Genomic DNA, 57,671 nt, shown 5'->3' with positions numbered 1-57,671 from the left:
AAGCTTACCCATTGGTGCAACGCATTGCCGCCGAGACCGACCGCGATATCCGTTCGTTGATCGGTGATGCCGCGTTCCTCAAGCGCCTGGACCCCAAGAAGTACACCGACGAGACCTTCGGTGTGCCGACCATCACCGATATCCTGCAAGAACTGGAGAAACCGGGTCGCGACCCGCGCCCGGAGTTCAAGACCGCCGAGTTCCAGGACGGCGTCGAAGACCTCAAGGACCTGCAACCGGGCATGATCCTCGAAGGCGTGGTGACTAACGTGACCAACTTCGGCGCATTCGTGGACATCGGCGTGCATCAGGACGGTTTGGTACACATCTCCGCGCTTTCGGAGAAGTTCATCAAGGACCCACGTGAGGCAGTCAAAGCCGGTGACGTGGTCAAGGTCAAGGTCATGGAAGTCGACATCCCGCGCAAACGCGTCGGCCTGTCGATGCGCATGAGCGACACCCCCGGGGAGAAAATCGACGGCGCACGTGGTGCTCGCCCCGGTTCGGCGCCGCGCCAGTCGCAGAACAACGCGCCGCGCAAGGAAACCGCGACTGCCGCGCCAAGCAACAACGCCATGGCGTCGCTGTTTGCCAACGCTAAACAGCTGAAGAAGCGTTGATGGAGATTCCGGCCGGTTTGACCCAGAGCGCATTCAGCGAACTGATCGGCTGCCGCCTGCAACGCCTGGAAGAAGGCGTTGCCGAGGTAGCCCTGACCCTGGAGCCGCACCTGCGCAACCGCGCGGGCAAGCTCCATGGCGGGGCGATTTTCAGCCTAGTGGATATAACCATGGGCCTGGCGTGTTCCAGCGCCCACGGTTTCGACCAGCAGAGCGCCACCATCGAATGCAAGATCAACTATATTCGCGCCGTGGAAGACGGTGATGTGCTGTGCACCAGCCGGGTGATCCACACCGGTCGCCGCACCCTGGTGGTCGAGGCCGACGTGTACCAAGGCGAAAGACTTGTCGCAAAAGCACAGGGCACGTTCGCTGTCCTATAGCTCCCCACCCCCGATTTGAGTTAATTTCGGCGCTGCGATAACAGCGTCGGAATTTTCTCGCTGCGCTGTAGCCCAATTCATGGAGTGAAGTCGGCAAATTCAGAGCGGGTCAAATCGACTCAAAACCAGGCGATCACGCCAGTTTCCACTTCACCCTTGTAGACCGTCCTGCCCACCCCCATATTGGGGCGACTGACGCGTGAAGGAATCCAACTTGAGCGAACTTCTCAACCGCCGCCTGGCCCTGCTCGGCAAGCGCGAACACCTCTCCCTGCTAGAGCAATGCTTGCACGGCATCGAGCGCGAATGCCTGCGCGTCACCAGTGAGGGTCGCCTGGCGCAAACGCCACACCCCGAAGCATTGGGCGCCGCGTTGACCAACGAACAGATCACCACCGACTACTCGGAATCGCTGCTGGAGTTCATCACCCCAGCCCTGCCGAACCCGGCCGATACCCTGAGCAGCCTGGACAAGATCCATCGCTTTGCCTACACCAAGCTGGGCAGCGAATACCTGTGGAGCCCCTCGATGCCGTGCCCGTTGCCGGCCGAGGAAGATATTCCGATTGCCTACTACGGCACCTCCAATATCGGCCAGCTCAAGTACGTGTACCGCAAGGGACTGGCCCTGCGTTACGGCAAGACCATGCAGTGCATCGCGGGCATCCACTACAACTTTTCCCTGCCGGAACAGTTGTGGCCATTGCTCAAGGAAACAGAAGGATTTGTCGGCACCGACCGTGACTATCAGTCCACGGCCTACATCGCGCTGATCCGTAATTTCCGTCGCTACAGCTGGCTGTTGATGTACCTGTTCGGCGCCTCGCCAGCCCTGGACGCCGGCTTCCTGCGGGGGCGCTCGCATCAGCTTGAAGTCCTGGATGCCGACACCCTGTACCTGCCCTACGCCACCAGCCTGCGCATGAGCGACCTGGGTTACCAGAGCAACGCCCAGGCCGGTCTGACGCCGTGCTACAACGACTTGGCCAGCTACACCGACAGCCTGCGCGAAGCGGTGGCAACACCCTACGCGCCGTACGTTGAAGTCGGCACGCACAAGGATGGCGAGTGGGTGCAGCTCAATACCAACATCCTGCAGATCGAAAACGAGTACTACTCCAACATCCGTCCCAAGCGCGTGACCTACACCGGCGAGCGGCCGATCCAGGCGTTGATGGCCCGCGGCATCCAGTACATCGAAGTACGCTGCCTGGACATCAACCCGTTCTTGCCGATGGGTATCGATCTGCCGGAATCACGGTTCCTCGACGCATTCCTGCTGTACTGCGCACTGAACGACAGCCCACTGTTCGCCAACAACGAATGCGGCAACGCCACCTCCAACTTCCTCAGCGTGGTCAAGGAAGGTCGCCGTCCTGGCCTGCAATTGCAGCGTGACGGCCAGCCGGTGGACATGAAGGAGTGGGCGGCCGAGTTGCTGGAGAAGATTGCCCCGCTGGCCGCCCTGCTCGATCAGAGCCACGGCATCACCGAACACAGCGAGGCACTGGACGCCCAGTTGGCCAAGGTCAAGGACCCGTCCCTGACACCGTCGGCTCAGGTGTTGGCAGCCATGGCTGAGCGCAAGGAAAGCTTTGCGCAGTTCTCTCTGCATCAAAGCGAAGTGCATGCCGAGTACTTCCGCAAGGAGCCTTTGGCGCCTGAGGAACAAGCGCACTTTGAAGAACTGGCCCGTGCCTCGCTGGCGCAGCAGGCGGAGCTGGAACAGAACGAAGTGGGCGATTTCGATGTGTTTGTCGGCTCGTACCAGGCAAGCATCCTGGCCATCAGCAACTAACCTCAGGCTCGCTCCCCTGTGGGAGCTGGCTTGTGTGGGAGCTGGCTTGCCTGGGATATCGGTGGGTCAGCAACCCACCTGTTGACAGATACACCGCTATCGCAGGCAAGCCAGCGCCCACATTATTTTTGCCAGCCTGAAAACAGGCTTCGCCATTTCCCCTCATAAGCTAATTCGAAAAAGTTATTTATTTTCGAATTCTTAGATCATTTAGTCTCCTCTCACGCCGACCCTCGGCCGCCTGATTGAGGAGCTTCCCCTTGAAACTGTTGACCCCTCTGCGCCTGTTGGCCGCATTGTCCCTGGCCGGTGCCAGCCTGTTTGCCCAGGCGGCGGATGTGACCATTGCGTACCAGACCACCGTGGACCCGGCCAAAGTCGCCCAAGCCGACGGCGCCTATGAAAAAGCCACCAACGCCAAGATCGACTGGCGCAAATTCGACAATGGCGCCGACATCATCGCCGCCATCGCTTCGGGCGACGTGCAAATCGGCTACCTCGGTTCCAGCCCGCTGACCGCCGCAATAACCCGCAAAGTCCCGGTGCAAACCTTCCTCGTCGCCACCCAGATCGGCGGCGCCGAAGCCTTGGTGGCGCGTAACGGCTCGGGGATCAACAGCCCGCAGGACCTGGTCGGCAAAAAAATCGCTGTGCCCTTCGTTTCCACCGGCCACTACAGCCTGCTCGCTGCCCTGAAGCACTGGAACATCGACCCGGCCAAAGTCACCATCCTCAACCTGGCCCCGCCCGCCATCATCGCCGCCTGGAAGCGCGGTGATATCGACGCCACCTACGTGTGGGACCCGGCCCTGGGCGTGGCCAAAGAAACCGGCAAGGTGCTGATCACCTCCGGCGAACTGGCCAAGTTTGGCGCGCCGACGTTCGATGCCTGGATCGTGCGCAAGGATTTTGCCGAGAAGCACCCAGAGATCGTCACCGCCTTTGCCAAGGTCACTCTGGATGCCTACGCCGCCTACCGCAAAGACCCACAAGCCTGGCTTGCCGATACCGGCAACGTCGACAAACTGGTGAAACTCTCCGGCGCCAAGGCCAGCGATATCCCGTTGCTGCTGCAAGGCAACGTCTACCCGTTGGCCGCCGACCAGGTAACCCTGTTGGGAGCGCCAACCACCAAGGCCGTCACCGACACCGCTGCGTTCCTCAAGGAACAAGGCAAGGTCGAGGCCGTGCTGCCCGACTACGCCCCTTACGTCAGCGCCAAGTTCATTACCAACTGACCCAGGAGTTCACTGCGATGGCCTTGCTACAACTGGAGCGCATCAGCGCACAGTACCCAGGCGCCCCGGAACCGGTACTGTCCGATATTTCACTGGAGCTTGGGCCCCAGCAACTGCTGGTTGCCCTGGGCCCGTCCGGCAGTGGCAAGACGTCGTTGTTGAACCTGATTGCCGGCTTTGTCGAGCCGTCTGCCGGGCGTATCACCCTCGATGGCGTGCCGGTCAAGGGTCCCAGCGCCGAGCGCGGCGTGGTGTTCCAGGACGACGCCCTGCTGCCCTGGCAGGACGTGCTGGCCAACGTCGCCTTCGGCCTGGAACTGGCCGGCGTGCCCAAGGCGCAGCGCGAAGTGCGCGCCCGCGAAATGCTCGCGCTGGTGGACCTGGCCGGTTTCGACAGCCGGCGCATCTGGCAGCTCTCGGGCGGCCAGAAACAGCGCGTCGGCCTGGCCCGCGCCTTGGCGGCCGACCCTCGCGTATTGCTGATGGACGAACCCTTCGGCGCGCTGGATGCCTTTACCCGCGAACAAATGCAGGAGTTGCTGCTGCAAGTGTGGCGGCGCACGGCCAAGCCGGTATTCCTGATTACCCATGACATTGAAGAGGCGGTGTTTCTGGCCACGGACCTGATCCTGCTGGCGCCCAACCCCGGCCAGATCGTCGAACGCCTGCAGCTGGATTTCGGCCAACGTTACGCCGCCGGTGAATCAGCCCGCGCAATCAAGTCCGACCCGCGCTTTATCGAAACCCGTGAACATGTGCTGGGCAAAGTGTTCTCCCAACGGCAGGTGTACGCATGAGCAGCTACGAACTTCCCGCCACGGCCAGCAAGGCGGTGGCACCTGTCGTTATTCCGGTACGCCGCAGACTGAGCACGCGTTGGATCAGCGTGCTGACCCTGGTGGCCTTGCTCGCCCTCTGGTGGGCCGTCACCGCCACCGGTTTGATCGAACCTCTGTTCCTGCCGCCACCATCGGCAGTGTTGCAAAAAGGCTGGCTGCTGGCGACCACCGGCTACATGGATTCCACCTTGTGGCAGCACCTGGGCGCGAGCTTGAGCCGCATCGGCCTGGGCCTGGGCTTTGCGGTGCTGACCGCCGTGCCGGTGGGGATTGCCATCGGAGCCAACCGCATTGCCCGAGGCATTTTCGATCCGTTGATCGAGTTCTACCGGCCAATTCCGCCGCTGGCCTACCTGCCGCTGATCGTGATCTGGTGCGGTATTGGCGAGCTGTCCAAGGTGCTGCTGATTTACCTGGCGATTTTCGCCCCGATTGCCATCGCGACCGCAACCGGGGTGCGCACCGTCGACCCTGCCAAGCTGAGGGCCGCGCAGTCGCTGGGCGCAACCCGCGCACAACTGATTCGCCATGTGATCCTGCCCAGCGCCCTGCCCGACATCCTCACCGGTGTGCGTATCGGCCTGGGTGTGGGCTGGTCGACCCTGGTCGCCGCCGAGCTGATTGCCGCCACCAGCGGCCTGGGCTTCATGGTGCAGTCGGCGGCGCAGTTTCTGGTCACCGATGTGGTGGTTCTGGGCATCCTGGTCATCGCCCTGATCGCCTTCGCCATGGAAATGGGCCTGCGCGCCCTGCAGCGTAAATTAGTGCCCTGGCATGGCCAGGCACACTGAGTGAAGAATCCACAATGAGCAGCCTGACCGTTACCCCATTAAGCACCGCCCTGGGCGCCCAGATCAGTGGCGTCGACATCACCCAGCCGCTGAACCCTGAACAGCGCGACGCCATTGAACAGGCGTTGCTCGACTATTCGGTGCTGTTCTTCCGCGACCAGCCGATCACCCCGCAGCAACAGGCACGCTTCGCGGCCAATTTTGGCGACCTGCACATCCATCCGATCTATCCCAACGTGCCGGAACAGCCGCAAGTGCTGATCCTCGACACCGCGGTCACCGACGTGCGTGACAACGCCGTTTGGCATACCGACGTGACCTTCCTGCCCACGCCGGCCCTGGGCGCGGTGCTCAGTGCCAAGCTGCTGCCGGCGTTTGGCGGCGATACATTGTGGGCCAGTGGCATTGCGGCGTATGAGGCACTGTCCGAGCCGTTAAAGCGCATGCTCGATGGCCTCACCGCCACACACGATTTCACCAAGTCGTTCCCGCTGGAGCGCTTTGGCAACACCGCCGAAGACCTTGCGCGCTGGGAAGCAACCCGCAAGAAAAACCCGCCGCTATCGCACCCAGTCGTGCGCACGCATCCGGTGAGTGGGCGTAAATCGCTGTTCGTCAGCGACGGATTCACCACCCGAATCAATGAACTGGAACCGGCCGAAAGCGAGGCCATTCTCAAGCTGCTGTTCGCCCACGCCACCCGCCCGGAATTCACCATCCGCTGGCGCTGGCAGGAAAATGACGTTGCGTTCTGGGATAACCGCGTCACCCAGCATTACGCCGTGGATGACTACCGGCCGCAGCGGCGGGTGATGCACCGGGCGACGATTCTTGGGGATGTGCCGTTCTAACGCTTGGCGACAGATCGTTCCCACGCTCTGCGTGGGAACGCCTCCTGTGACGCTCTGCGTCACGACTTTAAAGCGGACGCCGAGCGTCCGGGGCTGCATTCCCACGCAGAGCGTGGGAACGATCAACCAGTGGTGTAAGGTTATTCAGCAGTGGACGGTTTTTCCCACAGGTTGATCCCACCTTCCTGCGCAAACCGATCAATCTCCGCCAGTTCTTGCGCACTGAAGCTCAAGTTCTTCAACGCCCCGACGTTCTCGATAATCTGTTCCGGCCGGCTTGCGCCGATCAGCGCACTGGTTACCCGTGGATCACGTAATGTCCACGCCAACGCCAACTGGGCCAGGCTCTGGCCACGGCGCTTGGCGATTTCATTCAGGCCGCGTACATGGGCGATGTTGGCTTCGGACAGGTGCTGGGCCTGCAACGAGCCACCACCCGGACGGTTCACCCGCGCATCGGCCGGTACGCCGTTGAGGTATTTATCGGTCAACAAACCCTGGGCCAGCGGCGTGAAGGCGATCACCCCGGCGCCGAGTTCTTCAGTGGTCTCCAGCAGGTCTTTTTCCACCCAACGGTTGAGCAGGTTATAGGCCGGCTGGTGGATCAACAGCGGCACTTTCCACTCTTTGAGCAGCGCCGCCATTTCGCGGGTTTTTACCCCGGAGTAAGACGAGATACCGATGTACAACGCCTTGCCTTGCTGCACGGCGGTGGCAAGGGCGCTGGCGGTCTCTTCCAGCGGCGTATCGGGGTCGAAACGGTGCGAATAGAAGATATCCACATAATCGACGCCCAGGCGTTGCAGGCTCTGGTCCAGGCTGGCCAACACGTATTTGCGCGAACCACCACCCTGGCCGTAAGGACCGGGCCACATGTCCCAACCGGCTTTGCTGGAAATGATTAATTCGTCGCGGTAATGCTTGAAGTCTTCGCGCAGCAAACGGCCGAAGTTGATCTCGGCGCTGCCATAGGGCGGGCCGTAGTTGTTAGCCAGGTCGAAGTGGTTGATGCCCAGGTCGAACGCCGTGCGCAGCAACGCGCGCTGGGTGTCGATCGGGGTGCTGTCGCCAAAGTTGTGCCACAACCCCAGGGACAGGGCTGGTAGCACCAATCCACTGCGGCCTACGCGGCGATAGGGAATAGATTCATAGCGGTTTTCGGCAGCAATGTACGTCATCGAATCCTCTCTTGATCTAGGGCAAATAAGGCCCGGGAATAAGCATATTCCCGGGCCTTTTAAGCAGCTGAATCGCTTAAGTCTGCCTCTTCCTTTTACAGCAAAGACCTACTTGAGAGGAACGCTATCAGCGCACCATGTGCAAGAACTGCAGATGGCGCTCGTACTGGTCGAGGATGTCATTGATGATCTGCTCCTTGGTGTAGCCCACCAGGTCATAGTCCTGGCTGCCCTCACTCAAGTGCACTTCGGCCCGATAGTAGCGGCGGTTGTTGATCTCTTTCTTACCGATGCCGCCCAAGGCGAACGACGGCGTGAAGTAGCCACGCATCTGCACCTGGTAGATGAACGGACGTTCTTCGCCATGGCCGATTTCGAGGCTGACACTGTCGTTGGACGGGTCGGGCTGGGTCACCACCGTAAGGCCCTTCTCGACAAACACGGCGGTCACTTCTTCAATCGCGGGGCGCACCGTGGTGTCGAGGAAACGGTACACCTCGTCACGCGACGGAAAATGCACGGCCTGGCTCAAGCGCTGGCGCCAGCCGCCTCGGCCTTTGCGCGAAGCGGAGATCGGTGCCAGGGAATGCAACTGCGCGATCTGCTTTTGCGACTCCAGGTAGAACGCCTTGTGCAGCCCCCACATCATCAGCAGCAGGATCAGCGAGAACGGCAGCGAGGTCAGTACCACCGCAGACTTGAGCGAGTCGATACTGCCAGCGAACAGCAACGCACTGGTGACTAGGGCGGTCATCGCGCCCCAGAACACACGCAGCCACTTCGGCCCGTCTTCATCCGCGTTGCCGCCTTTGGACGAGAGGGTGGAGAGCACCACAGTGCCGGAGTCAGCCGAGGTCACGAAGAATACAAAGCTGATGAACACCGTGACCGCGATCACGGTCTTGCTCCACGGGTAGGTTTCCAGCAGCAGGTAGAGGCTCATCGATGGGTCATCGATAGCCGACTGGCCCAGTGCAGCCATGCCATGGTTGAGCACCTGGTCGATGGCGCTATTACCGAAGATCGACATCCACGCCAGGGTGAAGCCCAGTGGAATCAGCAGCACGCCAAACACGAATTCGCGGATGGTACGACCACGGGAAATGCGCGCGATAAACAGGCCCACGAACGGCGACCATGCGATCCACCAGGCCCAGTAGAACACCGTCCAGCCGCCCAGCCAGTCGCTCGGCTCGTTGTAGGCATACACATCAAAACTCTTGGTGGGCAACGCGCCCAAATAGTCACCGATGTTCTGGATCAGGGTGTTGAGCAGGTGCTGGGTAGGCCCGGCGAACAACACGAACAGCAGCAGCGCACAGGCCAGCAGCATGTTGATGTCGGACATCACCCGCACGCCTTTGTCGACGCCGGCCACGGCCACGATGATCGCCGCGCCCATCATCAGGGTGATCAGGCCCACCTGGATCCACTGGGTATGGGCAATGCCAAACAGGTAGTCCAGGCCAGAGTTGAGGTGCAGTACGCCAAAGCCCATGTCGGCGCCCAGGCCGAACACCGTGGCAATGATGCCAAAGCCATCCACCGCATAACCGATAGGGCCATTGATGCGCTTGCCGATCAGCGGGTACAGCGCCGAGCGCAATGCCAGCGGCAGGTTATGCCGGTAGGCGAAATAGGCCAGGGCCATGCCGACAAACGCGAACACGCCCCAGCCATGCAGGCCCCAGTGCAGGAACAACACCTGCATGGCCTGGCGCGCCGCATCGGCGTTCATTGCTTCGCCCTGGGGCGGCTGCACCAGGTGCGTCAGCGGCTCCGAGACACAGAAGAAAAACAGCGTGATGCTGATCCCGGCGGCGAACAACATGCCGGCCCAGGACAGGTAACTGAATTCGGGCTCGTCGTGGTCGGCACCGAGTTTTATCTTGCCGTAGCCCGATAGCGCGGTGACCACCACGAAGACCAGATACAGGGTCATCGCCAGCATGTAGTACCAGCCGACCGTGTTGGCCGCCCAGTTTTGCGCCGCCAGCAGCCAGGCACCGGCCTGTTGCGGGATAGCGATGACCGTGATGCCAAACAGCAGGATGACGGTGGCGGCAAAATAGAAAACGGGCGCATTCATGCGCACCATGCCGCTGGAAGGGGTGGACGATGCACTCATGAACGATGCACCTCAAGGTTGCGGGATATGGCTGTAAAAAACGGACTCAGCAAAGGTAAGCCTCCTGTTGTGAGCGGGCAGCGAACCACCGGTTTAACTTGAACGAACGTTCAAGTTAAACATGAATAGGCGGTCTGGGACTAATCGCAAGGCTGAGTGGTAGGTGTTTCCTACACTAGCTCAGGGATTGGTATGACGGATGAAGAAGGCAAATCGTTCAGCGACCCCACGTTGAAATACATTCGAAATGTGGGAGCTGGCTTGCCTGCGATAGCGCTGGGTCAGCCACCCATCTGTTGACTGATACACCGCTATCGCAGGCAAGCCAGCTCCCACACTGACCGGCGTTTGGCTCAGGTATTACTTCTGCGCCCCATCATCATGCTGCAAATTCGCCTGGGTGATATTCGCCCCGGCCGGCACGCTGCGGGTCAGCCACACATTGCCGCCAATGGTCGAACCCTGGCCAATGGTGATCCGCCCCAGGATCGTCGCCCCGGCGTAAATCACCACATCATCTTCAACAATAGGGTGACGCGGGTGGCCTTTCTGCAATTGCCCATCTTCATCCGCCGGAAAGCGTTTGGCGCCCAGTGTCACGGCCTGGTAGATGCGCACGCGCTCGCCGATGATCGCCGTCTCGCCAATCACCACGCCTGTGCCGTGATCGATAAAGAAACTCGGGCCGATCTGTGCGCCGGGGTGGATATCAATGCCGGTGGCCGAGTGGGCGATTTCTGCACTGATCCGCGCCAACAGCGGCAGGCCGGCACGGTACAGGTGATGGGCCAGGCGATGGTGGATCACCGCCAGGATGCCCGGGTAGCACAACAGCACCTCATCCACACTGCGTGCGGCCGGGTCGCCGTGGTAGGCGGCCAGTACGTCGGTGTCCAGCAGGCTGCGCAAGGATGGCAAGGCCAGGGCGAAATCCTGGATCAGGCGAATGGCGTGGGCGTTGACTTCGCTGTCGTCCTCACCGCTCTGGCGCGCGGCATAGCGTAACTCCAGGCGCGCCTGGGCGAGCAAGGCGTTGAGCGCGACGTCGAGGGTGTGGCCCACGTAGAAGTCTTCGCTTTCTTCGCGCAGGTCCGCCGGGCCCAGGCGCATCGGAAACAGGGCGCCGCACAAGGCCTCAAGAATCTGTGCCACCGCCTCGCGGGACGGCAACTCGCGGCCACCATGCTCGCCACTCAAGCGCCCATTGCGCGTTCGCCACTGGTCGCGGGCGCCGCGCAGCTGGCTGACGATGGTCTGCAATTGCCAATGACTGGAACGCTCACTCACGGTATTCACTCCTGACGAAATGGCCATCACTTTACGGTATGCACCCAGGCAGCTCTTAAGAACCAATGGTGTGAACATAAGAACCTTTCGTCATAAGCGATTGACGGTTGCCCGATGAAAAGTGCCTGCCTATAGTCCCCCCATCACTCAGCCACCGTGCGTACCCATGATCAAACAACAGCTCGACCGTTTTAACCGTCTGGAACTACTGGGCAGTGCCACGGCCCTGGAAAAACTCGAGCGGCTGTCGGCTTGGCTGGGCAGGGACATCTACGTCAAACGCGATGACACCACGCCGCTGGCCATGGGCGGCAACAAGCTGCGCAAACTCGAATACCTGGCCGCCGACGCCATCGCTCAGGGCGCCGATACCCTGGTCACCGCCGGCGCGATCCAGTCCAACCATGTGCGCCAGACCGCCGCGCTGGCTGCCAAGCTCGGCCTGGGCTGTGTTGCCCTGCTGGAGAATCCTACCGGCACCGACGACCCCAACTACCTGGGCAACGGCAATCGCCTGCTGCTGGAGTTGTTCGACGCCAAAGTGGAGCTGGTGGAAAACCTCGACAACGCCGACGACCAACTCAACGCCCTCGCCGACCGCCTGCGCAGTAACGGCAAGAAGCCGTACTTGGTGCCTATAGGCGGTTCCAATGCACTCGGCGCGCTGGGCTACGTGCGCGCCGGGCTGGAGTTGGCCGCGCAGATTGAAGACAGCGGCATTGAATTTGCCGCCGTGGTGCTTGCCTCTGGCAGTGCCGGCACCCACAGCGGCCTGGCCCTGGCCTTGAGCGAAGCACTGCCGCAATTGCCGGTGATCGGCATCACGGTGTCGCGTACCGAGCAAGCGCAATTGCCCAAGGTGCAGGGCTTGGCCGAGCGCACTGCCGAGTTGCTCGGCGTGGCTATTCCGCAAGCCTTCAAGGTCACCCTGTGGGACGAGTATTTCGGGCCGCGTTATGGCGAGCCAAACGCTGGCACCCTCTCGGCGATCAAACTTTTGGCCAGCCAGGAAGGTCTGTTGCTGGACCCGGTGTATACCGGCAAGGCCATGGCCGGTTTGCTGGACGGCATCGGGCGCCAGCGCTTTGAAGAGGGGCCGATCATTTTCCTGCATACCGGTGGCGCGCCGGCATTGTTTGCTTATGACTCAGTTTTCAACTGATTGAATACGGTCGATGTGGGAGCTGGCCTGCCTGCGATTGCGGTGGGTCAGCCAGAAACTTGGCACTGACACACTGCAATCGCAGGCAAGCCAGCTCCCACACAAGCCGCGCATATTTCCAAAAAGAATATGAAATTGTATTTTTATTATTTTCAAGACTTAAAAACCCGCTTTATCATCGCGCCGAAGGCGAAGACGCGCTTCGCACTTTAGGGCAGGATACGACTACCGCGTCACCTGCTTCGCTCACCATAAAAACACAGGGGCTCTCCATGACTATTTCCGCATTTCGTCGCACGCTGTTGGTTGGCACTTTGGGCCTGGCGCTTGGCGCTGGCTGGCTGGGCCAGGCGGTTGCCGGCGAGCAGTTAAACACCATCAAAAAGGCCGGCGAGATCAAGATCGGCCTGGAAGGCACCTACCCACCGTTCAGCTTTGTCGATGAAAGCGGCAAGCTCAGCGGTTTCGAAGTGGAATTGTCCGAGGCACTGGCCAAGGAGCTGGGCGTCAAGGTCAAGCTGCAAGCCACGCCATGGGACGGCATCCTTGCCGCGCTGGAATCCAAGCGCCTGGACGCCGTGGTCAACCAGGTGACCATCTCCGAAGAGCGTAAGAAAAAATACGATTTCTCCAAGCCTTACACCGTGTCCGGCATCCAGGCGCTGGTGCTGAAAAAGAACGTCGACTCGATCAAGAAAGCCGACGACCTGGCCGGCAAGAAAGTGGGTGTGGGCCTGGGCACCAACTACGAACAATGGCTCAAGGACAGCCAGCCTAAAGCTATTATCAAGACCTACAACGACGACCCGACCAAGTTCCAGGATCTGCGCATCGGCCGCATCGACGCCATCCTGATCGACCGCCTGGCCGCGCTGGAATACGCCAAGAAAGCCCCCGACACCGCCGCTGCCGGTGACGCCTTCTCCCGTCAGGAATCCGGTATCGCCCTGCGCAAAGGCGAGCCTGAATTGCTCGACGCAGTCAACAAGGCTCTGGACAAACTGCGCGCCGACGGCACCTTGAAGACGCTGTCCGAGAAGTACTTCAACGCTGACGTCACTCAATAATGGAAGCAGGTTTCCAACTCGCGCTGGACTCCGCGCCCTTTCTGCTCAAGGGCGCGTACTACACGGTAATCCTCAGCCTCGGCGGGATGTTTTTCGGCCTGTTGCTGGGCTTCGGCCTGGCCTTGATGCGCCTCTCGCGCTTCAAGTTGCTGAGTTGGACGGCCCGGGTCTACGTGTCGTTCTTTCGTGGCACGCCGTTGCTGGTGCAGCTGTTCCTGATCTACTACGGCTTGCCGCAAGTGGGCATCGAGCTGGACCCTATCCCTGCTGCCATGATCGGCTTTTCGCTGAACATGGCTGCCTATGCGTGTGAAATCCTGCGGGCCGCCATCGCCTCCATCGAGCGTGGCCAGTGGGAAGCTGCTGCCAGTATCGGCATGACCCGTGCGCAGACGTTGCGCCGGGCCATCCTGCCCCAGGCGATGCGCACGGCGTTGCCGCCTTTGGGCAACAGCTTTATTTCACTGGTCAAGGACACGGCGCTGGCCGCCACCATCCAGGTGCCCGAGCTGTTCCGCCAGGCCCAACTGGTGTCGGCGCGTACCTTCGAAATTTTCACCATGTATCTGTCCGCGGCCCTGATCTACTGGATCCTGGCGAGCATCCTGGCGCATCTGCAAAATCGTCTGGAAGACCGGGTCAACCGGCATGACCTGGAGTCTTGAAGCATGATCGTGGTTGAAAAACTGACCAAACAATTCAATGGTCAGGTGGTGCTCAACGGCATCGACCTGGAGGTCAAGGAAGGCGAAGTGGTCGCCATCATCGGCCCCAGCGGTTCCGGCAAGACCACCTTCCTGCGCTGCCTGAACTTCCTCGAAGAACCCACCAGCGGCCGTATCAAGGTCGGTGACATCGAGATCGACAGCAGCAGGCCGCTCAACCAGCAACAGGGCCTGGTGCGACGCCTGCGCCAGCATGTGGGCTTTGTGTTCCAGAACTTCAACCTGTTCCCCCACCGCACCGCGCTGGAAAACGTCATCGAAGGCCCCATCGTGGTCAAGAAGATGCCACGGGAAGCGGCGGCCGAACTGGGGCGCAAGCTGCTGGCCAGGGTCGGCCTGGCGGGCAAGGAAGCGTCCTACCCAAGGCGGCTGTCCGGCGGCCAGCAACAGCGTGTGGCGATTGCCCGCGCATTGGCCATGGAGCCGGAGGTGATCCTGTTCGACGAACCCACCTCGGCCCTCGACCCGGAACTGGTGGGTGAAGTATTGGCGACCATTCGCAGCCTGGCCGAAGAAAACCGCACCATGGTCATCGTCACGCACGAGATGAGCTTTGCCCGTGATGTGGCCAACCGGGTGATCTTTTTCGACAAGGGCGTGATCGTCGAACAGGGCGAAGCCAAGGCGCTGTTTGCCAACCCCAGGGAAGAACGTACCAAGCAGTTCCTGAGCAAATTCCTCGCCCACTGATGTTCTGTGTGGGAGCTGGCTTGCCTGCGATGCAAGCGCCTCGGTGTAGCAGTCCAACCGGGGTGATCCTATCGCAGGCACGCCAGCTCCCACATAAGCGAGGCCCTACAGGGAGTCGCCATTCCACCCCGTAAAAGACCCCGCCGCCTGCCTCTTGAAATCCCCCTCCCCGTCAGACCCGTCTGAATCTCGCCAAACCCACCGTTTAGCCCTTTGCCTCCATTGACGCTCCTTGGCCAACCCTCTTATCTAGCGCCTTGAGGATTGGATCCTATCCCGGCTACTGACTGAATCGTGCCTTTCGACCCCCCTTGCGCCTGTTCGTCGAGGTTTCGGAACGATTGCTGCTGGCTGCACCAAGGAGATTACTTATGACACACACTCAAACCTCGGCCACGCTCCGTGCCCCAAGGCTGCCCCAGGCTATTGGAAACGGCATCAGCGCCCTGGCCTCCGCCCACTTACAGGTCGACATTTCACCCTACCCGAGCATGGAAGAAGGCGACCTGATCGAACTGTTCTGGAACAACTGCTTCGCCGCCTCGCGCAAGGTGACGGCGTGCAAGATTGGCACGTGCACCCACCTGTGCGTACCGCAGAGTTTTGTGCAGGACGGACCGGCACGCGTCTACTACCAGGTCTTGCAGATCGGCCATGGCCCGATGCGCTCGGCGGTGACCCTGGTGCGGGTCAAGACCAACTACCCCGGCGGTCAGCCTTCGCCGCGCCTGAACCCTGAAGGCAGCGATGAAAACCAGAACCTGGCGCCCGTGAACCTGCCCGAGACGATCCGCCGCCATGGCGTCAACAGCAGCCAGGTAAGGCGCGGCATTCCGCTGACCATCGAGCCTTACCTGAACATGAGCACGGGCGATGCCATCACCTTGCGCTGGGGCGATGTACGCCTGGACCTGCCCCGTATTCAGGCTCAAAGCGTCGGCCTGGCGGTGCAGGTGTGGGTGCCGCCCCACGTGATTGTCGAAGCCGGCGACGACTGCCGGTTGGAGGTCACCTACTGCATTCTCGATCGCGTGGGTAACAACTCCCGCTGGGCGCCCGCCCGCACGCTGCGCATCGCCGCCTGCACACCGCCCCGCCCAGCCTCGCCCGCGCCAGGCTATCAACCGCGTCGCTTCGGTTCACCCTGTGAACCGGGGTGACAGCCCTTCTATGCATATTCCTAAAAGTTAGTTTATTTAAATAATTAACACGCTTAGGGTATATGCACCGGACCACCGGACATTCCTGATTTTTCTGTTTATTTCATTGAATGCGAGGTCGGTATGGTCAGAATTACCCCGGTGCGCAACGCCAGGGCATTGCGTGCAGCCAAGGAGCGGCGCTGATGTCTAACTTGGCTCTAACATCCCCCCAGAGTGATGTGGACGTAGCTCCCCTGCTGTTGCCCGCCACGGTGCTGCGCAACGACGCCCAGGCGCTGAGCGCCGCCCACGAGCTGGCCCAGGCTGCGCGTGCGCAGGCCGCCCAGCGCGACCAGCAACGCAAACTGCCCTGGGCGCAGCTCGAACAGTTCACCCGCAGCGGCTTGGGCAGTATTTCCATTCCCCGCGAATACGGCGGCCCCCAGGTGTCGTTTGTGACCCTGGCCGAAGTCTTCGCGATCATCAGCGCGGCCGACCCGGCACTCGGGCAGATCCCGCAGAACCATTTCGGCATCTTGCACGTATTGCAGGGCACCGCCACCGAGCGTCAGAAAAAGCAGCTGTTCCAGAGCGTGCTCGACGGCTGGCGCATCGGCAACGGCGGCCCGGAACGCGGCACCAAAAATACTCTGGAGCTCAAGGCGCGCCTCACGGCCGAAGGCGACGGTTACGTGCTCAGCGGCCAGAAGTTCTACTCCACAGGCGCCCTGTTCGCTCACTGGGTGGCAATCAAGGCCCTGAACGATGACGGCAAGCAGGTCATGGCTTTTGTACGTCGCGGCAGCGAAGGGCTGCGCATCGTTGATGACTGGTCCGGCTTTGGCCAACGTACCACCGCCAGCGGCACCGTGCTGCTTGATCGCGTAGCGGTGGACCCGGACCTGGTCATCGACAACTGGCGCCTGGGCGAAAGCCCGAATATCCAAGGGGCCGTGTCGCAACTGATCCAGGCCGCCATCGACGCCGGCATCGCCCGGGGCGCCCTCGACGATGCCATCGCCTTCGTGCGTGAGCGTTCGCGCCCGTGGATCGACGCCAAGGTCGAGCGAGCCAGCGACGACCTGTATGTGATCGCCGATATCGGCAAGCTGAAGATCGAACTGCACGCCGCCGAAGCCCTGCTGCGCAAGGCAGGCCAGGTGCTTGACCAGGTCAGCGCCGCGCCGATCACCGCGCAATCCGCCGCCCACGCCTCGATTGCCGTGGCCGAAGCCAAGGTGCTGACCACCGAAGTGGCGTTACAAGTCACCGAGAAGCTCTTTGAGCTGGCGGGCAGCCGCGCCACCCTGGCCGAATTCAACCTTGACCGTCACTGGCGCAATGCCCGGGTTCACACCCTGCACGACCCGGTGCGCTGGAAGTACCACGCCATCGGCGCCTATCGGCTCAACGGCACCTTGCCGGCTCGTCATTCGTGGATTTAACCAACCAGAACACTTTTTCCACGAGCTTCTGGAGAAACTCATGACCCTTTCTCACCCCGTCGCGGTCATCACCAGCGACGAACAAGCGCTTATTGTCGCCAGCGATCTTGCTGAAGACTTGCGCCGCGACAGCGCCCAACGCGACCGCGAACGCCGCCTGCCGCTGCCCGAGCTGGACGGGTTTTCCCGCTCTGGCCTGTGGGGCATCAGCGTGCCCAAGGCCTACGGTGGCGCGGGCGTGTCCAACGTCACCCTGGCCAAGGTCATCGCACTGATCGCCCAGGCCGATGGCTCGTTGGGCCAGATTCCGCAAAACCATTTCTATGCCCTCGAAGTACTGCGGGTGAACGGCAGCCCCGAACAGCAGCAACGCCTGTACGCCGAGGTATTGGCTGGCCAACGCTTTGGCAACGCCTTGGCGGAGCTGGGCACCAAGACCGCCCATGACCGCATTACCAGCCTCACCCGCGACGGCGATGGTTTTCGCATCAACGGGCGCAAGTTCTACGCCACCGGCGCGATCTACGCCCAGCGCATCCCCACCTCGGTGGTGGATGCAAATGGCGTGCAGCAGCTGGCCTTCATACCGCGTGACAGCGAGGGGCTGACGGTGATCGATGACTGGAGCGGCTTCGGCCAGCGCACCACCGGCAGCGGCTCGGTAGTGTTCGACAACGTGTGGGTCGCGGCGCAAGACGTGGTGCCGTTCCAGAGCGCCTTCGAACGCCCGACTACTGTCGGCCCGCTGGCGCAGATCCTTCACGCAGCCATCGACACCGGCATCGCCCGCGCGGCCTTTGAGGATGCCTTGCATTTTGTGCGCACCAAGACCCGCCCGTGGATCGACGCCGGCAACGACAAGGCCACCGAAGACCCGCTGACACTCAAGAGCTTCGGCCACCTGAGCAGCCGCCTGCACGCCGCCGAAGCCTTGCTGGAACGCTCGGGTGAATTCCTCGACCGCGCCCAGGCCGACAGCAATGCCCAGACCGTCGCCGCAGCCTCCATCGCCGTTGCCGAAATACGCGCCCTGAGCACCGAGATTTCCCTGGCGGCCGGCAGCACCCTGTTCGAACTGGCCGGCAGCCAGGCGACCCTGGCCGAACACGGCCTGGACCGCCACTGGCGCAACGCCCGGGTGCACACCCTGCACGACCCGGTGCGCTGGAAATACCATGCGGTTGGCAACTACTACCTCAACGATGAAAACCCGCCGCTGCGGGGGACCATCTGATGAGCAAAAAAAAGATCCTGCTCAATGCTTTCAACATGAACTGCATCGGGCACATCAATCACGGTTTGTGGACTCATCCACGGGACAACTCGACCGAGTACAAGACCCTCGAATACTGGACTGAACTGGCGAAGATCCTGGAGCGCGGGTTGTTCGACGGTTTGTTCATCGCTGATATCGTCGGCGTGTATGACGTGTATCAGGACTCCATCGACGTGCCGCTCCAGGAGTCGATCCAGTTACCGGTCAACGACCCGTTGCTGCTGGTGTCGGCCATGGCCGCCGTTACCCAGCACCTTGGCTTCGGCCTTACCGCCAACCTCACCTATGAGCCGCCGTACCTGTTCGCCCGGCGCATGTCGACGCTGGATCACCTGAGCCGTGGCCGGGTGGGTTGGAACATTGTCACCGGCTACCTCGACAGCGCCGCCAAGGCCATGGGCCTTACCGAACAGGTCGAGCATGACCGGCGCTACGACCAGGCCGATGAATACCTGCAGGTGTTGTACAAGCTCTGGGAAGGCAGTTGGGAGGACGACGCGGTGCGCAACGATCGCCAAGCGCGGGTGTATGCGCAACCGGGCAAGGTGCACAAGGTAGAGCACCACGGCGAGTTCTATCAGGTGGAGGGTTACCACCTGTGCGAGCCCTCGCCCCAGCGCACGCCGGTGCTGTTCCAGGCCGGCAGTTCCGAGCGCGGCTTGCTGTTCGCCGGGCGGCATGCCGAGTGCGTGTTTATCAGCGGGCAGAACAAGGCCGCGACCAAGCGCCAGGTGGACAAGGTGCGCGCCAGCGCAGTGGAGGCTGGGCGCAACCCGGACGACATCAAGGTGTTCATGGGCCTGAACGTCATTGTGGGCGCCACTGAAGCGTTGGCCTGGAACAAGCACGCCGAGTACCTCAGCTACGCCAGCGCGGAAGCCGGCGTGGCGCACTTCTCGGCCTCGACCGGGATTGATTTTGCCCAGTACGCGTTGGACGAACCGATCCAGTACGTCAAGAGCAACGCGATCCAGTCGGCCACCCAGAACCTGCAGAACAACGACTGGACCCGGCGCAAATTGCTCGACCAGCACGCCTTGGGCGGGCGCTATATCACCCTGGTGGGCTCGCCTGAACAGGTGGCCGATGAGCTGGAATCCTGGATCAGCGAAACCGGGCTGGATGGTTTCAACCTGACGCGCATTGTGACGCCGGAGAGCTATGTGGATTTCATTGAGCTGGTGATACCGGAGTTACAACGACGGGGCTCGTACAAGACGGAATATGCGCAGGGAACGCTGCGGGAAAAAGTCTTTCACGACACGGCTCGCTTACCCAACCAACACACCGGCTCTACCTACCGCCACGTTGTTTGATCGTTCCCACGCTCCGCGGGGGAATGCCTCTTGGACGCTCTGCGTTCGCTTTGGGGACGCGGAGCGTCCCTGGCGGCATTACCACGCGGAGCGTGGGAACGATCTCGCTACCTAAGACCTTATGACTGGAAAACCACTATGAAAAAGACATTCTTAAACAACCCAGTCAAAGCACTGGCCCTGGCCTTCGGCTTATTCAGCTCGGCGGTATTCGCCGCCGACGCCCCGCTGAAAATCGGCACCACCGCCGCCTTCGCCATTCCGCTGGAAGCCGCCGTAGAAGAGGCCGGCAAGCAGGGCCTGAAGGTCGAACTGGTGGAGTTCACCGACTGGATCGCGCCCAACGTCAGCCTCGCCGCCGGCGATATCGACGTGAACTACTTTCAGCACATCCCCTTCCTGGAAAACGCCAAGGCCGCCGCCGGGTTTGACCTGGTGCCGTACGCGCCGGGCATCATCAACAACGTCGGGCTGTATTCGAAAAAATACAAAAGCTTCAACGAGCTGCCCGCAGGCGCCAGCGTGGCGATTGCCAACGACCCGATCAACAGCGGTCGCGGCCTGCAACTGCTGGCCAAGGCCGGGCTGATCACCCTCAAACCGGGCGTGGGCTACAAGGCCACAGAAGAAGACATCATCGCCAACCCGAAAAACATCAAGATCCTGCAAGTGGAAGCGGTGCAACTGGTGCGCGCCTATGACGACGCCGATCTGGTGCAGGGCTACCCGGCGTACATCCGCCTGTCCAAGACCTTCGATGCCGAGTCGGCACTGCTGTTCGACGGCCTCGATCATCCGGAATACGTGATTCAGTTCGTCATCCAGCCCAAGAGCAAAACCGACCCACGGGTGATCAAGTTCGTCGATATCTACCAGCACTCGCCGGTGGTGCGTGCGGCCTTGGACAAGTCCCTCGGCAAGCTCTATCAGGTTGGCTGGGAAGCTAAACCATGAGTGCCGCCAACGCCCGATTGCACGATCTGGCCCCTGCGCCCAGCCACGCGGAACAGACTGAACTGCACCCGGACTTGAACCGCGCCCATGTGCGGTTCATCAACCTGGGCAAAACCTATGACGGCACGGTGCATGCGCTGCAAGGCATTGACCTGGCGATCCAGCGGGGCGAAGTGTTCGGCATCATCGGCCGCAGCGGCGCCGGCAAGTCATCGCTGATCCGCACCATCAATCGCCTGGAACAACCCAGCAGCGGACGGGTGCTGATCGACCAGGTGGACATCGGCAGCTTCGATGAAGACCATCTGGTGGCGCTGCGGCGACGCATCGGCATGATCTTCCAGCACTTCAACCTGATGTCGGCCAAGACCGTGTGGCAGAACGTCGAGTTGCCGCTCAAGGTCGCCGGTGTGCCCCAGGCACAACGCGCGCGAAAGGTGCATGAACTGCTGGAGCTGGTAGGCCTGCAAGACAAACACAAGGCGTACCCGGCGCAGCTGTCCGGCGGGCAGAAGCAGCGCGTCGGCATCGCCCGCGCGCTGGTGCACGACCCCCAGATTCTGCTGTGCGACGAAGCCACCTCGGCCCTCGACCCGGAAACCACCCAGTCGATCCTCGGCCTGCTGCGCGAGATCAACCAGCGCCTGGGCCTGACCATCGTGCTGATCACCCATGAGATGGCGGTGATCCGCGACATCTGCGACCGCGTAGTGGTGCTGGAGCACGGGCGTATCGTCGAGCAAGGCCCGGTGTGGCAGGTGTTTGGCGATCCGCAACATGAGGTCAGCAAGACCCTGCTCGCACCGCTGCAACACGGCTTGCCGCCAGAGTTGCAACGCCGCCTGCAACCCACGCCAGCCTCGGCCGACGCCGCACTGGTGCTGCGCCTGCAGTTCACCGGCAGCGAAACCCTGGAGCCAGACCTCGCGGCGCTGTTCAGTGCCCTCGGCGGCCGTGTGCGTTTACTACAAGGGGGCGTGGAACGCATCCAGGGGCATGCCTTGGGGCAACTGCTGCTGGCGGTGAATGGATCGCCGCACAACGCCGAAGAACTGCGCAAACGCGCGGCCAACTGGGCACAACAGGTGGAGGTGCTGGGCTATGTGGTTTGATCGTTTAGTGCAGGGGGCCATCGACACCTTGTTGATGGTGGGGGTGTCATCGCTGATCGCGCTGCTGGTGGGCATTCCGCTGGCGGTATTCCTGGTCACCAGTGACAAGGGCGGCATCTACCAGGCACCGGCGCTAAACCGCGTGCTGGGAGCGTTCGTGAATCTGTTCCGCTCCATTCCGTTTCTGATCCTAATGGTGGCGCTCATCCCGTTCACGCGCCTGATCGTCGGCACCACCTATGGCGTCTGGGCGGCAGTGGTACCGCTGACCATCGCCGCCACGCCGTTCTTTGCACGCATCGCTGAAGTGAGCCTGCGCGAGGTCGACCATGGCCTGATCGAAGCCGCGCAGGCCATGGGTTGCCGCCGTTGGCACATCATCTGGCATGTGCTGTTGCCAGAGGCGTTGCCCGGCATCGTCGGCGGCTTCACGATCACCCTGGTGACCATGATCAATTCATCGGCCATGGCCGGAGCAATCGGCGCCGGTGGCCTGGGCGATATTGCCTACCGCTATGGCTACCAGCGCTTCGATACGCAGATCATGCTCACTGTGATTGTGTTGCTGGTGGTGCTGGTGGCGGTGATCCAACTGAGTGGGGATAGGTTGGCGCGGGTGTTGAACAAGCGCTGACGTCACGGGCACTCATCCAGTTGGGCAACACTGGCACGGGGCACGAAGGTGATGGTTTTTTCCTTGGCCTGCCAGGGCCGCACGATATAGCTGCCATCCGAGTCGGCCATCACTCGCAGTTTTACGCTGCGCTTGGGGTTGTCGGCGTCTACCAGCGCGCCGGGAACCTGGGCCTGCGCCGTCCAGGTCATCAACGTACAAACGCGCCCTCCCGAGGCGGATCCTTGCAGCGGCAGGCCGCCCAACTTGGCCCCACTCGCCGGGATCAGCCCGAGTAAAACGATGAGCGCAAAGGCCACCAATGAGGCGAACGCCACCGGGTTTTTCTGGACGCGCATACGCACCACCAGGCAGGCGGCGCTTCCCTGGATCAGGAACAACACGGCCATTTCGGCAGCCATGAACGGCGCAAAGAACACGGCGCTGTCGGAGTACTCGCTGAAGGCGCGGGAGACCGGCACCGTCACCATCAGAATGACCACCATTTGAACCACCCCGGCGCCAGCACTGGCCAGCCAGAACTCGCCGGACAACTCACGCAGGGCAACATGGGCGGGGCGCGCACGAATAATGATGCCGACATAGGCCACTACCGCCGCCATGATCGCTACGATCCAACTGAACGTCAGCAAAAACCCACTTTCGGCGTTCACGGACAGGTATACGGCGGACATCCAGAACACAAACATCACCAACAGGCTGGCCGCCCAATGTCCCAGTAACCTCCTGTGCTGGGCCGTCTCTTGCGGCGACTGCGGGCTGAGATTGAGTTGATCACTCAGACGCACACCTGTGCCGTTCAGGCGTGTGAACAAGATGAACGTGGGCACCAGGATCGATGCACCCATCATGCCGATCACAAATACCAACATGGCGAACATCGCTGGCAATGCGGTGAACGCCGACGCCGACAAGATACTCAGCGGCACCTTTTCCATCTGGATGTACTGGTACAGGTACAGGCCTGCCACCGAGAGAATCCCCACCGTCAGCGGCCAGGCACGCTCATTGAGCCAGAACAGCCCATTGCTCAATCTCGTGGCGTATTGGTCGACCTTGTTCGGCGCGGTGTGGTTGCCAACGGTGGGACGTTTTTCCTCTTCCATGGATGTATAACCCTCTGCAAATGAGGGCCAAATCTTACCCATAATTTCCCGTGGCGGTCTGTCGGATGCGCGCACTGCGACTGCCGTGAAGTGCCCTACAGCGGATACACGGTTTTCAACTCAAGAGTGGGCCGGGGTATAGTCCAGCCACCTCAGCCGCAGCCGTGCGCCATGCCATGAAACTTGCTCCCGACGACCTCAACCAGATCACCTCCACCACCCTGGGCCATTACAACAAGGTGGCCGAAGACTTCCGTGAAGGCACCCGCGATCACGATGTGAGCCAGAACATCGACGCGCTGCTGCGGCATATCCAGGGCACGCCGCCGTTCACTGTGCTGGATTTCGGCTGTGGGCCAGGGCGGGATTTGCAGACGTTTACGCGCATGGGGCATATCGCCGTGGGCCTGGATGGCTCCGAACGTTTTGCGCAGATGGCCCGCGAAGACAGCGGCTGTGAGGTGCTGCAGCAGGACTTTCTCAAGCTGGACCTGCCCGCCGACCGCTTCGATGGCGTGTTTGCCAATGCGGTGCTGTTTCATATTCCCAAGCAGGAGTTGCCCCGAGTGCTCAAAGAGCTGCACGGCGCGTTGAAGCCTGGGGGCGTGCTGTTCAGCTCGAACCCTCGGGGCGAGAACCAGGAGGGCTGGAATGGGCCGAGGTATGGCTCTTATCACGATCTGCAGGCCTGGCGGGCCTTGCTGACCGCAGCCGGGTTTGAAGAGTTGGAGCACTACTACCGGCCGGCCGGGTTGCCGCGGGAACAGCAGCCTTGGTTGGCGAGTGTATGGCGTAAGATTTAGTGCTGCATCGCCTGTACCTGCCTCATCGCAGGCAAGCCAGCTCCCACCTTTGGAATGCATTCCCTTGTGGGAGCCGGGCTTGCCCGCGATGACGCCGTAACGGGCAGCGTTATTTCACCTGATACACCACCGGCTCCCACCTTTGGAATGCATTACCCTGTGGGAGCCGGGCTTGCCCGCGATGACGCCGTAACGGGCAGCGTTATTTCACCTGATACACCACCGGCTCCCACCTTTGGAATGCATTCCCTTGTGGGAGCCGGGCTTGCCCGCGATGGCGCCGTAACGGGCAGCGTTATTTCACCTGATACACCACCGGCTCCTCCCCCTCCACAAGCACCGTCACACTGCGCCCGGCATACCCCTGTTTATCCACCGCCGAGAAATTCGCCACCAACCGCGTCCCGTCTGCGAAGGTGGTTTGCTGCAGCTGCTTGTCCACCGTCAGCCAGCGGAAATCCGTCATTTCCTGGGTTGCCAGGCGCTGGTGCAACGGCCGGAAAAAGCGGTCCTGGCGCTGAACAATCGGCAGCCGCGCCTTGAGCGTCGCCGCACTGAGGTGGTACAGCGGCGGCACGTTGTAGAGCAGTTGGGTCAGCTCATTGTCGCCCTGCACATTGCTCAGTTTGAGGCTGTCGAACAGCCAATGATGGGTGGTGATCACCGAGCCGTGGAACACCGCCTGATACAACGGCACGCGCATCGTCGGTTCGAAATACAGCGTGCGAAACGGCTCCTTCAACGGCACCGATTTGAAGAACACCGCCGGTTGCTCCGTGGGGTACCAGTTGCCTACGAAGTACGGCGACTGCGGGTCCTGGGTCATCTCGCGGTCACCCCAGCCGATCACCGGGGTCTGCATGCCGTGGGCAAACAGGATGCCTTGGGCAGTGATCGCGTTGCCGTCTTCGGAGCCTGTGACCAGCTTCGGCACGGTATTGATCCAGCGGGAAGCATCGATATTGCCTTCGGCGTTTTGTGCCTGAGTCATGCTGGCGTTGCTGCGATAGCTGTCGAACAACATGCTGGTGGCGTAGGCATCGAGAAACCAGGCATTGAAGCCAGCCTTGGCGTGTACTGCCTTCACCCGTGCCTCCAGCAGCGGCCGCACACAACGTGGATCCGTGTAGTGGCCGGACTTCTGGAAACCGGTTTTCAGCTTGCCGTCTTTCAACACGATCGCGCAGTCGCGGTAGGCCTTGGCGCCCAGGTGGGCAGTGGTCCAATCGGGGTTTTCCGTGGCGGACAGGGCCGTTTCGTAGGAGTCGTAAGGCGCCATCAGAAAACCGGCTTCCACCCCCGCGCGAATCGCTTCGGGATGCCAGAGGCCACCCTCCCAACCTTCGCCCAAGGTCAGCAGCAGACGCTGCAGCCCGGCGTCGCGCAGGGTTTGAATGGTGCTACTGCCCCAGGTCTGCGGGCTGTCACTCAAGGCTCCCGTAAAGTCCACGGCCAGTTCACTGCGCAGCTCACCATAACGGGCGGCAAGGCGGGTCATGTCTGGCTCTTGCACTTGCCAGGCCTGCCGGGCCTTGGTGTTGATCGCCGCGTTGAGGCCGCGCAGGAGCACGGTTTGTTCATAGCGATTCAGTGCAGCGGACTGCGCCAGCAGCTGTGCGCTCTCTTTGTCCATCAGGCTCTTGAGTTCATGGCTGCGCAGCCGTTGGATCAGTCTTGGCCAATCACGCACATCGCCCAAAGCCAGCAGGCCATTGTCCCAGAGGTACACATGGCTGGCGCCCAGCAGTTTCTGGGCTTCGGGTGTTTGCCGCAGTTTGTCCGCCAACGGCTCATAGCGGCCCTGCTCCAGCAGCCACTGGCGGTAGCGCTTGGCACCAGCCAATGGGTCGGCATCGCCCAGGTACAGCCGCAGCGTCATCGGCGCATCAGGCGCCAGCGAGGTGAATTCATGGGCCGCGGAGAGCGCCAGGCCGTTGCCGTCGGCTTGCCATTGCAGGCGGTTGTTGTAGGGGTTGGTCAACAGCCAGCTCAAGGTGAAGCCACCGTGATCCACGCCCCACAGCGGCAGGCTCAGGTCTTGGGTGGTATTGAACTCGCCCCGCTCCAGCAGAAACGTCTTCCAGATGGCATTGCCGGCAGGCACGTAATGCCCCTCGGCCAAGGGCCAGATCAACCCTCGCCCCATGGCCTCGGCAGGCTGACGCAGCAGGGCCAGCTCACCGGGCTCGCGGGCGTTGATGGTCAAGGCCAGGTCGCGCTGTTGCAGGCGGGCGGTCAGGCGATAGGCGCCGTTGTCCCATTGCCAAGTGGCTTGATCAGGCGTGTTCTGCAATTGGCTGACGGCATGCGAGGCCACACCACTGGATGCCTGCACTGAAGCCTGGCCTGCGGGTGTCACGCGCAGCGCCAGGGTGGCGGGGTCGAGTTCGACGCGCCACAAGGCATTTTCCAGTACGGTGGCGGCGAAGGCAGACGGTGCAAGGAGCAACGCGCAAAACAGCAAGGTGAAACGCAGGCACTGCATGAGTATCGACCTGGGTTTGGAATGAGGACCAGAGGGTACAACATGCAGTAGCGAGCCAGGACGACAGGGGGATTTTTCAGAAACTTCACACAGTCTCAACCAGAATGAAGATCCAAATGTGGGAGCTGGCTTGCCTGCGAAAGCGACAGTTGAGTCACAGATGCAGCGACTGATACACCGCCTTCGCGGGCAAGCCCGCTCCCACAGGGGGTTTGCGCTTAACCGGCAGCCCCCTCTCTCAGTGTTAATCCTGTTGTGGCTGATGTTCGTGTTTCGGCTCGCGGATCTTGTACCAGGCCACATACAGCGCCGGCAGAAACAGCAACGTCAGTAACGTCGCAATGATGATCCCGCCAATCATCGCGTAGGCCATCGGCCCCCAGAACACTTCCCGCGCAATCGGGATCATGCCCAGGCTCGCGGCGGCGGCCGTCAGCAGAATCGGCCGACGCCGGTGTTCGGTCGCTTCCACCACCGCGTCCCACGGCGTGTAGCCGGCCTCTTCGTACTCGTGGATCTGTGTGACCAGAATCACCGAGTTGCGGATGATGATGCCGATCAGCGCCAGGATCCCCAGGATCGCCACAAAGCCCATGGGCGTGCCCGTGGGGATCAACGCCAGCACCACGCCGATCAGCCCCAGTGGCGCAACGCTGGCCACCAGGAACATCTTCTGCACGCTGTGCAACTGAATCATCAGGAACGTGGCCATCAGGAACAACATCAACGGCACCACGCTGGCAATCGGGCCCTGGGCCTTGCCACTTTCTTCCACGGTACCGCCGGTGGCGACTTTGTAGCCCACCGGCAAGCCTTCGTTGAATTTCTCGATGGTCGGCGCCAACTGCTTGACCAGGTCGGTCGGCTGCATCTCATCGCGCACCGCGGCCTTGATGGTAATCGTCGGCTTGCGGTCACGACGCCACACCAGCGGCTGCTCCAGTTCGTAACGCACCGTGGCAAAGGCCAGCAATGGAATCGAGGTGCCATTGGGCGTAACAATCTGCAGATTCTGCAAGGTTTCCGGCGTACCGCGCTCGGCATCCTCGGCGCGGCCGACCACGTTGATCAGGTAGATATCGTCGTGCACCTGGGTCACCGCCGCGCCGCTGACCACGCTGTTCATCAACTGCGCCACGTCTTCCGACGAAAGCCCCAGTTGCCGCGCCTTGTCCTGGGCGATGTCGACGCGCAGCACTTTGCCCGGCTCGTTCCAGTCGTAGATGATCTCGCCCAGGTGGGTGTTCTGATCCAGCAAGGTCGCCAGTTCAATGGCGTGCTTGCGCACCTGATCGGTGTCTTTACCAGAGACGCGGTACTGGATCGGCCGCCCGACCGGCGGGCCCATTTCCAGCGGCTGCACGTAGCTGCCGATACCGACAAAATCATCGCGCAAGCGTTTCTGCAATCGAGCGATCAGGGCGCCACGCTCTTCCAGGCCCTTGCTCACAATCACCAGCTGCGCGTAGTACGGGTTCTCCAGTTGCTGGTCCAGCGGCAGGTAGAAACGAATCGCGCCCTGGCCGATGTAGGTGCTCCAACGGGCGATATCCGGGTCGTCCTTGATGATCGCTTCGAGGCGGTCTACCGCCTTGCGCGTCTCGTTGATCGAGGCGTTTTGCGGCAGGTTCAGGTCGACGAGAATTTCCGGACGGTCCGACGACGGGAAGAACTGGTTCTGCACAAATTGCATGGAAAATACCGAGGCCACGAACAGCGCCACGGTGATGCCAATCGCCCACCAGCGGTTGCGCATGGCCCACAGCATGCCGCCATTGAAGGCACGGCCAATGCGCCCTGGCTCGGCGTTGTGCGGTTTCACATTGGCGCTGAGGATATGCACGCCGATCACCGGCGCAAACAGCACCGCCACCACCCACGACACCAGCATCGCCACGGCAATCACCGCGAACAGGGTAAAGGTGTACTCGCCTGCCGAACTGGCGTTGAGGCCAATCGGCACGAAACCGGCCACGGTCACCAGCGTGCCGGTGAGCATCGGGAACGCCGTGGAGGTATAGGCGTAAGTCGCCGCCTGTTCCTTGGTTTCGCCTTTTTCCAGGCGCGTGATCATCATCTCCACCGTGATCATCGCGTCATCCACCAGCAGGCCGAGGGCGATGATCAACGCGCCCAGCGACACGCGCTGCATGGTGATGCCGCTGTATTCCATGAACACGAATACCAGCGCCAGCACCAACGGAATCGAGCACGCCACCACCAACCCGGCGCGCATGCCGAGGCTGATAAAGCTCACCACCAGCACGATGATCACCGCCTCGAACAATGCGCTGGTGAAGCCGCCGACCGCCTCTTCCACCACTTCGGCCTGGTCGGACACCTTGTGCACGCCGACGCCCACCGGCAGGTCGGCGGTCAGCTCGTCCATGCGCCCGTGCAGGGCCTTACCGAACGACTGGATATTGCCGCCCTTCTGCATGGCGATGGCCAAGCCAATCGCCGGTTTGCCGTTGAAGCGAAACATCGGCCGCGCCGGGTCCACATAACCACGGCTGATGTCGGCAATATCCGCCAGCCGGTAGAAACGGTCATTGAGGCGCAGGTTGACGTTGGCCAGGTCTTTCTCCGAGGCGAACTGCCCGGAGGTGCGCACGGAGATGCGTTCCGGCCCGGCCTCGATCACCCCGGCGGGGGTCACGGCGTTTTGCGATTGCAGGCTTTGCACGACCTGGCGCTGATCAATCCCCAGGGCCGCGAGTTTGCGCGTGGAGAAATTCAGGTAAATCACTTCGTCCTGCTGGCCGATCATCTCGACCTTGCCCAGCCCTGGCACCGAGCGGATTTCGGCGCGCACCTGTTCCACGTAGTCACGCAACTGGCGCATCGACAGGCCATCGCCGGTAAAGGCATACACCGAGCCGAACACGTCACCGAACTCATCGTTGAACGATGGCCCCTGCAAGCCCTGGGGGAAGGTCCCACGAATGTCATCGATCTTTTTGCGGACCTGGTACCAGATCTCCGGGATGGCCTTGGCACTGGTGGTGTCCTTGAGGAACACGAACACCGTGGACTCGCCGGGCCGGGTGTAGCTTTTCACATAGTCGAGAGAGTCGAGTTCCTCGAGTTTTTTCTCAATACGGTCGGTGACCTGCTTGAGGGTTTCTTCCTGGGTCGCGCCCGGCCAGCGGGTCTGGATCACCATGGTCTTGATGGTGAACGACGGGTCTTCTTCACGGCCCAGGTTCATGTACGAGAACACGCCCATCAGCAGCGCGACGAACATCAGGTACCAGACGAAGGACTGATGCTTGAGGGCCCAGTCGGATAAGTTGAAGCTCCCTTTCATCGCGGGCTGTCCTCGTCGATTTTGACTTTTTGCCCAGGTTTCAGGCTGTTCACGCCGGCGGTGACAATGCGCTCGCCGGGTTTGACGCTGCCATTGAGCAAGGCGCTGCGGGCATCACGGCTGATAACCGTGACCTCGCGGGGTTGCACGGTCTGGCTCTGGGTGTCGAGCAGCCAGATACGGGTCTTGCCGTCCACTTCCTGCAAGGCGCTCAGGGGCAGTTCGATACGCGGGGCGATGGCGGTGCTCAACGTCACGCTGATTGCCGTGCCCAGGCGGAACGCGGGCGGGGTTTCGGCCAGGCTCAGGCGTGCGCGACGGGTGCGCGTGGCGCTTTGGGCCTGAGGCTCGATCTCACGCACCACGGCGGTGGTGTGCACGCTGGGGTCCAGTTGCCCGGCGACCAGGAACACCACATCGGCAGGCAAGCGTTCAGCCAGGCCGGCGGGCAGGTCGATCACCGCTTCCTTGATGTCCGGACGGGCCAGGGTCACCACCTGCTGGCCGGCGCTGACCACTTGGCCGGCCTCAGCGTTCCAGGCAGTGACGATGCCGGCATGGTCGGTGCGCAGTTCGGCGTAGTTGAGTTGGTCCTTGGCCTGGTTGACCGAGGCACGGGCCTGGTCAAGGGTCGCCTGGGTGGTTTTCAGGTCGGTCTGGGCCACATCCAGCTGAGCCTGGGCGCCGACGCCACGGTTGAACAGTTCCTGTTGCCGCCGAGCGTTGGCCTGGGCGTTGATGAACTGCGCCTGTACGCGCGCCAGGTCGCCCTGGGCAGCGCGTAATTGGTTCTGCTGGTCGGTGGGGTCAAGCACGGCGAGCAAGGCGCCCTTCTCCACCTCGGCGCCGACATCCACGGCGCGACGGGCGATGCGGCCGGGCACACGGAAACCCAGGTTGCTTTCATAGCGGGCCTGGATGGTGCCGGCGAAACGACCCAGGTTTTCCTGGTCTTCGGCCCTCACTTCCATGGACAGCACCGGGCGTAAGGGTTCGGGCGGCGCCTCTTCCTTGGAGCAGGCCATCAGCAACAGGCTGGCGGCGACAATGAGCGTCAATTGCTTCATGGCTGCGCTCCGGGTTGGGCGATCTCGACGACCATGCCGGGGTGCAGCAATTGCCCACCGGCTATCACGACTTTTTCACCGCCTTTGAGACCCTCGCCGATGATCACTTTGCCGGTGAGGTAGCGCGCCACGGTGACCTTGTGCAACTGCACCTTGCCTTCACCGTCCACCAGCCACACGGCCGGCTCGCTGAGGTCTTTGGTCAGGGCCGACCAAGGCAGCTCGATGCTCGCCTTGGCCGGGCCATTGGCGGTGGCACTCACCACCGACCCCAGCTCCATACCCTTGGGCAGGCTTTGCAGGGCGATCTTCACCTGGACAGTGCCGGTATTGGCGGCCACGGCGGGCGTGACTTCGCGGACTTTGCCCACGGCCTTGATGCTCGGGTTGTCCAGCAGGCTCACCGTAATCGGCGCGTCGGGGGGCGGCTCCACCAGCAGGGACTCATACACGTTGAACACGGCGTCACGCTCGCCATCGCGGGCCAGGCTGAAGATCGGCACGGTGGCTTGTACCACTTGGCCGACTTCGGCTTGGCGAGCCGTGATGATCCCCGGGGCATCGGCGATCAACGCGGTGTAGCCCAACTGTTCGCGTGCATTGGCCAACTGCGCCTGGGCAGCGGCCAGGGCACTTTGACTGCTGCGCAGCGCGGCCTGGGCGGCGTCGTATTCGCTGCGGCTGGTATAGCCTTTGGGCAAGAGTTTTTCCTGGCGCACGAAGGCGGCGGCGGTCTGCTTGACCCGCGCCTGCTCGGCCACAACCTGGGCCTGGGCCGAATCGACGTTGGTTTGCAGGTCCTTGGGGTCGAGCTTGGCCAAGACTTGCCTGGCCGTGACGCGGTCGCCTACGTCGACCATGCGCTGGATGATCTTGCCACCCACGCGAAAGGACAGATCGGTTTGCACGCGCGCCTGGATATCGCCGGTCAGCGTGACCGCCGCGGCAAAATCCGCTGACTGCACGGTTTGCACGAATACCCGCGAATGCTGCTTGGGCTCGGCTTTGTCCTGGCCACAGCCGCTGAGCAGCGCCAGGAGGCCAAGGCTGAAAATAAATGTCGAGGTGCGACCGCCCATGCAGGCTCCTTTTGCGTGATGCCGACGTTCAAGTGTGTATGCGACTGTGAGCTTAGATCAGGGTTCCTTATCTGCATGGAGGATCCCATACTCCAATGGTTCCCATGCTGACTAATTACACATGCTTAAAACCCTCGCGGTGGCCAATTACCGCTCGATCAACAAATTGGTGGTGCCCCTGGACCGGCTGAACCTGGTGACCGGGCCCAATGGCAGCGGCAAATCCAACCTGTATCGCGCCCTGCGCCTATTGGCCGAAACCGCCCAGGGCGGGGTGATCAATGCGCTGGCCCGCGAAGGCGGGCTGGATTCGACCTTCTGGGCCGGGCCGGAAACCATCAGCCGGCGCATGCGCAATCGCGAAGTACCGGTCGAATCTACTGTGCGCCAGGGCGTCAAACGCCTGCGCCTGGGGTTTGCCGCAGAGGATTTCAGCTACGCGATCTCTTTGGGCTTACCCGAAAAAACCCTCTCGGCCTTCAAACTGGACCCCGAAGTAAAAAAGGAGTGCATCTGGGCCGGCCACGTCTACCGTCCGGCCAGCCTGCTGGTGCAGCGCTCAGGGCCGATGGTGCGTGCCCGCGAAGGCCGTGCGTGGGATGTGCTGGCGCATCACACACCGAACTACCACAGCCTGTTCGATCAGGTCGGCAGCCTGCGTGGCTCGCCGGAAGTGCTGCTGTTGCGTGAAAGCATTCGTGGCTGGCGCTTTTACGATCACTTTCGCAGCGACGTGGACGCGCCAGTGCGCCAGCCACAGTTGGGCACGCGCACGCCGGTGTTGCACCACGACGGCCGCGATCTGGCGGCCGCGTTGCAGACCATCCGCGAGATTGGCGATCCCGAGGCGCTGCAACGCGCCGTGAGCGATGCATTTCCGGGCGCGCGTCTGCACATTGAACCGTTGCAGGGCGGACGCTTTGCCATCGAGTTCTATCAGGAAGGCTTGCTGCGACCGTTGTCGGCGGCGGAGCTGTCGGACGGCACCCTGCGCTACCTGCTGCTGATCGCCGCGCTGCTGACCCCTCGGCCACCGACCATGATGGTGCTGAACGAGCCGGAGACCAGCTTGCATCCGGACCTGTTGCCGGCACTGGCCCGCTTGATTATCCAGGCGTCGAAGCAGTGCCAGGTATGGGTGGTGAGCCATGCCAGCCGCTTGATTGCGGCGTTGCAGCAGGATGAGGGGTGTAACTCGATTGTGTTGGAGAAGGTGTTGGGGGAAACGCGAATTGTGGGGCAAGGGATGCTGGATGGGCCGGCCTGGCATTGGCCGGAGTAGGCGGTGACTGCACTGGCCTCACCGGGGGCAAGCCCCCTCCCACATTTTGATGTGTGAATACATTCAAAGGTGGGAGCTGGCTTGCCTGCGATAGCTATCTCAGCCCTGCCACTTACCGCCTTCAACAATCACACTCTCAGGCTTGGTGTCATCGCTCAGCTCTTTACGCACATATTGGTCATAAAGCTTGAGCAGGAATTTCTCCTCCCCCAACTTCGCCAGCTCAGCGTTCACCCAGTCACGCAGCTCGATATTGCCCTTCTTCACCGCCGGGGCAATGGGTGCTTCATCACCGAGCTTCTCTTCCAGCACGCGGTAGCCAGGGTTCTGCTTGGCCCAACTGAACAGCACCAGGTTGTCTTGCGCATAGGCATCCCCACGGCCAGCCGACAGCGCCTGCAGCGACTCGGAGTTCTTCTCGAACTTGAGCAGCTTCCAGTCCGGATGGTTCTTGGTCAGCCAGATATCCGCCGTGGTGCCGGTGGTGACGATGGTCGTGCGGGTTGCCAGGTCATCCAGGCTTTTGACGGCGCTGTCATTCGGCACCAGAGCCTGCACCGCCACTTTCAGATTGGGGTTGGTGAAGTCCACCGCGTCCTTGCGTTCAGGCGTCACGGTCATGTTGGCGAGAATCAGGTCGACCTTGTCGCTTTGCAGGAAGGGAATGCGGCTGGCCGGTTCCACGGCGACAAACTCCACCTTGTTTTCATCGCCCAGCAGGTCCTTGGCGAATTGCCGGCCGATGTCGGTATCGAAGCCGACATAACGACCCGCTTCGTCCACAAAGCCGAATGGCGGTTTATCGGTAAACACGCCGACAATCAGCTTGTCCCGCGCTTTGATTTTGTCGATGTAGCTCACAGCCGCAGGTTTTACCGGCTCTTCGGCCTTTTTATCGCAGCCGGCCAGCAAGGCGACGGCAAACAGTGGCAGCAGTAACTTTTTCATATCAGCTCCAGTTCCTTGATCTTTTTGGGCAGTGTTGAAACAAAGGAGAACTTCTCCAGGAACTGCTGCGCGCGTGCGGTCTGCGGGTTCGTAAAGAATGCCTCGGGGGTGTTGTGTTCGAGGATGCGACCGGCCTCCATGAACACCACGCGGTCGGCGACGGCGCGGGCGAAGGCCATTTCGTGGGTGACGATCAGCAGGGTCATGCCATCGCGGGCCAAGTCCTGGATCACTTCCAGCACTTCCTTGACCATCTCCGGGTCGAGGGCCGCGGTGACTTCGTCAAACAGCATGACCTGAGGGTTCATGCACAACGAGCGGACGATGGCGATGCGTTGTTGCTGGCCACCGGAAAGCTGGCGTGGGAAGGCGTCGCGCTTGTCGGCAAGGCCCACGCGCTCCAGCAATTTTTCCGCCTGCTCACGGGCTTCACGCGGGTCGCGCTTTTGCACTTTCAGCGGGCCGAGCAGGATGTTGTCGAGCACGCTCATGTGCGGGAACAGGTGGTAGCTCTGGAACACCATGCCAATGTCCTGGCGTACCTGGCGCCAGTCGGTGGTTTTATCCAGCAGCTCTTTGCCGGCAAAGCGCAGGCTGCCGCTGTGCGCGATTTCCAGCCCATTGAGGCAGCGCAACAAGGTGCTTTTGCCACAGCCGCTGGGGCCTAAGATCACCACCACTTCGCCGCGCTGCACGCTCAGGTCGATGCCCTTGAGCACCTGCGCCTCGCCGAAGAATTTGTTGAAACCCTGGAACTCGATCAATGCGCTCATGCTTGGGCCCAGCGCCGTTCCAGCAGCTTGGAGGCGGCCGACAACGGGTAGCAGATAAAGAAGAAAAACAGGAACAGCGCACCGTAGATCAATACCGACTCGTAGGTGCGCTCGATGATTTGCTGGCCGACCTTGATCACATCCACCACGCCGATCAGCACCGCCAGGGAGCTGGTCTTGATGATGCGCGTGTACACGTTGATGGTCGGCGGCGTCATGCGCCTGAGGGCCTGGGGCAGCAGTACGTAGCCGTACAACTGCGGGTCGGACAGGCCAATCGACAAGCCTGCTTCGCGTTGGCCACGGGGCAGCGAATGCAGCGCGCCACGCACCACTTCGCCCACCTCGCTGGCGCCCCACAACGACAGCACCAGCACCGCGCACCAGAAACTCGGGATGCTCAGGCCGAAGAAGATCGGCACGCCAAAAAACAGCAGGTACAACCACACCAGCACCGGAATGGCGCGGAACAGTTCCAGGTAGACCCGCAACACGCCGTTGATCGCCTTGTTATTCAAAGTGCGCAGCACGCCGTAGAGCACGCCGCCAACCGTGCTGAAGCCGATGCTCAAAAACGAAATTGACAGGGTTTGCGCAGCGCCCTTGCCCAGTTGCGGCAACGACACCCAGAGCAACTCAAGACCCGAACTGGCCATGCTGGAGCCTCCTTTCCAGGCGGCTGAGCAACAGCGACAACGGCAAGAACAACAGCACGCAAATCAGCGTCAGCACAGCGAGCATTTCGTAGGTTTTATAGTAGAGGGCGATATAGCTCTTGGTGGTATAGAGAATCTCCGGCACCGCCACCGCCGACACCACGGTGGTTTCCTTGAGCAGAAAAATGAAGTTGGCGAACAGCGCCGGCAGGCTGAGGATGCCGGCCTGGGGCAGGATCACATGGCGCAACAGTTGCCAGTCGGACAGGCCAATGGACTTGCCCGACTCGATTTGCGCTTGCGGCACCGCTTCCACACCGGCGCGCAGCACCTCGGTGAGGTAGGCGCCGCCCAGAAAGGTCATGGTGATGATCGCCGCCCAGAACCCGGAAATATTGAAACCCAGGGCCGGCAGCGCGAAGTAGACGAAGAACAGTTGGATCAACAGCGGCGTGTTACGCGCCAGCTCCACATAGAGCGCCACCAGGCGCGACAGGTAAGGCGTACGAAACACCAGCAGCGCAGCGTTGATCAGCGCCACCAGCAAGGACGTGGCAATGGCGATCAGGCCGACTTGCAGCGTCACACCCACGGCCTTGAGAAACGCCGGCAGGGTGCTGAGGATAAAAGCGAAATCGAAGGTCATGTGCAGTCCATATCGCCGCATGGGTAATGCCGCGAGCGCAGTCCGTGCCGACGTGGATAACGTCAGCTAGCGCGAACTTTAAAGGTATAAAAATCAAAGTTTAAATACCGAAATAGCATATTGATATCACCCAAAAACCTAACCTCTGTGGGAGCTGTCGATCGTTCCCACGCTCTGCGTGGGAATGCAGCCCAGGACGCTCGGCGTCCGCTCTAAAGTCGTGACGCAGAGCGTCACAGGAGACGTTCCCACGCGGAGCGTGGGAACGAGCAAGCCAGCTCCCACAGTTTTGACTGTATTTCAGATAAAAAAACGCCGACGCTGTAGGAGCCGTCGGCGTTGAAACCTTGAAGGGGGTTTTGGCTTACATCAGAACGCTGGCACCACCGCGCCGTTGTACTTCTTCTCGATGAAAGCTTTGACTTCCGGGCTGGTCAGGGCCTTGGCCAACTTCTGGATAGCATCGCTGTCCTTGTTGTCCGGGCGCGCCACCAGGAAATTCACGTACGGCGACTTGGCGTCTTCGATGATCAGCGCGTCCTTGGCCGGGTTCAGGCCAGCTTCCAGGGCGTAGTTGGTGTTGATCAGGTCGAGGTCAACCTGGTCCAGCACCCGTGGCAGCAGGGCCGATTCCAGCTCTTTGAACTTCAGGTTCTTCGGGTTGCTGGCGATGTCTTTCGGCGTGGCCAGGGCGTTTGTCGGGTCTTTGAGGGTGATCACACCAGCCTTTTGCAGCAACAACAAAGCGCGGCCGCTGTTGGAGCCTTCGTTCGGGATAGCCACGGTGGCCCCGTCTTTCAGATCTTCGATTTTCTTGATCTTTTTCGAGTAGCCGCCGAAGGGTTCAACGTGCACGCCCACCACGGTAATCAGGTTGGTGCCCTTGCCCTTGTTGAAGTTTTCCAGGTACGGCAGGGTCTGGAAATAGTTGGCGTCCAGGCGTTTCTCAGCGACCTGCACGTTCGGCTGTACGTAGTCGGTAAAGACTTTGATCTGCAGGTCCACACCTTCCTTGGCCAGGGTCGGCTTGATCAGCTCGAGGATTTCGGCGTGCGGGATCGGCGTAGCGGCCACCACCAGTTTCTCGTTGGCCTGGGCAAAGCCAGCTGTCAGGGCAGCCGCCAGAGCGGTAAACAACAGAACCTTTTTCATGCAATGTCCTTCTAACGACCGTTTTTATGTGAGGTGCCAGCGAAGTGCTATCGCGGCGTGGAAGGGACAATACCTAGATTTTTTATTCCCGAACAATATCTTTTATTCACGTTGATATTCCATTTTGTTCATACAGGAATTTACGCACCGATTCCGTCTCGGCCGGGCTGGCGCTGGCCAAAATTCGTCGTACTTGCTCCAGCGGTGAGCCTGCCGTCGGTAGGTTCAAATGCTCGGGCAAGATTTCATCGCCGCTGCTCACCAGCAAGGCAAAGTGAATAACGTTTTCCAATTCTCGCGTATTGCCCGGCCACGTGTGGTGTTCCAGCACCTGCTGGGCGGCGTCGCTGATCAGTGGCACCGGAAGGTCCAGGCGCTGGCTGTAGATGCCGAGGAAATATTCGGCCAGAGACAAGATATCCCCCACCCGCTCGCGCAACGCCGGCAGGTCCAACCGGCCCTCACTCAAATAATGGAACAGACGCTCATGAAACTTGCCCACGGCCACGGCCTGGGCCAGGTCGATGCTGGTCGCGGCCACTAGGCGCACATCCACCGGGCTGGGCTGGTGGGCACCGACGCGGGTGACTTCGTGGTTTTCCAGGGCCGCGAGCAATTTCACCTGGATCGGCAGCGGCAAGTCACCAATTTCATCCAGGTACAAGGTGCCGCCATTGGCCGAGCCAAACCAGCCCGCGCGGCTGCTCGCCGCGCCACTGTGACTGCCGGCGGCATAGCCAAACAACTCGGCATCCGCATAGGTGGGGCTGATGGCGCCACAGTTGACCGAGACAAACAGGCCTGTACGGTCACTGCCACGGTGGATGTGCCGCGCCAGCAACTCTTTACCGCTGCCGGTTTCTCCTCGAATCAATACGGGTAAGGCGCGCGGCGCAAGGCTTTCCAACTCTTCACGCAGTTGGCGTGAGCGTGGGTCGACGAACACCAGCGCCTTGGCGCGGATGCTCAACGGGCTTTTTTCAGCATCTGGAAAGGTCAGCAGCGGCTGGCCGAAGGTTTCATGCAGACTCATGGCAGGCTCCCGCCCCAATCCACACAGGGACGGGGCGTTGAAAAAATATTAGGCGCTGCGCCGAGCATGGTGCTCGAGGCGATGTTGCAGGCGATAGAGGTAAGCAAACCCTTGCTCCCAGCGGCGGTGGCCGGACTTCACATTGATATGCCCGGCGCCCGCCAAGATGCCGGCTTCGGCGCCCCACTGACGCGCCAGTTCCAGAGCCCTGGGGGCGCTCACGGCACTGTCGTTGTCGGAGCTGACCACCTGGCTGGGAAATGGCAGCAGGTCAGTTGGAATAGGTGCGAAATTGCGCAGTGCAGGGGCACACGCAGGGCGCTCGACATCCGCCGGTGCCACCAGCAACGCGCCGCGTACCTGCCGCAAGAAGTGCACGGGGGCAGTGGCGGCCCAGTGGGCCACGGTGATGCAACCCAAGCTATGAGCGATCAGGATGACCGGCGTGCTGTCGGCAGCGATGGCCTCGGCCAGTGCGGCGACCCAATCCTCGCGACGCGGTGTCAGCCAATCGGCCTGTTCCACGCGGGCGCTGTTGGGCAGGCTGTTCTGCCAATGGGTTTGCCAATGATCTTCTGGCGATCCTTGCCAGCCCGGCACGATCAGATAACGAATCGACTCGCTGTGCATGGGTGTGCCCTCCTGCAGCGTTTAACGTTGCTGACCAGTATAGGGGCGACCCAACAATCAAATAAGGAATAAAAAGGAATTTATTAATAACCAAATTGCATTTTCGACATCAGGTCACGTTATCCTCATCCGAGGCGATCGCCGTCACTGAAGCCAGTCGCTGAGGCGGATAAACCCGCTCCTCAGCGACTGCAATCGACACCAGGTTTGTTTTACCAATCAGCGGGAATGATGCATAGACTGCTCTGAGCCAATGGAGACCCCGAACTTATGATTCATCGGCATGTAATAATCTCGCGCGCTCATATAGTTGGCACCATAGTCCTTGGGAAGTAAAAGACAAGCGTTCAACAGTTCTGTCACCTCTTCAACTACCGCGAAAAACCCATACTCCTTTTGTGCCAATACATCCCCAAACATTTTCGGCCCGGTGATTTCAAAAATTTTCTTCTCGTATTCTTTATAAGCGTGCTGTTCGGCGGCTGTCGAACTGTCACTCAGGAAAGCACGATTACTTTTCAACCACTCCTCATTGGCCTTATAGCGCTCATAGGCCTCTTCCAGGATCTCATCCAGCAAAGGATTATCGGCATGACTGGCGAAATTACTGGTATTGAAACCACTGAAGTCTGCTGGTTCATAAGTCACTGGCGAATTCATCAGGATATCGTTCGGTGTGGCTTTCAACGTGACGTTTCCCACATTGAAAGTCAGTGTATCGTCCGCATCCAGATATATTCCACCGTACTTCTTAAGCAATGCAACGCGCATCACATCCGATGAGGCCGCTAGATTTTGCCCTTGGCCGGCACGAAAGTACTGATACATTTCCCCATACTTGCCAGCCTTCAGCTCCCTGAAAGCCTCATCTGCCTGCAAATCATGCACTTCCAGACCGCCTACTTTGTGATCCAATGCAGACTTTATCTTTTGAAAAACACTCGCATTATTGGCATCTACATGAACGATCGACTTATAGCCCGGACTTTTCCTGGAGTTCTCAACAATATTGTTGAGCAAGTTCTCTGGCATCTCATTGCCAGCCCAAAAATAGTGGATAACCTTGGGCACCTCAGTGGCGCCGGAGGGTAACGATGGCAGTCTCGGTAACTTCAATGTCTTATTTATCATTGAGGCCGGTGCATTTTTATTCCCTTCGATCGCTTCAGCTTTTGTACCACTCATCCAGTTTTCTTGGCCTTTACGCCAATAAAACACGTCATTCACTCGACCGTTTTCGCTGACCCCACGCCATAGGCGGGCCTCTACGTCATACGTCACTTTAGTGCCGTATCGATCGACGAAAATCATGTAGTCTTTCGAGACCATTTGATGGACATCGTCCATGGGGACTGTGAACGCCTCATGGAGTTTCGGGGGCGAAACAGGGCTCATCGGATAACCAATCTGCCCATTGATTCGCCGTGGCGGATTGAAGAATGGGCGCCCTTGTTCAGTCACTTGAGTAGAGGCCTGGGCTGCAGCATCCGCTCCGGCTGCGACGCCCCCGCTGGCAAACCTTTCTGTTATCACTTTCGCCAGCGGCGCCCCCGCATGAGTGGCTAACGGCGGAGCAGCGTTCAATACCCCAAAAACAATTCGGTCCGCACCGGTCGATTTTCCTTTGATGGCATCATCAATACCAATACCGGCCTCGGCGCCCCCGGCTGCCAGGAAGAAAACATCCAGGCCTATTGCGACTTCCGGCATGACCAGGGCCAGGGGCGTCATGAACATGGCGACTTTGGTGGCCTCTTCCACCCCTTGCAGCACTTTGTTCTTGGTGTAGTCCCCATCACTGACGATCGCATTATCCGCGTCCGAATAAGATCGGGCCTTTTGTCGAACCTTGACTGCTTCGAAAGGGTCGCCCTGCAGCTGATCCACTGTGATAAACCGGTCCGGCACCCAGCCGTTGAGCCCTTTAAGGAAAGCATTACCCGACGCCTGCGCGTCCGACCAATTTCCCATCCCTTCCAGAGACTGACGTACACCGTCTGAAAACGACTTGTCAGCTTGATCCTTGAGAGAAAAGTGCGTCAGCAGCGATTCGCGCTTAACGGGGTCTGACGCCTGCCCCGCCAGCCATGTTTTCATTTGCTGCGGATTATCGAACCGATGAATAGGTGAGGAATTGCCAGGGATGTATAGCAACGTCAGCTGGGTTTTCCGATCGGTCACACACATCAAGTCGGTCGACTGCAAGCCGTTGATGCTCAGCAAGCCGATCTCCAGATTCGGATCCTTGACGGCAGGCTTGGTAAAATCCTGAACCGTCAGCTCGGACCAATCCTTTTGCGCAACCGCCCCCAACGCACGCTGAGCGAGTGCCGCCTCAACCGGTCCAAGTGTTCCTTCCAGCCGCTGTAGATTGATCGCTTTAACAAAGGATATTTTACTCAACGATGCATACGAGGCGCTGTGTTTGTCCCAGAATCCATCAAGCGTATTCTTGTAAAGTTGGGTGCGGTCTGTATCCCAGACCAAGGCTTTGAAATCTTCAACCGGAATGGGCACCTCAGTGGCCGCACTGTAGAGCGCAGAGCCCGGAGAACTCGGTTCCCGGTAAATAGCTTGGCGACTGCCTGCTTCCTGCACCCAGCCGTCAATTTTGTTGTAAACATACACTGCCGGCGAAAAATACTTGGCGATTTTTCGAAACCAGCCCTCATTATCTTCAATCGTAACATCTTGCCTGTTTTTCAAAGCCGCCTGGGTCAGCGTTATTTTTTCCACAACATCCTTTTCGTCATCGCCATTATCCTTGAACGTCACCAGATACGTTTTATCAGGATCAACTTCAATGCCCCACTGTTGTTTTATCTTCGCGGACAAAATAGTGGCAATCTCTTTTTCAGGAGACATAAAATCAGACGCATGCGTACTGATATAAGCATCTATTACAGGATTTGGCTTCAATACCTTGGGCCCGGCATTGGGTGCGTTAATGTGCTGATAACCGGCGCGATTCAAAGATAAACTTTGCCCTAACGGATGCCGTGGGCCAGGCCTATCGGACGGCCCAGAAAAAGCGACAGGTTTTTTTTCATCGGGCTGAGAAACCGGTTGTTGCGGGCTGACGAATGTATCTACCAAACGAATCGGAAAACGTACCATTCTATAAATTCTCCATTTATCGAAACTTTCCATGCGCCAGCCAGAATAATCATACGGTCATGAATTGCACGCTCAGAAACATTCAAAAACGTGTGAATTCTTTTCCTTTACTAACGCTATACCCTTCCTGAATTCATAGAATAAGCGCAACGCTTGAAACGAGAGGCAGAGAGCCAGCCACCGGTAGAATCCAGGCTCTCACACCGAAGGATTCAAGCGCAGATGACTACGCATTACCGGCAGCTGACTCAGGGACAACGTTACCAGATTGAGGCTGGCTTGAGCGCCGCAGAGAGCCAGGCGAGCATTGCAAAGCGGGTCGGCGTGCATCCCTCGACGATCAGTCGCGAGGTTCGCCGCAACAGCACCCAGAATATCTACAAGGCTGTTTCTGCGGCCCATGAAAGTGATGCTCGTCGAGCGGGTGCGCGCAAGTTTTGCAAGCCGGCGACATGGCTCAGCCATCATCTCCCGGTGTGGCTCAAGCATGGCATGAGTCCGGAGCAGATCGCCCAGCGGTTGAAGCAGGAGCAGCCAAGCCGGGCGGTCAGCCATGAGTGGATTTATCGGTTCATTGCCGCCGAACAGCGCGCCGGTGGTGAGCTTTATACCTATCTGCGACATCGCCGAAAGCGCTACCGGAAACGCTATGGAAGCCACGATCGGCGCGGGCAGCTGCGTAATCGCGTGTCAATCAGTGAACGCCCAGCCGAGGTCGAAAGCCGCGAGCGCCTGGGGGACTGGGAGGGCGATACGGTACATGGACTGGGCGGTAACCTGGTGACCCTGGTTGATCGCAAAAGCGGCTATCTGAGCGCCTATCCGGTCAAGCGCAGAACGCGCCGGCAGGTAACGCGGGCGATCAATCTGATGCTTCAGGGCCATGCCGCTCACACGCTGACGCTGGATAACGGAAGGGAGTTTGCCGGGCATGAACGCATCGCGCTACGGAGCCAGTGCCAGGTCTTTTTTGCAGACCCCTATTCATCCTGGCAACGTGGCACCAATGAAAACACCAACGGTCTGCTCCGCCAGTATTTCCCCAAGGGCAGCGACTTCAGCAAGCTGACCGTCGAAGCCGTCAATCGGACAGTAGCGAGGATCAATCTACGCCCGCGCAAGCGCTTGGGCTGGAAGACGCCGTACGAAGTGCATACAGGGGTGAGCGTTGCACTTATGTGTTGAATTCAGGCTTCCAATAAAAAAAGGGCCGCACCCTGCCAAGGAAACGGCCCAAAAACGTGTCGCGGCTCTTTGAAACTAACGTGCAGTAATCACCGACAATTTGGTAATGCCTGCGCGCTCGATCGACGCCATGGCTCGCGCCACTTCGCCGTAGTTCACTCCATCGTCGGCCTGCAGTTGCACCCGCACGTCGGGGTCCTTGGCCTTGGCCGCCTGCAGGTTGAATTCCAACAGGTCCGGCTGGATTGCGTCCTTGTTGATAAACAGTTTGCCCGCGCCGTCGATGCTCACCACCAACGGGTCTTTCTGCTCAACCGGCGCTACGGCCTGGGTTTTGGGCAGGTTGATCGGGATGGAGTTGGTCAATAGCGGCGCGGTGACGATAAACACCACCAGCAGCACCAGCATCACATCCACCAGCGGCGTGACATTGATCTCGCTCAGCACCTCATCGCTGTCTTGCGTGGAGAAGGCCATTCAGGATGCCTCCTTCACTTTCTGCGGGCTGCCGGCGTTGGCCTTGGCCAACGTCGGGTGCAGCAGCACGCGGAACGCGTTTTTCTGCGCCAGGCTGTAGAAGTCGTGGGCAAAGTCATCCAGGTCTGCCGCCGTCAGCTTCAGGCGACGCAGGAAGTAGTTGTAAACCAACACCGCAGGCACCGCGACGGCGATCCCCACGCCGGTCGCCACCAATGCCGCGCCGATGGGCCCCGCCACGGTTTCCAGGCTGGCGGACCCGGCAGCACTGATCCCCTTGAGCGCTTCCATGATCCCCCACACGGTGCCAAACAGGCCGATAAACGGCGAGGTGCTGCCGATACTGGCGACCACAGCCAGGCCGGTTTCCAGGGAGCGACGCTCACGCACGATTTGCTGGCGCAGGGCGCGTTCGAGGCGGTCCTGGTGATTGATCGCCTGGCTCAAATCCGCAGCGTGGGTAGTATCGCCCACCTGGATCGCGGCATAGCCGGCCTGGGCTACACGGGCGGCGGCGCCAGGCTGGGTTTCGGCGAGTTCGGCGGCCGAGTCGAGGCTCGATGCCGCCCAGAACTGTTTGTGAAACTTGCGATCCTGGGCCTTGAGGCGACCGAACTGCACGCCCTTGAGCAAGGCCAGGCCCCAAGTGGCGACCGAAAAGGCCACCAGCAGCCAGATCACCGCGCTTTCGATGGATTCAAGTGGAGATGCCAATGCCATGATGTTTTCCCTCTGCGCCGCTGAATAATTAATGAATCTTGAAATCGATGGGCACGCTCACCCAGCCGTTCTGGGCCACATCGCCCTGCTTGGCAGGCACGAAACTCCAGCGCTTCACCGCCGCCAATGCCGCGTCATCCAACTGCTGGCGACCACTGCTTTTTTGCACCTGGATCTCACCCGGTTTACCACTGGCCAGCACCTGCACCCGCAGCAACACCGTACCTTCCCAACCGCGACGCTGAGCCAGTGACGGGTATTCCGGCGCCGGGTTCTTCAGGTACGCGGCGTTGGCCGAAGCAGGCGTCACCGGCGCTGGCGCCGCGGGTGCGGGCGGTGCAGGTGGCGCTGGCGTCGGTGGTGCAGGTGGCTGCTCGACGGCCTTGGGGGCCGGCTTAGGCTCAGGTTTAGGCACGGGCTTGGGTTTGGGTTTCGCAACGGGTTTGGGCGGCGCCGGCTTGGCCGCCAACTCATCCACCACCGGCGGCGGTGGTTCGACCACAGGCGGTGGTGGCGGTACAGGCGGTGGCGGTTCAACCACCGGCGGCGCCGGCTGGGAAAATTCGATGGTCATCGGTGGAATTTCCGGCGGCACAATCGGCAGCACCGGCGTGGGTTTCTGGCTCACCCAATAGATCACTGCACCGTGCAGCGCCAACACCAGCAACCCGAGCAAAACCCCCTCGCGGCGGCTGGAAAAACGCTTCGGGGTCTTCTGCAGGCGCAATTGCCCCAACGGCGCGTGATGCGGCCGGCCAAGGTCGACCAACTCACCACTCGGTGCCGGGCGCCACTGCGCCTCGGGTGCACTGGCGGCGGTCTGGACATTGCCCATTGATTCACTCCCTACGGTTTTGAAAAACCGACGGGCCAGCGAAGGCCCGTCGTGGGCTGAATCATCGGGGCCAGACACTTATCTCTTAAAGTAATCTTTAAAGTTATACATAGAACAAAAACACATAAACAAAACAGCCGATCACGCCAAAGCCACGTAGCCCGTGGCCTGGCTTCAAGCCGTTGTCTTTCAATGCCTTAAAGGCATACAAAATATTCGGCAAAGGTATGGGCTCAGTGCGGGTTTCCACTGCACAAGGCCAGCAATTCACCCAGCAAACTCTGGCCCGCTGCGCCCAGACCACTGCGGCCATACAGGGCCAATCGCACGCCATGAACAGGCGGCAAGCCACTCTCTGGGCCGAGTATGCGATGGCCCGGTTGCAATACCCGTTCGGGCAATAAACTGATGCCCAAGCCTGCCGCCACCGCCGAACAAACGCTGGCCAGGCTGGCGCTGGAATAGCCGATGCGCCAACGCCAGCCGGCCCGTTCCAGATGGTGCAGCATGTCGTTGCGATACAGGCCGCCTACGGGGAAAGCCACCAGCGGCAGCGGGTCGCGGCCCAGGGCCGGAGTGCTCAGGCTGTCGACCCAGTACAAGGGCTCCGGCCACGACGCCACACAGTCGTCGCTGTCGCCCATCTGCTTGACCAGCAACACATCGAACTCACCGCCCCGGTACTGGCGCTGCAATTCAGGGCCCAGCCCGCTGGTGACTTCCAGTCGCACCCGTGGATAAGCAACGACAAATGCCGAAAGCAGCGGCATCAGGCGCTCGGCGGCAAAGTCCTCCGGCACGCCGAGGCGCAACACGCCGTCGCTTTGCTGGTTGATCAGCACATCGGCGGCTTCTTCGTGCAGCGCGAGGATGCGGCGCGCATACGCGAGCAGGCGCTCACCCTCGGCGGTGGCCACTACCCGGCGCTGGTCGCGGTCGAGTAACTGACACGCCACTGCGTCTTCCAGGCGGCGGATTTGTTGGCTGACGGTGGACTGGGTCAAGTGCAGTCGCTCGGCGGCGCGGGTGAAATTGCCGCAGTCCACCACGGCGACAAAGCTGCGCAACAACACGGGATCGAACAACGTCATCACCATTGTGTTTGCCACTGATTGGCATGTTTATATTTAATTTCAGAATACCTTGCTGGCTGCCCATACTTCACACCTTTCATCGCATCCGGGGGCCATGTATGACCAACGATCAAGCACACCTGCAACGCGCTATTGCCTTGGCCCGTGCCAACGTCACCCAAGGCGGCCGCCCCTTCGGCGCGGTGCTGACGCGCAACAATGAGGTGCTGGTGGAAGCCGTGAATGAGATCCACCTGACCCAGGACCCCACCGCCCACGCTGAGCTGCTGGCGATCCGCGCAGCGAGCCGACAACTGGGTGCGCGCCTGGTGGGGTGCGTGATCTATGCCAGCGGACAGCCTTGCCCAATGTGCTTGAGCGCCCTGTACCTGTGCGGTGTAGAACGCGTAGTGTTTGCCGCCAGCAACGAAACAGCCGAGCCATTCGGCCTGTCGACGGCAGCCATCAGCCAGCAGGTTGGCTTGCCCATCGACGCGCAACGCCTGCCCATTCAGCACCTGCCCGATGCCGCAATGACTGCGCTGTATCACCAGTGGAAAACCCTGCATGACCCTGAATAAATCCCTCGCCGGCTGGGGCCTGCTGGTGGTGCTCGGCCTGAACCTGCGCCCCATCCTCAGTTCCATCAGCCCGCTGCTCGGCGAGATTCGCCAGGCCACCGGCCTGAGCTTTCAGAGCAGCGCCCTGCTCACCAGCCTGCCGGTGATCTGCATGGGGTTGGTGGCACTGGTGGGCGTGCGCGTGGAGGCGCGCTTGGGCGAGCGTCGCGGCATCGCCCTGGGCTTGTTGATGATTTTGCTGGCGTGCCTGGCGCGCTGGCTGATGGGCCAGGCTTCGGCACTGCTGGTTACCGCGCTGCTCGGCGGTGCGGGCGTGGCGCTGATCCAGGCGCTGGTGCCGGCGATGATCAAGCGCGAATTCCGTCACCGCGTGCCGGTGGCGATGGGCGTGTATTCGGCCTCGCTGATGGCCGGTGGCGGCCTGGCGGCGCTGCTCAGTCCGGTGGTGGCCACGCATTTCCAGCAATGGCAAGCAGGCCTGGGTGTGTGGCTCTTGCCGGCGCTGGGGGCGTTGTTGCTGTGGGCCTGGCTGCCGCTGGGCGCGGCGCGAAACCCACAGCAGGCGCCTGCGTTCAAAGGGTTGCGTAACCGCCGCGCCTGGCTGCTGGCGCTGTATTTCGGCCTGGTCAACTGCGGCTACATGAGCATGGTCGCGTGGCTGCCCGCCTACTATCAGCAACTGGGTTGGGGCGTGCTGCCCAGCGGGTCATTGCTGGCGTTCATGACGATTTTTCAGGTGACGGCCGCTCTGTTGATGCCAGTGCTGGCGCAACGCGGTATCGACCGCCGCCCATTGCTCAGCATCAGCCTGCTGGCGCAAACCATCGGCTACCTGGGCCTGATCATTGCGCCGCAGGAATATCCCCACCTGTGGGTGGCCTTGTGCGGCTTCGGGTTAGGGGCGTGCTTTGCCCTGAGCTTGCTGCTGACCCTCGACCACCATCGCGACCCACGCCAAGCCGGGCAACTGGCGGCGTTCGTGCAAGGCGTGGGCTTTTTGATCAATGCGATTTCGCCGTGGCTGACCGGCTGGCTGCGCGAGCTTACCGGCAACTTTGTCAGTGCCTGGGTGGTGCTGACGGTGACGGTGGTGGCGATGCTGCTGGTGACGCGGGTGTTCAGCCCGGCCACCTATCGCACCGACCTAGAAGTCGTAGCGCCCAGTCACGCCTAGGGTGCGCGGCGTGCCCAACAGGCCCTCGTAACCGCCGTTACCACCGGTCCACAGGGTGGTGTAGTAGGTTTTGTCGAAGGCGTTTTTCAGCCACAGCGACACATCCCACTGCCCTTGGTCATAGTCGCCGCGCAAACCGGTAGACAGGTTGACCACCGCATACGCCGGGATCTGCCCGTAGTCGGAATCTTCCACCGTGCCCACCGCCTTGGAACGGAACGCGTAACTGGCGGTGACATAGGGTTCGAAGCCGTTCGCCAGGTTCCACTTGTACTCGCCGTTGGCGTTGGCGATCCACTTGGAGGCGCCCACTACCTGATGGCCGCTCAGGTCGCAGGATGCCGGCGCACCGGGACGCAGGCTGGTTTCCGGCGGGCACGGCGCGTCCTTGTAAGACAGGTACGTCACGTCATTGAAGGAGCCGTTGATGTTCAGGGTCAGGCCCTTGATCGGCACCAGGGTGCTTTCGACTTCCACGCCCCGCGAGCGTACCGAGCCGGCGTTGGTCAGGTACTGCACGCGGTTGTCCTGGTCGTAGGCGTTAGTCTGGTAGCCGTTGACCTGGGTCCAGAACAGGTTGGCATTGAGCTGCAGGCGGCGGTCCCACAGCGTGCTCTTGAAGCCTAGCTCGGCGTTGTTGGCGCGCTCGGTGCCGATCAGCAACGAGTCGGCTCCGGCCGTCGGCGCAGACCCCACCGCCAGGTTCACACCGCCGGACTTCTCGCCGTGGGACAGCGTCGCGTAGCCCAGCAGGTTTTCATTGAAGTGATAACTGAGGTTGAGCAGCCCCGACGGCGTGGCGCTGTATTGCGACAGGTCGCCCGAGTCATAGGCCCCGGTACGCCCGCGCCGCGCCGTGGCAGCAGCCCCGCTGACCGCCGCGCCACCGACGGGCGCATTGCGCGTGACCCAGGCGCTTTTCTCTTCGTAGGTGCCACGCAGGCCGGCGGTGAAATCCAGGCGTTCGGTCAGGTGCCAGGTGCCTTGGGCGAACAGCGCGAAGCTGTCGGTGCGGATATGCCCGTTGCCCACACTGCTCACGTTGCTCAACGCACCGGCAGGTGTGCCGTTCCAGATATCGGCCTTGGGCCCGTAGTATGCAAAGGATTTGTTATCCAGGTCGGAGCCGAAGTAGTAGGCGCCCAGCACGTAATCGAAGAAACCACCGCTGGGCGACGCCAGGCGAAATTCCTGGGACCACTGCTTATCTTCCACCGAAACCCCGGCGTTATACGACGCCGGTACGTTGAGGCCGTCATCGTTGCGCGGGGTGAAATTCCACCAGCGGTAAGCACTCACCGAGGTCAGGGTGAAGTCGCTGGGCAGCGTCCAATTGGCTTCCAGCGACGTACCGCCCTGGAACACCGTGACGTGCTGGTCGTTGTCGAGGTTGACCTTGCGATGGGTGCCGTCCACCAAAGTTGCGCCCGCCGCGTTGGCCCGGGATTGATACAGGTTGGTGCCATTGATGGTCGGGCCGGTGCTGTACAGCACGCGGGTGCCGGCGCTGGAGTCTTCTTCGTTGTAGTCGCCGATCCAGCGCAGGTTGAAGGCCTCGCTGGGTTTGTACAGCAGTTGCCCGCGAAAGCCCTGGCGGGAGCCGCCGTTCAGATCATGGCCGTCATGTTCATTCTCGATATCGCCGTCGCTGCGCGTGCGATAGGCCGAGAAACGCCCTGCCAAGTCCTCGGTGAGCGGGCCGGAAATCGTGCCCTTGGTCTGGAAATAACCGTCCTCGCCCAAGGAGGTTTCGATGCTGCGCTCGGGAGTAAAACTCGGCGCGCGCGTACTGATATTGATCACGCCAGCCGTGGTGTTCTTGCCGAACAACGTGCCCTGGGGGCCGCGCAAAACCTCAAGCTGCTCAATGTCCATCAGGTCGAACACCGCCATACCCGGGCGCCCGAGGTAGACGTTGTCGATATACAGCCCCACGCTGCCTTCCAGGCCATCGCTGGCCGGGTTGTTGCCCAGGCCGCGGATCGACACGCTGGACTGGCGCGCATGCATATAGGCGACGTTGACGCTGGGCACCAGTTGCTGCAAATCCTGGATGCGGTACACCCGCTGGGTTTCCAGGGCCTGGCCGCCGAGCACGCTCATGGGCGTCGGCACGGCCTGGGCACTTTCGGTACGCCGCCGGGCAGTGACCGTGACAGTTTCCAGTTGGCCACTGGCGCTTTCGCCCTTGCCGGCAGGCGTGGGTGTTTCAGCGGCCTGGGCCGGCGACCAACTGCTGCTACCGGCCACTAGAACAGCCAGGGGCAAGGACTTGAACAGACTCATAAGCGGCTCCAAAACCCCGGAATACTCGTCGCCTTATATTCCTAAAGGTTATTTATTTATGTTTTTACGAACATTTACTGCATAAGAGATAGCCTTTATAAGGAGTCGACCTAATGCATAGCCAATGCATTTCCCGGATATTTTTGATGTGAAAAATGCATATCGACCTGCGCCAGCTTCGCCACTTCATCGCCCTCGCCGAACAACGCAGTTTCGTCGCGGCAGCAGCAGCGGTGAACCTGTCGCAGTCGGCGTTCAGCCGCAGCATCCAGGCCTTGGAACACAGTGCCGGCTGCCAACTGGTGGACCGTGGCCGCAAAGACCTGGCGCCCACCAAGCAAGGCCAGGTAATGCTCGAACATGCACGGCGCCTGGTTAGCGGCGCACAACAACTGGCCAACGAAATCAGCCAGTTCAACGGACTGGAAGCCGGTGAACTGCGTTTCGGTTGCGGCCCCGCGCCGGCAGCTGGGTTAGTCCCACGTGCCATCGGCAGTTTTATCGGGCGCTACCCCAAGGCCCGCGTGCAGTTCCAGGTGGACGACTGGCAAAGCCTGGGCAAGCGCCTGCTCAGCGAAGAGTTCGAATTCTTCGTCGCCGACACCCGCCACTTCGAAGCCAACCCCGACTACCACACCCACCGCCTGCGCCCGCGCCGTTGGCACTTCTGCTGCCGCGCCGGGCATCCCCTGGCCGCACGCAACAGCGTCAGCGCCGCCGAGCTGATGAGCTACCCGCTGGCAGTGACCATCCGCCCGCCGAACCTGCGCAAAGTCATCGTCGACCTCAGCGGCCGGCCGGATTACCAGCCCAATGTGGAATGCGAAAACGGCTACAGCCTCATGGGCGTGGTATTGCGCTCGGACGCCATCGGCATCGTCAGCGCCAACAGCGACGTGCTGCACATGGCGCGGGGCGAACTGGTGTGTTTGCAGATTGAGGGGTTGGACGAAAACCTGGAGGAGCGCTACACCCGCTACGGGATCGTCAGCCGCGCAGGGTATCGGTTGTCGCCGCTGGCGCAGGCGATGATTGAGCAGATCAAGGAGATTGATGAGAGGGACGAGGATGCTTATGCGTTGGAAAATATTGCGGTCTGACTAAGCAGTGAACAGCGGCCCGCAACGTCAGTGAAGTCATCGTTAGATAACAAAGATCACATACAAGAGGGTCTACCTTTTGACTCGCACGAGGAAGCGCGTTTGATGGACTGTATTTTTTGCAGCATTGCCCGCCGTACTGCACCCTGCCACCTCCTATGGGAAGACCAGACCCACATGGCCTTTCTCTCCATATTTCCCAACACCCCGGGGTTCAGTGTCGTTATCCCCAAAACCCATCACGGCAGCTATGCGTTTGCCGAACCGGACGCCGTGCTGTGTGACTTGGTCATCGCAGCCAAAAAGACGGCGAAGCTTTTGGACAAAGCACTAAAAGGTGTGGCTAGAACGGGCATGATTCTGGAGGGTTATGGCGTCGATCATCTGCACGCCAAATTATTCCCGATGCACGGGACCGGGGAAGATAGCGCCTTCAAAAAAATCAGTTCGACCCAGGACAAATATTTTGAGCGTTATGAAGGCTATGTCTCCTCCCATGACGCGGCCAGGGCAGATGATAAAGCGCTGGCAGGACTGGCCGCTCACATCAGGTCCTTCGCCTGGTAAGCCTGCTCCCACCATTTGATCGCGGGGTGCCAGGTAGATATGGGTCTGCTGTCAGGCCGTCATCGCAGGCAAGCCAGCTCCCACAGGGGAATGCATTTCAACTGTGGGAGCTGGCTTGCCTGCGATGACGCCAGCAGCCACACCCATGCACTCAATGCATAGAACCCAGTCCCCAAATGCACTTGCCAGAGCGCCCCTCGAACGGCGAAAAAACCCACCTGTCCTCCGTTCGGTAAATTCCTATGTCTGAACCAAAACCCGTGCGCAACGTGCTCTACATCATGTGCGACCAACTGCGCCGCGACTACCTGTCCTGCTACGGCCATGCCCATTTGCACACCCCGAATATCGACCGCCTGGCCGCCGCCGGCGTGCGTTTCAGTCGGGCCTATACACAAGGCACCATCTGCGGCCCGTCGCGCATGTCGGCCTACACCGGGCGCTATGTCAGCAGCCATCAGGTGGCGTGGAATGCAGTGCCGCTGCCGCTCGAGGAACTGACAATCGGCGACTACCTGCGCCCCCACGGCATCCGCACCGCACTGGTGGGCAAGACCCACGCCACGCCGAACCTTGAGGCCTTGCAGCGCCTGCAGATAGACCCCGACAGTGCCCAGGCCGAGCCACTCAATGAGGTCGGTTTCGATGCGTATCTGCGTCACGACGGCATCTACCCCGACAGCCCGCTGTTCGAGGATAAGCGCGAGTCCGCGCCCTACACCCAATACTTGCGTGATCACGGCTACCACGGCAGCAACCCTTGGCACGAATGGGCCAACGCCGCCGAAGGTGAGAACGGCGAAGTGCTCAGCGGCTGGCATATGCGCAACGCCGGCAAGCCTGCAAGGGTGGCCGAGGAGCATTCGGAAACCGTCTACACCACCGACCGCGCCATCGACTTTATCCGCGAGCAGGCCGAACAACCTTGGTGCCTGCACCTGTCGTATATCAAGCCGCACTGGCCCTACATCGCGCCGGCGCCGTATCACGCGCTGTACGGTACCGAGCATGTGCAGGCGCCGATTCAACCTGAGCACACCAGCGATCACCCGGTGTACCAGGCATTTCGCCAACACCAGGAGAGCCAGAATTTTTCCCGTGACGAGGTGCGCCTCACGGTGATTCCGACCTACATGGGCCTGATCAAACAGATCGACGATCAACTCGGGCGGCTGTTTGATTTTCTGCAAAGCACTGGCCGTTGGGATGACACGCTGATCGTGTTCACCAGCGACCACGGCGACTTCCTCGGCGATCACTTCCTTGGCGAAAAAGAGTTTTTGCTGGAGCCTGCGGTGGGCATTCCGTTGATCGTGCGCGACCCGCGTGCCAGCGCCGATGTCAGCCGCGGCACCGTAGACGAGCGCCTGGTGGAAACCATCGACGCCCTGCCCACCTTCCTCGACGCCTTGGGCTTGCCCGCCGCCGACCATCGCCTGGAAGGCCGCTCATTGATTCCATTGCTGCAGGGCGCACAACCCACCTGGCGCCGCTATGCCATTGCCGAATACGACTACGCCTTCCAGGCCCCGGCTCGTGAGCGCCTGGAGCAACCCATCGACCGTTGCCGCATGACCATGGTGCGCAGCGAGCGCTGGAAGTACCTGGCCTACGACGGCTTTCGCCCGCAACTGTTCGACCTGGAAAACGACCCGCAAGAACTGCACGACCTGGGCAGCGATCCCGCCTATGCCGAGGTACGCGAGACGCAACTGGGTTATCTGTTCGACTGGCTGCGCGGTTTGAAGCGGCGCACCACCATCAGCCACACGGAGGTTGAGGTGCGCGGGCAATGGTTTCGTTATGGTGAGCCAGAGGCAGAGAAAGTGGTGAAGATCGGAGTCTGGTAAACACCACGAATCCAAATGTGGGAGCGGGCTTGCTCGCGAATGCAGTGGGTCAGTTGATGAATACGTCGACTGACACTGCGCATTCGCGGGCAAGCCCGCTCCCACATTTTTTAATCTTCACTCAGATTAAAGACCTTTAGTGGTTTTGCTTGATTGCCCCTGCACCCCCACCGGCACATCCCCCTTGAGCGTAACCCGGCGCACGATGCGCTCCTGGGTGCCGTAGTCGTCCACCGCGTAATGCTGGGTGGCGCGGTTATCCCAGATCGCCACGTCACCGGTGTTCCAGCGCCAGCGCACGGTGTTTTCCAGGCGGGTGACGTGGCCTTGCAGCAGGTTGAACAGCTGCGCCGACTCTGCCTGGGAGTAGCCTTTCAGGCGTTTGACGAAGTGCCCCAACAGCAGGGTTTTCTCACCGCGGACCGGGTGCACGCGCACCACCGGGTGTTCGGTTTCATACACTGTGGAGGTGAAGACCTTGCGGTATTCCTCCAGCTTCTCAACCGCCACATCCGGCTTGCGTGCGGCGTAGTCGTATTCGTTGCTGTGCACCGCCCAGAGGTGGTCAGCCAATGCGCGCAGCTCCACGCTGAGGTCGTTGTAGGCAGCGGCTGTGTTGGCCCATACGGTATCGCCGCCGGAAGCAGGCGCCAGCACCGAACGCAGGATCGAGGCCTTAGGGTAGGCATCCACAAAGGTCACGTCGGTGTGCCAGGAATTGGCGCGCTGGCCACGGGTGCCATCCAACTCCATCAAGAACCGCGTGCCGTCTCGCACCGGCACCGTCGGGTGGGCAATCGGCTCGCCGAGCAGGTGAGCAAAGGCTTCCTGGCTCTGGTCATCGAGGTGGGTCTGCTCGCGAAAGAAAATCACCTTGTACTGCACCAGCGCCTGCTGGATGGCCTCGACGGTGGCGGCATCCAGCTCACCGGACAGTTTGATGCCACGGATTTCGGCACCGATCCGCCCGGCTACCGGGTGAATATCGAGTGCGTGGGCGATGGGTTGAACGGCTAATGCGGCGTTGCTCATTGTGATGACCCTCATGTGCCTGCGAAACGGTGGGGGGGACGCTTCCAGCAACGCTCTATTCATATGCAATTTAGGTCTAGCAAATGAATGAATGCTTCGTTGACGGAATAAGAGCTTGCATTTAAAACCTCAGCTTGCTCGGTCGCAAATGCCTTCGACCTATTTTTAAAATGCCGGGAAAGCATATGGATCTTCGCCAACTGCGCTACTTCATCGCCCTCAACGAACACCGCAGTTTCGTGCGTGCCGCGGACGCTATGGGCATCACCCAACCAGCGTTCAGCCGCAGTATCCAGGGGCTGGAACAGGAGTTCGGTTGCGTGTTGGTAGACCGTGGCCACAAGGACTTGCGCCCCACGCCGGAAGGCCAGGTGGTGTTGCAGCACGCCCTGAGCCTGGTGCATGGTGCAGCGCTGCTGAGCAGTGAAGTGACGCGCATGACCAAGCTCGACGCCGGCGACCTGCGTTTCGGCTGCGGCCCGGCGCCAGCCGTGAAACTGGTGCCGGATGCGGTGGCGCGGTTTATCAACGCCCACCCGAAAATCCGTACCACGTTTCAGGTGGATAACTGGGAAACCCTCAGCCGCCGCCTGAGCCGTGAAGAGATCGAATTTTTTATCGCTGACATCCGTCAGTTCGAGGCCGACCCGAATTTCCAGACCCGCGCACTCACCCCCAAACGCGGGGTGTTTTTCTGCCGACCCGGCCACCCTTTGCTGGCCAAGGACAGCCTGTCCACCAACGATATGTTCGACTACCCGCTGGCGGCGCCGCTGATCTCCCAAGGCATTCGCAAACTGCTGGCGAACCTGAGTGGGCGTATGGATTTTTCACCCAGTATTCAGACCGAGCACTTCCCGGCACTGGTGAGCATCGTGCTGCAAACCAATGCCATCGGCGTCGGCACTGAAGAAGCCTTTGCCGAGGACATTGCCAGGGGGGCGCTGGTGCTGCTGCACTGGCGCAACTTGCCGCAGCACATGGACACCCTGAGCGCACGCTGCGGGATCGTCAGCCGCACGGGGTCGCGGTTGTCGCCGGCGGCGAAGGCGATGATCGAGACCTTGGTGGAGGTGGATAGCCAGCAGGTCAGTGTGGCGGTTTGAAGGGCCTCATCGCAGGCAAGCCCGCTCCCACATTTGAGCGTTGAACACATTCAAGTGTGGGAGCTGGCTTGCCTGCGATAGCGATAGCCCAGGCACCGACAAGCTCAGAGCCCTGCCGCCACCAGCCCAGGCGCCACCCAATCACTCACCTGAAACGACTTGCGAATCAACTTCTCCCTGGACGCCAAGTCCACCGCATCCTGCAATTTGCCCAGGAACACCGGGTCTAGGGTCGAGGGGAAAACTTCGCTGAGTTTCTGGTCTTTCAAATCATTGGTGAGGATCACCGGCGGGTAACTGGCCAGCCCTGACACCAGTGCGATGTACGCCTGTTTGTTGTTGTCATCGGTCAACCACTGCACCGCTTGCTGCTGGGCCTTGAGCAACGTGGCCACTGCGTCTGGGTGTTCATCGACGAATTTGGAGCTGCCCACCAGCACGGCCTGGATGCTGCCGGCATCGCCCAGGTCCTTGGTGGTCAGCGGTATTTCTGCCAAACCTTTGGCCTGCAACGCCGTCAGGGTGGACCCGCCCCAGGTGGCGTCAATCTGCTTGGCGGCCAGGGCGGCAGCGGCCGCGTTGAAGTCCAGGTTGATCACCTTAAGGTCCTTCTCGCTCAAGCCCTGGCTGGCCAATGCGCTGTCGAACGACAACTGGCTGGCCGTGCCTCGGAACACCGCCACGCGCTTGCCCTTGAGGTCTTGCAAGGTCTTGATGCCGGAGCCCGGCACCACGCCGAGGTAGTGTTTCACTCCCCGTGCAGAGGCGCTGAGCAGCCGCGTATCCAGGCCATTGGAGCGGCCGATGATCGCTGCCAGGTCGCCCAGATAGGCCAGGTCCACCTGGCCGTTGGCGAACGCTTCATTGATCACCGGACCGGCGCCCTTGAAGTAATTCCACTGGATATTGATGCCTTGGTCGGCAAAGGCTTTTTCAAAGATCTGCTGTTCACGCAACACGTC

Annotated in this window: 50 protein-coding genes (2 of these 50 cut by a window edge); 27 read left to right on the top strand and 23 right to left on the bottom strand. The window is 60.8% G+C overall.

Annotation, left to right across the window (positions count from 1 at the left end; translation table 11 throughout):
- From RHM69_RS22540 to tauD, 7 genes are all read left to right on the top strand, one after another.
- Positions 1-620, top strand: the final stretch of a protein-coding gene (locus tag RHM69_RS22540; RefSeq protein ID WP_014716472.1) for a Tex family protein. 1,705 nt of this gene lie to the left of the window's left edge; the window shows 620 of its 2,325 coding nt (coding positions 1,706-2,325); its start codon lies beyond the left edge, outside the window; its stop codon occupies positions 618-620.
- Positions 620-1,003: a PaaI family thioesterase gene (locus tag RHM69_RS22535; protein ID WP_014716471.1), complete on the top strand. Its 384-nt coding sequence runs from the start codon at positions 620-622 to the stop codon at positions 1,001-1,003. Before RHM69_RS22540 ends, RHM69_RS22535 begins: the two co-directional genes overlap by 1 nt.
- Positions 1,004-1,217: 214 nt before the next feature.
- Positions 1,218-2,801 carry a glutamate--cysteine ligase gene (gshA, locus tag RHM69_RS22530; protein ID WP_032901783.1) on the top strand — a complete coding sequence of 528 codons (1,584 nt, stop codon included), beginning with the start codon at positions 1,218-1,220 and terminating at the stop codon, positions 2,799-2,801.
- A 260-nt stretch (positions 2,802-3,061) separates the two neighbouring features.
- Positions 3,062-4,039 carry a taurine ABC transporter substrate-binding protein gene (tauA, locus tag RHM69_RS22525; RefSeq protein WP_014716469.1) on the top strand — a complete coding sequence of 326 codons (978 nt, stop codon included), beginning with the start codon at positions 3,062-3,064 and terminating at the stop codon, positions 4,037-4,039.
- A 17-nt stretch (positions 4,040-4,056) separates the two neighbouring features.
- Positions 4,057-4,836: a taurine ABC transporter ATP-binding subunit gene (gene tauB / locus RHM69_RS22520; RefSeq protein ID WP_014716468.1), complete on the top strand. Its 780-nt coding sequence runs from the start codon at positions 4,057-4,059 to the stop codon at positions 4,834-4,836.
- The gene (gene tauC / locus RHM69_RS22515; protein WP_102666673.1) at positions 4,833-5,669 is read left to right on the top strand and encodes a taurine ABC transporter permease TauC; all 837 of its coding nucleotides are present in this window, start codon (positions 4,833-4,835) and stop codon (positions 5,667-5,669) included. Before tauB ends, tauC begins: the two co-directional genes overlap by 4 nt.
- Positions 5,670-5,683: 14 nt before the next feature.
- Positions 5,684-6,520 carry a taurine dioxygenase gene (tauD, locus tag RHM69_RS22510; protein WP_020302426.1) on the top strand — a complete coding sequence of 279 codons (837 nt, stop codon included), beginning with the start codon at positions 5,684-5,686 and terminating at the stop codon, positions 6,518-6,520.
- A gap of 140 nt (positions 6,521-6,660) precedes the next feature.
- Here tauD and mgrA read toward each other — a convergent pair whose 3' ends face one another.
- From mgrA to epsC, 3 genes are all read right to left on the bottom strand, one after another.
- Positions 6,661-7,698, bottom strand: a complete 1,038-nt coding sequence (mgrA, locus tag RHM69_RS22505) for an L-glyceraldehyde 3-phosphate reductase (protein WP_014716465.1) — start codon at positions 7,696-7,698, stop codon at positions 6,661-6,663.
- A 127-nt stretch (positions 7,699-7,825) separates the two neighbouring features.
- Positions 7,826-9,787, bottom strand: coding sequence for a choline transporter BetT (gene betT / locus RHM69_RS22500; RefSeq protein WP_169856569.1), 1,962 nt, complete (start codon positions 9,785-9,787; stop codon positions 7,826-7,828).
- A 399-nt stretch (positions 9,788-10,186) separates the two neighbouring features.
- The gene (epsC, locus tag RHM69_RS22495; RefSeq protein ID WP_014716464.1) at positions 10,187-11,113 is read right to left on the bottom strand and encodes a serine O-acetyltransferase EpsC; all 927 of its coding nucleotides are present in this window, start codon (positions 11,111-11,113) and stop codon (positions 10,187-10,189) included.
- Positions 11,114-11,279: 166 nt separating this feature from the next.
- Between epsC and RHM69_RS22490 the strand changes: the two genes are divergently transcribed.
- The 11 genes from RHM69_RS22490 (at position 11,280) to RHM69_RS22440 (ending at position 22,636) form a co-directional block, all read left to right on the top strand.
- Entirely contained in the window at positions 11,280-12,275 is a 996-nt protein-coding gene (locus tag RHM69_RS22490; protein ID WP_014716463.1) for a D-cysteine desulfhydrase, read from the top strand.
- A 272-nt stretch (positions 12,276-12,547) separates the two neighbouring features.
- On the top strand, positions 12,548-13,342 hold the full coding sequence (gene tcyJ, locus RHM69_RS22485) for a cystine ABC transporter substrate-binding protein (protein ID WP_200599087.1): 795 nt from the start codon (positions 12,548-12,550) through the stop codon (positions 13,340-13,342).
- Positions 13,342-14,007, top strand: a complete 666-nt coding sequence (gene tcyL / locus RHM69_RS22480) for a cystine ABC transporter permease (RefSeq protein ID WP_003187646.1) — start codon at positions 13,342-13,344, stop codon at positions 14,005-14,007. Before tcyJ ends, tcyL begins: the two co-directional genes overlap by 1 nt.
- Before the next feature lie 3 nt (positions 14,008-14,010).
- Entirely contained in the window at positions 14,011-14,757 is a 747-nt protein-coding gene (gene tcyN / locus RHM69_RS22475; protein ID WP_014716461.1) for an L-cystine ABC transporter ATP-binding protein TcyN, read from the top strand.
- A 371-nt stretch (positions 14,758-15,128) separates the two neighbouring features.
- Positions 15,129-15,917 (top strand): hypothetical protein, encoded by a 789-nt coding sequence (locus RHM69_RS22470; RefSeq protein WP_014716460.1) that lies wholly within the window; start codon positions 15,129-15,131, stop codon positions 15,915-15,917.
- Between the two features lie 185 nt (positions 15,918-16,102).
- Entirely contained in the window at positions 16,103-17,344 is a 1,242-nt protein-coding gene (locus RHM69_RS22465) for an SfnB family sulfur acquisition oxidoreductase (RefSeq protein WP_019819871.1), read from the top strand.
- A gap of 40 nt (positions 17,345-17,384) precedes the next feature.
- The gene (locus RHM69_RS22460; protein ID WP_014716458.1) at positions 17,385-18,578 is read left to right on the top strand and encodes an SfnB family sulfur acquisition oxidoreductase; all 1,194 of its coding nucleotides are present in this window, start codon (positions 17,385-17,387) and stop codon (positions 18,576-18,578) included.
- Positions 18,578-19,936, top strand: a complete 1,359-nt coding sequence (locus RHM69_RS22455) for an LLM class flavin-dependent oxidoreductase (RefSeq protein ID WP_014716457.1) — start codon at positions 18,578-18,580, stop codon at positions 19,934-19,936. The genes RHM69_RS22460 and RHM69_RS22455 overlap by 1 nt, the downstream gene beginning before the upstream one ends.
- 138 nt (positions 19,937-20,074) lie before the next feature.
- A complete protein-coding gene (locus tag RHM69_RS22450; RefSeq protein ID WP_019819873.1) occupies positions 20,075-20,890 on the top strand; it encodes a MetQ/NlpA family ABC transporter substrate-binding protein in 816 nt (271 codons plus the stop codon).
- Positions 20,887-22,002, top strand: coding sequence for a methionine ABC transporter ATP-binding protein (locus tag RHM69_RS22445; RefSeq protein ID WP_014716455.1), 1,116 nt, complete (start codon positions 20,887-20,889; stop codon positions 22,000-22,002). The genes RHM69_RS22450 and RHM69_RS22445 overlap by 4 nt, the downstream gene beginning before the upstream one ends.
- A complete protein-coding gene (locus RHM69_RS22440) occupies positions 21,992-22,636 on the top strand; it encodes a methionine ABC transporter permease (protein ID WP_003187635.1) in 645 nt (214 codons plus the stop codon). The genes RHM69_RS22445 and RHM69_RS22440 overlap by 11 nt, the downstream gene beginning before the upstream one ends.
- A gap of 2 nt (positions 22,637-22,638) precedes the next feature.
- Here the strand turns inward: RHM69_RS22440 and RHM69_RS22435 are convergent, their stop codons facing one another.
- Positions 22,639-23,742, bottom strand: coding sequence for a hypothetical protein (locus RHM69_RS22435; RefSeq protein WP_014716454.1), 1,104 nt, complete (start codon positions 23,740-23,742; stop codon positions 22,639-22,641).
- A gap of 176 nt (positions 23,743-23,918) precedes the next feature.
- Between RHM69_RS22435 and RHM69_RS22430 the strand changes: the two genes are divergently transcribed.
- The gene (locus RHM69_RS22430; RefSeq protein ID WP_014716453.1) at positions 23,919-24,545 is read left to right on the top strand and encodes a class I SAM-dependent methyltransferase; all 627 of its coding nucleotides are present in this window, start codon (positions 23,919-23,921) and stop codon (positions 24,543-24,545) included.
- Positions 24,546-24,840: 295 nt separating this feature from the next.
- Here RHM69_RS22430 and RHM69_RS22425 read toward each other — a convergent pair whose 3' ends face one another.
- The 4 genes from RHM69_RS22425 to RHM69_RS22410 all read right to left on the bottom strand — a co-directional run bounded on the left by RHM69_RS22425 (position 24,841) and on the right by RHM69_RS22410 (position 32,486).
- A complete protein-coding gene (locus tag RHM69_RS22425) occupies positions 24,841-27,030 on the bottom strand; it encodes a glycoside hydrolase (RefSeq protein ID WP_014716452.1) in 2,190 nt (729 codons plus the stop codon).
- 244 nt (positions 27,031-27,274) lie between these two features.
- Complete coding sequence (locus tag RHM69_RS22420) at positions 27,275-30,340, bottom strand: efflux RND transporter permease subunit (RefSeq protein WP_014716451.1); 3,066 nt, start codon at positions 30,338-30,340, stop codon at positions 27,275-27,277.
- Positions 30,337-31,407, bottom strand: a complete 1,071-nt coding sequence (locus tag RHM69_RS22415; protein ID WP_014716450.1) for an efflux RND transporter periplasmic adaptor subunit — start codon at positions 31,405-31,407, stop codon at positions 30,337-30,339. Before RHM69_RS22415 ends, RHM69_RS22420 begins: the two co-directional genes overlap by 4 nt.
- Positions 31,404-32,486, bottom strand: coding sequence for an efflux RND transporter periplasmic adaptor subunit (locus RHM69_RS22410; protein WP_014716449.1), 1,083 nt, complete (start codon positions 32,484-32,486; stop codon positions 31,404-31,406). The genes RHM69_RS22415 and RHM69_RS22410 overlap by 4 nt, the downstream gene beginning before the upstream one ends.
- Positions 32,487-32,607: 121 nt before the next feature.
- On the opposite strand from RHM69_RS22410, the gene RHM69_RS22405 reads away from it, so the two are divergent.
- On the top strand, positions 32,608-33,768 hold the full coding sequence (locus RHM69_RS22405) for an AAA family ATPase (protein ID WP_014716448.1): 1,161 nt from the start codon (positions 32,608-32,610) through the stop codon (positions 33,766-33,768).
- Between the two features lie 99 nt (positions 33,769-33,867).
- Here the strand turns inward: RHM69_RS22405 and RHM69_RS22400 are convergent, their stop codons facing one another.
- The 8 genes from RHM69_RS22400 to RHM69_RS22365 form a co-directional block, all read right to left on the bottom strand.
- A complete protein-coding gene (locus RHM69_RS22400; RefSeq protein ID WP_014716447.1) occupies positions 33,868-34,716 on the bottom strand; it encodes a transporter substrate-binding domain-containing protein in 849 nt (282 codons plus the stop codon).
- Positions 34,713-35,489 (bottom strand): amino acid ABC transporter ATP-binding protein, encoded by a 777-nt coding sequence (locus RHM69_RS22395; protein WP_014716446.1) that lies wholly within the window; start codon positions 35,487-35,489, stop codon positions 34,713-34,715. The genes RHM69_RS22400 and RHM69_RS22395 overlap by 4 nt, the downstream gene beginning before the upstream one ends.
- Complete coding sequence (locus tag RHM69_RS22390) at positions 35,486-36,145, bottom strand: amino acid ABC transporter permease (protein ID WP_020302224.1); 660 nt, start codon at positions 36,143-36,145, stop codon at positions 35,486-35,488. Before RHM69_RS22390 ends, RHM69_RS22395 begins: the two co-directional genes overlap by 4 nt.
- A complete protein-coding gene (locus RHM69_RS22385; protein ID WP_014716444.1) occupies positions 36,126-36,791 on the bottom strand; it encodes an amino acid ABC transporter permease in 666 nt (221 codons plus the stop codon). The genes RHM69_RS22390 and RHM69_RS22385 overlap by 20 nt, the downstream gene beginning before the upstream one ends.
- Before the next feature lie 369 nt (positions 36,792-37,160).
- A complete protein-coding gene (locus RHM69_RS22380; protein WP_003187613.1) occupies positions 37,161-37,943 on the bottom strand; it encodes a MetQ/NlpA family ABC transporter substrate-binding protein in 783 nt (260 codons plus the stop codon).
- Positions 37,944-38,049: 106 nt separating this feature from the next.
- On the bottom strand, positions 38,050-38,976 hold the full coding sequence (locus RHM69_RS22375) for a sigma 54-interacting transcriptional regulator (protein ID WP_014716443.1): 927 nt from the start codon (positions 38,974-38,976) through the stop codon (positions 38,050-38,052).
- 48 nt (positions 38,977-39,024) lie between these two features.
- The gene (locus tag RHM69_RS22370) at positions 39,025-39,606 is read right to left on the bottom strand and encodes an alpha/beta hydrolase (RefSeq protein ID WP_014716442.1); all 582 of its coding nucleotides are present in this window, start codon (positions 39,604-39,606) and stop codon (positions 39,025-39,027) included.
- 219 nt (positions 39,607-39,825) lie between these two features.
- Positions 39,826-42,756, bottom strand: a complete 2,931-nt coding sequence (locus tag RHM69_RS22365) for a glycosyltransferase family 32 protein (RefSeq protein WP_234451973.1) — start codon at positions 42,754-42,756, stop codon at positions 39,826-39,828.
- Between the two features lie 189 nt (positions 42,757-42,945).
- On the opposite strand from RHM69_RS22365, the gene RHM69_RS22360 reads away from it, so the two are divergent.
- Entirely contained in the window at positions 42,946-43,908 is a 963-nt protein-coding gene (locus RHM69_RS22360; RefSeq protein WP_004577240.1) for an IS30-like element ISPpu17 family transposase, read from the top strand.
- 75 nt (positions 43,909-43,983) lie between these two features.
- Here the strand turns inward: RHM69_RS22360 and RHM69_RS22355 are convergent, their stop codons facing one another.
- From RHM69_RS22355 to RHM69_RS22340, 4 genes are all read right to left on the bottom strand, one after another.
- Entirely contained in the window at positions 43,984-44,385 is a 402-nt protein-coding gene (locus RHM69_RS22355) for an ExbD/TolR family protein (RefSeq protein WP_014716440.1), read from the bottom strand.
- Complete coding sequence (locus RHM69_RS22350) at positions 44,386-45,108, bottom strand: MotA/TolQ/ExbB proton channel family protein (protein ID WP_122301147.1); 723 nt, start codon at positions 45,106-45,108, stop codon at positions 44,386-44,388.
- Between the two features lie 25 nt (positions 45,109-45,133).
- Positions 45,134-45,940: an energy transducer TonB gene (locus tag RHM69_RS22345; protein ID WP_058410256.1), complete on the bottom strand. Its 807-nt coding sequence runs from the start codon at positions 45,938-45,940 to the stop codon at positions 45,134-45,136.
- A 233-nt stretch (positions 45,941-46,173) separates the two neighbouring features.
- On the bottom strand, positions 46,174-47,025 hold the full coding sequence (locus tag RHM69_RS22340) for a LysR family transcriptional regulator (protein WP_005783745.1): 852 nt from the start codon (positions 47,023-47,025) through the stop codon (positions 46,174-46,176).
- A gap of 107 nt (positions 47,026-47,132) precedes the next feature.
- On the opposite strand from RHM69_RS22340, the gene RHM69_RS22335 reads away from it, so the two are divergent.
- Both RHM69_RS22335 and RHM69_RS22330 read left to right on the top strand, forming a co-directional pair.
- Positions 47,133-47,594, top strand: coding sequence for a nucleoside deaminase (locus tag RHM69_RS22335; protein ID WP_014716437.1), 462 nt, complete (start codon positions 47,133-47,135; stop codon positions 47,592-47,594).
- Entirely contained in the window at positions 47,581-48,768 is a 1,188-nt protein-coding gene (locus RHM69_RS22330) for a CynX/NimT family MFS transporter (RefSeq protein WP_014716436.1), read from the top strand. Before RHM69_RS22335 ends, RHM69_RS22330 begins: the two co-directional genes overlap by 14 nt.
- Here the strand turns inward: RHM69_RS22330 and RHM69_RS22325 are convergent.
- Complete coding sequence (locus RHM69_RS22325) at positions 48,739-51,054, bottom strand: TonB-dependent receptor (RefSeq protein ID WP_019819889.1); 2,316 nt, start codon at positions 51,052-51,054, stop codon at positions 48,739-48,741. The genes RHM69_RS22330 and RHM69_RS22325 overlap by 30 nt on opposite strands.
- A gap of 155 nt (positions 51,055-51,209) precedes the next feature.
- Here RHM69_RS22325 and RHM69_RS22320 point away from each other — a divergent pair, with 155 nt between their 5' ends.
- The 3 genes from RHM69_RS22320 (at position 51,210) to RHM69_RS22310 (ending at position 54,571) form a co-directional block, all read left to right on the top strand.
- Positions 51,210-52,154, top strand: a complete 945-nt coding sequence (locus RHM69_RS22320) for a LysR family transcriptional regulator (RefSeq protein ID WP_014716434.1) — start codon at positions 51,210-51,212, stop codon at positions 52,152-52,154.
- Between the two features lie 105 nt (positions 52,155-52,259).
- Positions 52,260-52,721, top strand: a complete 462-nt coding sequence (locus RHM69_RS22315) for an HIT family protein (RefSeq protein WP_058410252.1) — start codon at positions 52,260-52,262, stop codon at positions 52,719-52,721.
- Between the two features lie 242 nt (positions 52,722-52,963).
- Positions 52,964-54,571, top strand: coding sequence for an alkaline phosphatase family protein (locus RHM69_RS22310; RefSeq protein ID WP_200600816.1), 1,608 nt, complete (start codon positions 52,964-52,966; stop codon positions 54,569-54,571).
- A 126-nt stretch (positions 54,572-54,697) separates the two neighbouring features.
- On the opposite strand, the gene RHM69_RS22305 is transcribed toward RHM69_RS22310, so the two are convergent.
- Complete coding sequence (locus RHM69_RS22305) at positions 54,698-55,603, bottom strand: TauD/TfdA dioxygenase family protein (protein ID WP_200600818.1); 906 nt, start codon at positions 55,601-55,603, stop codon at positions 54,698-54,700.
- 185 nt (positions 55,604-55,788) lie between these two features.
- Between RHM69_RS22305 and RHM69_RS22300 the strand changes: the two genes are divergently transcribed.
- The gene (locus tag RHM69_RS22300; RefSeq protein ID WP_003187586.1) at positions 55,789-56,709 is read left to right on the top strand and encodes a LysR family transcriptional regulator; all 921 of its coding nucleotides are present in this window, start codon (positions 55,789-55,791) and stop codon (positions 56,707-56,709) included.
- A 104-nt stretch (positions 56,710-56,813) separates the two neighbouring features.
- Here the strand turns inward: RHM69_RS22300 and RHM69_RS22295 are convergent, their stop codons facing one another.
- Positions 56,814-57,671, bottom strand: the 3' portion of a protein-coding gene (locus RHM69_RS22295; RefSeq protein ID WP_200600820.1) for an ABC transporter substrate-binding protein. 144 nt of this gene lie beyond the right edge of the window; the window shows 858 of its 1,002 coding nt (coding positions 145-1,002); its start codon lies off the right edge, out of view — the gene reads right to left on this strand; its stop codon occupies positions 56,814-56,816.

The sequence above is a fragment of the Pseudomonas sp. CCI1.1 genome, from assembly GCF_034348165.1.
In the GTDB taxonomy this organism is placed as follows: Bacteria; Pseudomonadota; Gammaproteobacteria; order Pseudomonadales; family Pseudomonadaceae; genus Aquipseudomonas; species Aquipseudomonas paracarnis.
The sequence above is the reverse complement of the archived record's forward strand: the minus strand, read 5'-3'. Positions and strand labels throughout refer to the sequence as shown.

What these genes read in the sequence shown, in the direction of transcription:
- RHM69_RS22535 (WP_014716471.1), top strand. Translation starts at nt 620, where the DNA reads ATGGAGATTCCGGCCGGTTTGACCCAGAGCGCATTCAGCGAACTGATC.
- tauB (WP_014716468.1), top strand. Translation starts at nt 4,057, where the DNA reads ATGGCCTTGCTACAACTGGAGCGCATCAGCGCACAGTACCCAGGCGCC.
- tauC (WP_102666673.1), top strand. Translation starts at nt 4,833, where the DNA reads ATGAGCAGCTACGAACTTCCCGCCACGGCCAGCAAGGCGGTGGCACCT.
- tauD (WP_020302426.1), top strand. Translation starts at nt 5,684, where the DNA reads ATGAGCAGCCTGACCGTTACCCCATTAAGCACCGCCCTGGGCGCCCAG.
- mgrA (WP_014716465.1), bottom strand. Translation starts at nt 7,698, where the DNA reads ATGACGTACATTGCTGCCGAAAACCGCTATGAATCTATTCCCTATCGC.
- betT (WP_169856569.1), bottom strand. Translation starts at nt 9,787, where the DNA reads ATGAATGCGCCCGTTTTCTATTTTGCCGCCACCGTCATCCTGCTGTTT.
- RHM69_RS22490 (WP_014716463.1), top strand. Translation starts at nt 11,280, where the DNA reads ATGATCAAACAACAGCTCGACCGTTTTAACCGTCTGGAACTACTGGGC.
- tcyJ (WP_200599087.1), top strand. Translation starts at nt 12,548, where the DNA reads ATGACTATTTCCGCATTTCGTCGCACGCTGTTGGTTGGCACTTTGGGC.
- tcyL (WP_003187646.1), top strand. Translation starts at nt 13,342, where the DNA reads ATGGAAGCAGGTTTCCAACTCGCGCTGGACTCCGCGCCCTTTCTGCTC.
- tcyN (WP_014716461.1), top strand. Translation starts at nt 14,011, where the DNA reads ATGATCGTGGTTGAAAAACTGACCAAACAATTCAATGGTCAGGTGGTG.
- RHM69_RS22470 (WP_014716460.1), top strand. Translation starts at nt 15,129, where the DNA reads ATGACACACACTCAAACCTCGGCCACGCTCCGTGCCCCAAGGCTGCCC.
- RHM69_RS22465 (WP_019819871.1), top strand. Translation starts at nt 16,103, where the DNA reads ATGTCTAACTTGGCTCTAACATCCCCCCAGAGTGATGTGGACGTAGCT.
- RHM69_RS22460 (WP_014716458.1), top strand. Translation starts at nt 17,385, where the DNA reads ATGACCCTTTCTCACCCCGTCGCGGTCATCACCAGCGACGAACAAGCG.
- RHM69_RS22455 (WP_014716457.1), top strand. Translation starts at nt 18,578, where the DNA reads ATGAGCAAAAAAAAGATCCTGCTCAATGCTTTCAACATGAACTGCATC.
- RHM69_RS22450 (WP_019819873.1), top strand. Translation starts at nt 20,075, where the DNA reads ATGAAAAAGACATTCTTAAACAACCCAGTCAAAGCACTGGCCCTGGCC.
- RHM69_RS22445 (WP_014716455.1), top strand. Translation starts at nt 20,887, where the DNA reads ATGAGTGCCGCCAACGCCCGATTGCACGATCTGGCCCCTGCGCCCAGC.
- RHM69_RS22440 (WP_003187635.1), top strand. Translation starts at nt 21,992, where the DNA reads ATGTGGTTTGATCGTTTAGTGCAGGGGGCCATCGACACCTTGTTGATG.
- RHM69_RS22435 (WP_014716454.1), bottom strand. Translation starts at nt 23,742, where the DNA reads ATGGAAGAGGAAAAACGTCCCACCGTTGGCAACCACACCGCGCCGAAC.
- RHM69_RS22430 (WP_014716453.1), top strand. Translation starts at nt 23,919, where the DNA reads ATGAAACTTGCTCCCGACGACCTCAACCAGATCACCTCCACCACCCTG.
- RHM69_RS22425 (WP_014716452.1), bottom strand. Translation starts at nt 27,030, where the DNA reads ATGCAGTGCCTGCGTTTCACCTTGCTGTTTTGCGCGTTGCTCCTTGCA.
- RHM69_RS22420 (WP_014716451.1), bottom strand. Translation starts at nt 30,340, where the DNA reads ATGAAAGGGAGCTTCAACTTATCCGACTGGGCCCTCAAGCATCAGTCC.
- RHM69_RS22415 (WP_014716450.1), bottom strand. Translation starts at nt 31,407, where the DNA reads ATGAAGCAATTGACGCTCATTGTCGCCGCCAGCCTGTTGCTGATGGCC.
- RHM69_RS22410 (WP_014716449.1), bottom strand. Translation starts at nt 32,486, where the DNA reads ATGGGCGGTCGCACCTCGACATTTATTTTCAGCCTTGGCCTCCTGGCG.
- RHM69_RS22405 (WP_014716448.1), top strand. Translation starts at nt 32,608, where the DNA reads ATGCTTAAAACCCTCGCGGTGGCCAATTACCGCTCGATCAACAAATTG.
- RHM69_RS22400 (WP_014716447.1), bottom strand. Translation starts at nt 34,716, where the DNA reads ATGAAAAAGTTACTGCTGCCACTGTTTGCCGTCGCCTTGCTGGCCGGC.
- RHM69_RS22395 (WP_014716446.1), bottom strand. Translation starts at nt 35,489, where the DNA reads ATGAGCGCATTGATCGAGTTCCAGGGTTTCAACAAATTCTTCGGCGAG.
- RHM69_RS22390 (WP_020302224.1), bottom strand. Translation starts at nt 36,145, where the DNA reads ATGGCCAGTTCGGGTCTTGAGTTGCTCTGGGTGTCGTTGCCGCAACTG.
- RHM69_RS22385 (WP_014716444.1), bottom strand. Translation starts at nt 36,791, where the DNA reads ATGACCTTCGATTTCGCTTTTATCCTCAGCACCCTGCCGGCGTTTCTC.
- RHM69_RS22380 (WP_003187613.1), bottom strand. Translation starts at nt 37,943, where the DNA reads ATGAAAAAGGTTCTGTTGTTTACCGCTCTGGCGGCTGCCCTGACAGCT.
- RHM69_RS22375 (WP_014716443.1), bottom strand. Translation starts at nt 38,976, where the DNA reads ATGAGTCTGCATGAAACCTTCGGCCAGCCGCTGCTGACCTTTCCAGAT.
- RHM69_RS22370 (WP_014716442.1), bottom strand. Translation starts at nt 39,606, where the DNA reads ATGCACAGCGAGTCGATTCGTTATCTGATCGTGCCGGGCTGGCAAGGA.
- RHM69_RS22365 (WP_234451973.1), bottom strand. Translation starts at nt 42,756, where the DNA reads ATGGAAAGTTTCGATAAATGGAGAATTTATAGAATGGTACGTTTTCCG.
- RHM69_RS22360 (WP_004577240.1), top strand. Translation starts at nt 42,946, where the DNA reads ATGACTACGCATTACCGGCAGCTGACTCAGGGACAACGTTACCAGATT.
- RHM69_RS22355 (WP_014716440.1), bottom strand. Translation starts at nt 44,385, where the DNA reads ATGGCCTTCTCCACGCAAGACAGCGATGAGGTGCTGAGCGAGATCAAT.
- RHM69_RS22345 (WP_058410256.1), bottom strand. Translation starts at nt 45,940, where the DNA reads ATGGGCAATGTCCAGACCGCCGCCAGTGCACCCGAGGCGCAGTGGCGC.
- RHM69_RS22335 (WP_014716437.1), top strand. Translation starts at nt 47,133, where the DNA reads ATGACCAACGATCAAGCACACCTGCAACGCGCTATTGCCTTGGCCCGT.
- RHM69_RS22330 (WP_014716436.1), top strand. Translation starts at nt 47,581, where the DNA reads ATGACCCTGAATAAATCCCTCGCCGGCTGGGGCCTGCTGGTGGTGCTC.
- RHM69_RS22325 (WP_019819889.1), bottom strand. Translation starts at nt 51,054, where the DNA reads ATGAGTCTGTTCAAGTCCTTGCCCCTGGCTGTTCTAGTGGCCGGTAGC.
- RHM69_RS22320 (WP_014716434.1), top strand. Translation starts at nt 51,210, where the DNA reads ATGCATATCGACCTGCGCCAGCTTCGCCACTTCATCGCCCTCGCCGAA.
- RHM69_RS22315 (WP_058410252.1), top strand. Translation starts at nt 52,260, where the DNA reads ATGGACTGTATTTTTTGCAGCATTGCCCGCCGTACTGCACCCTGCCAC.
- RHM69_RS22310 (WP_200600816.1), top strand. Translation starts at nt 52,964, where the DNA reads ATGTCTGAACCAAAACCCGTGCGCAACGTGCTCTACATCATGTGCGAC.
- RHM69_RS22305 (WP_200600818.1), bottom strand. Translation starts at nt 55,603, where the DNA reads ATGAGCAACGCCGCATTAGCCGTTCAACCCATCGCCCACGCACTCGAT.
- RHM69_RS22300 (WP_003187586.1), top strand. Translation starts at nt 55,789, where the DNA reads ATGGATCTTCGCCAACTGCGCTACTTCATCGCCCTCAACGAACACCGC.